Origin of the sequence: Nonomuraea soli, from assembly GCF_013761175.1 — a bacterium.
Taxonomy (GTDB): domain Bacteria; phylum Actinomycetota; class Actinomycetes; order Streptosporangiales; family Streptosporangiaceae; genus Nonomuraea; species Nonomuraea soli.
The window spans coordinates 903896-960062 of the sequence record NZ_JACDUR010000003.1 but is presented as its reverse complement, the minus strand read 5'-3'; the positions used below and the strand labels follow the sequence as shown (position 1 = coordinate 960062).

Here is a 56167-nt window from a genome sequence, read left to right as displayed (position 1 = left end):
AGCCAGTCTTAGTGATCGGGGCGACCGGTCAGCAGGGTGGAGCCGCGGCCCGTCAGCTGCTGCGGCGTGGCAGGGCCGTACGGGCCTTCGTGCGTGACCTCGAGGCGCCCGCGGCGCGGGCGTTGCGTGAAGCGGGAGCTTCGCTGGCCCTTGGCGACCTGGACGACGTGCAGAGCGTGCGGGCGGCACTCGACGGAGCGTCGGGAGTGTTCCTGGCGCTGACCATGATGACCGGGCCCAGGATCACCGCCGAGGGGGTCGCGGCCGAGGAGCGGCGCGGCAGACTCGTGGTCGACCTGGCCGCGGAGAGCGGCGTTGACCACCTGGTGTACTCCTCGCTGGCCGGGGTCGACGAACCGACCGGCATCCCCTACTACGAGAGCAAAGGGCGCATCGAGGCGCACATCAGGACTTCGGGACTCCGCTTCACGATGTTGCGGCCCGGGTCGTTCATGGAGAACTTCACCACGCTCACCCGGCCCGTCGTGACCGGCGACGAGATCGTGGTGAACCTGGCGATCCGGCCCACCAAACAGATGAACCTGATCGCCGTCGACGACATCGGCGCCTTCGCGGCCAGGGCACTCACGTTCTCGACGGAGTACGCCGGCGACAGCATCGAGCTCGCCGGCGACCGGCTCACCGGAGAGCAGATCGCCGAGGCCTTCGGCCGGGCCACCGGACTGCCCGCCCGCTTCCAGCAGGTGCCGATCGAACAGCTGCGGGCCTTCGACCCCGAGGTGGCCAGAACGTTCGAGTGGATGGACACGCGGGAGACCCCGCCGCCCGACATCGACAGCCTGCGCGCGGTCCACCCCGAACTGATGACCCTGGAGACCTGGCTGAAGGGATGGACCCGATGAGCGACGGACTGCTGCTGCCCCCGGGACAGGGATCGCCGATCCCGTCGGCGGGGATGACGCTGAAGGCCGGAAGCGAACACTCGGCCGTCTGGTCGGTGTTCGAGGCGACCGTGCAACCCGGCTTCGACGTCGGAGCGCACCTGCACACCGAGGCCGAGGAGTTCTTCTACGTCCTCGACGGCGAGCTCGACCTGCTGGCCTTCCACCCCAGAGGCGAGGCCTCGGGCGACTGGCTCACCTGGGAGTCGCAGAGCGGCCAGAAGGTGTATCGAGGCGGGCCGGGGAGCTCGATGTTCGTCCCGCCGGGCACCCCGCACGCCTTCACCAACCCGGGCACCACGCCGGCGCGCATGTTGTTCGTGGTCTCACCGACCGGGCACGAGCACTACCTGAGAGAACTGGCCGACGTGATCGGACGGGGCGGCCCGCCCGACCAGAACGCGATCGTCGAGCTGCGGGCACGCTGGGACATCCAGCAGCTCACCCCGCTGCTCCCCAACCGCCACACGATGCGCTGACCTCACACCTGGCCGCGTTCCTCCCCTGGCTGCTTGGGCACCTTGCAGCAGTGTTCGAGGTAGAGCGCGGCGCAGATCAGCACCACGGACGCCGCGAAAGAACCCGCCGTGACGAAGAACTCGCCGCGCGGCGTGTCCTGGCTGAGCAGCTGCACGGTGTGCAGGGCGAACCCGGCGAACACCCCGGCGATCAACGCCCCGCCGTACGCCGAGGCCTTGGCCAGCGCCGTCAGCCTGACCACGGCCAGCGGCTCCACCGGCTTGGTGTCGGGCCTGCGCTCGATCCTGGCCTTCGTGGAATTGCCGGTGATCAGCTCACCGATGGCCAGCAGGAGGAGCGTCGGGATCGCGGTCCACGGCACGAGCGGCAGCGAGGAGTAGAACTGCCGCACCAGGATCAAGGTGAGCAGCGCCACGATGACGACGACACCGACGAGGTGCCAGGGCTTGACCGGCCTCAAGCGGGCCCCTGCAGCTTGAGGTCGCCGCGCAGCCGTACGCCCTGCTGGTCGAGGCCGTCGAGCAGCGTCTGGATCGGCCCGTGTCCGGGGATCTCGGCATCGGGGTCGACCTGCGACCACGGCACCAGGACGAACGCCCGCTCGTGGGCGCGCGGATGCGGCAGCGTCAGCTGCGGGTCGTCGCCGCAGACCAGGTCGCCCACGGCGATCAGGTCGACGTCGAGCGTGCGCGGCCCCCACCGCTCCTCGCGCACCCTGCCGAACGCGGTCTCGATGCTCTGCGCCCGCTCCAGCAGCGTGTAGGCGTCGACCGTGGTGTCGGCGATGACGATGGCGTTCAGGTAAGGACGCTGGTCGTCGGGGCCGCCGACCGGATCGGTCTCGTAGACCGGCGAGACCGCGATGTAGTCGAGGCCCGGCGCGTCGAACAGCGCGTCGACCGCGCCCTGCAACGTCTGGAACCGGCGGCCGAGATTGCTTCCGAGGGCAAGGACTGCTTTCATGCGCGGCTCCGCCTGATCGTCACGATCACATCGTCGAAGGGCAACGGGATGGGAGCGGCGGGCTTGTGCACGCTGATCTCCACCTCACGCACCAGGTCGTTGTCGAGGCAGACGTCGGCCAGGCGCTGGGCGAGCGTCTCGACCAGGTTGACCGGATCGCCCTCCACCACCTTCACCAGCGCCTCGGACAGCTCGCCGTAGTGGACCGTCTGGGTCAGGTCGTCGCCGGCCGCCGCCGGGCGCGTGTCGAGGAAGAGGGTCGCATCGACGACGAACTCCTGCCCCAGGTCACGCTCGGCCTGGAAGACCCCGTGGCGGCCACGGGCCCGCAGGCCCGTCACCGAGACTCGATCAAGGGTCACTCGTCTTCATCTTCCTCGTCGTCGTTCTGCAGCACGGGCGAGCCGTGATGCATCCACAACCGCCAGCCCTCCGGGGTGCGGATGTAGACGTTGCTGGCCACCACCTTGCCCGCGGCGAAGCTGGACTCACCCTCGTCGCCCGCGGTCAGGATGTTCTCCACGCACGTCAGCACCGCCATGTCGCCCAGCACGCTGGTCTTGACGTCGGTGAGGACGAACTGGATGTAGGTGGTGTTCGCCATGATCAGCGCCCACGAGCGGAGCACCTCGGAGCGGCCCGCGAGCAGGGTCCACCCAGGGTGCACGCAGGTCACCTGGCCTTCCGCCGAATCCTCCGCCCAGACCTCGGTCATCTTGTCGAGGTCGGCGTTCTCGATGGCGGTGTAGAAGGCCTGGTTGACCGTCTCGATCGCCGTGGTGTCCACGCTCATCTGGCCGCCTTGCTCACGTACTGCCTCCAACGTTTCCGACCGGTTGATCTTCTGCCGCCCGCCGCCAGGCCGCGGCCACGCGGACGGCGTCGGCGTTCGGGCCCACCTCGTGCACCCGCACGCACCACGCGCCGCTGCGGGCGGCGAGCGCGGAGACGGCGACCGTGGCGGCATCGCTGCGGTCGAACGACCGCGGCGTGCCATCGGGGTCGGCCAGGAGCCTACCGAGGAAGCGCTTGCGCGAGGCGCCGATCAGCACCGGATATCCCAACTCCAGCAGCCGGTCCATTCCGGCCAGCACTGCCCAATTGTGCTCCGCCGTCTTGGCGAATCCCAGGCCCGGATCGAGGATGATCTGGCTTTCCGAGACGCCTTCCGCGAGCACCATGGCGACCCGCTTGGCCAGCTCCTCGCGCACCTCGCCCACCACGTCGTCGTAGATCGCCCGGCTGTCCATGCTGTGGCTGTGTCCGCGCCAGTGCATGACGACGTACGGCACGCCGGTGTCGGCCACCACGCGCGGCATGTCGGGATCGGCCAGGCCGCCGCTCACGTCGTTGACGAGCCTGGCGCCCGCCTCGACCGCGGCCCTGGCGACCTCGGCGCGCATCGTGTCGACGCTCACCGCGACACCCTCGGCACTGAGCCTGGAGATCACCGGGACGACCCTGGCGAGCTCCTCGTCGAGCGACACCCGCGCAGCGCCCGGGCGCGTGGACTCGCCTCCCACGTCGACGATGTCGGCGCCCTCGGCGACCAGCTCGAAGCCGTGGCGCACGGCCGTCTCCTCGTCGAACCAGAGGCCGCCGTCGGAGAAGGAGTCGGGGGTGACGTTGACCACGCCCATGACGAGACACCGATCCTCGGCTGGCAGTCCGGGCACGCTCATCATGTGACCAAGCCTAGGCGTTGCGGCTGGGCACCACGTGCCACGGGTCCCGGTTGTGGACAACTCAACAGCGCCACCGCCAGCCCGGCCACAGCCGACGCCGCGCCGAGGGCGGACGCCGGATCTGGGGTGGACGCCGAGCCTGGGACCGACGCCGAGCCTAGGGCCGACGCCGAGCCTAGGGCCGACACCGAGCCTGGGAAAGCACCGGATCTGGGGCGGGGACGGCGAAGGGGCTCCCGGGTGGGGAGCCCCTTGGACGAGCCGTGCGAAGCCGTGTCTCAGCGGCCCAGGATCAGCGCCATGGCCTCGGCCCGCGTCTTGTCGCTGTTGCGGAAGTCGCCGCGCACCGCCGACGTGAGCGTCTTGGCACCCGGCTTGCGCACCCCCCGCATCGTCATGCACAGGTGCTCCGCCTCCACGACCACGATCACGCCGCGGGGCTCCAGCACCCGCATGAGCGCGTCGGCGATCTGCGAGGTCATGCGCTCCTGGACCTGCGGCCTGCGAGCGTAGACGTCGACGAGGCGGGCGAGCTTGGACAGCCCGGTCACCTGCCCCTTCTCGTTGGGGATGTAGCCCACGTGGGCCACGCCGTGGAAGGGAACGAGGTGGTGTTCGCAGGTGGAGTACACCTCGATGTCGCGCACGAGCACCATCTCGTCGTGGTCGACGTCGAAGACCTTGGTCAGGACGTCTTCCGGAGCCTGGTGCAGCCCGGAGTACTGCTCCGCCATCGCGCGGGCCACGCGGGACGGGGTGTCGAGCAGGCCGTCACGGTCGGGGTCCTCGCCGATGGCGACGAGGATCTCGCGGACGGCCTTCTCGATGCGGGCCTGGTCGACGGTCACGCGCCGTCTCCGGGCTGGATGGCCTTGGGGTGCCCCGAGGCGAGCGAGCCGTTGCCGGACTGCTCCTTCGGGGTCAGCACCGGGGGCCGCTCGGAGGGCAGGCGCTTGCCGTAGCCGGCGTAGGACGGGCGGTGCTCGCGCACGACGACCGGGGCGAAGACCTGGAGGACCTGCTCGCGGGAGAGGGTCTCCTTCTCCATGAGCTCCAGCACCAGGTTGTCGAGCACGTCACGGTATTCGACGAGGATGTCCCACGCCGCGTCGTGAGCGGTCTCGATCATCCGGCGCACTTCCTCGTCGATCGTCGAGGCGATCTTCTCGGAGTAGTCGCGCTCGTGACCCATCTCGCGGCCGAGGAAGACCTCGCCGTTGCCGGAGCCGAACTTGCGGGCGCCGAGCTGCTCGCTCATGCCGTACTCGGTCACCATGCGGCGGGCGATGGAGGTGGCCTTCTCGATGTCGTTGGAGGCGCCGGTGGTGGGCTCGTGGAAGATGAGCTCCTCCGCCGCGCGTCCGCCCAGCAGCATCGCGAGCTGGTCCATCATCTCCGAGCGGGTCGCGAGGAACTTGTCCTCCATCGGCAGCGTCATGGTGTAACCCAGGGCGCGGCCGCGCGACAGGATCGTGATCTTGTGGACCGGGTCGGCGTTGGGTAGCGCGTGCGCCACGAGCGCGTGACCGCCCTCGTGGTAGGCGATCATCTTCTTTTCCTTGTCGGACATGACCCGGGTCTTGCGCTCCGGGCCTGCCATGACGCGGTCGATCGACTCCTCGAGGACCTCCATCGAGATCAGCTTCTGGTCGGCGCGCGCGGTGAGCAGCGCCGCCTCGTTGATCACGTTGGCCAGGTCGGCGCCCGTGAACCCGGGGGTACGGCGGGCGATGACGTCGAGGTCGACGGTCTGGTCGAACGGCTTGCCCCGGCCGTGGACGCGCAGGATGCCCTTGCGGCCCTCGAGGTCGGGACGGTCGACGGTGACCTGACGGTCGAAGCGGCCCGGGCGCAGGAGCGCCGGGTCGAGGATGTCGGGGCGGTTCGTCGCGGCGATGAGGATCACGCCGCCCTTGACGTCGAAGCCGTCCATCTCGACGAGCAGCTGGTTCAGCGTCTGCTCGCGCTCGTCGTGACCGCCGCCCAGGCCGGCGCCGCGGTGGCGGCCGACGGCGTCGATCTCGTCGATGAAGATGATCGCCGGGGCGTTCGCCTTGGCCTGTTCGAACAGGTCGCGCACGCGGCTGGCGCCGACGCCGACGAACATCTCGACGAAGTCGGAACCGGAGATCGAGTAGAACGGCACGCCCGCCTCACCCGCGACCGCGCGGGCGAGCAGGGTCTTGCCGGTGCCGGGCGGGCCGTACAGCAGCACACCCTTGGGGATCTTGGCGCCGATCGCCTGGAACTTGGCCGGGGCCTGAAGGAACTCCTTGATCTCCTGGAGCTCCTCGATGGCCTCGTCGGCGCCCGCGACGTCGGCGAAGGTGGTCTTCGGGGTGTCCTTGGTGATGAGCTTCGCCTTGGACTTGCCGAAGTTCATCACGCGGCTGCCGCCGCCCTGCATCTGGTTCATGATGAACAGGAACAGCAGGATGATGATGACCATCGGCAGGAAGCTGAGCAGCAGGCCGACCAGGACGTTCTCCTGCGGCACGTCGACCGTGAAGCTCTTGGTCTTGCCCGCGTCTTCCTGCTTCTGCAGCTCCTGGATCAGCGCCGGACCCTGGCCGGTGATCCAGGAGGCCTGGATGCGGTTGGTGTCGGCGTCGCCCGGCTTGACCTGTATGGGAGTCGTCAAGGTCAGCTCCATGCGCTGATCCTTGTCGATGATCTTCGCCACGCTGACGTTGCCGTCTTGGATCTGCTTGAGAGCCGTCGACGTGTCCGCCTGCTTGAAGTTCCCGTCGCTGCTCCACAGCGAGGTCACGAGCAGGAGCAGCACGACGATGCCCAGGATCCACAGCAGTGGCCCACGTGTAAATCGCTTGAGATCCATCCGATGCGGAACCCCTTGCGGGCCCGTCCCTTCCTGACCAAGGCCTGAAACCCTCGGTGACCCGGGGGCGCGGCGGATGCCGCTGCTATCTGAACTACCCGGAGGCGAAGCCTCTAAGTGTCAGACGGTACACCGGTAGAGCGCACAGGGTCACTGCCCGCGCCACCGGCCTTGCCCTACCAACGTACGTCAGGTTGCCCAATGTTCCCTGAACTATTGGCCGTTATAGACGTGGGGGGCCAGCGTGCCGATGAAGGGCAGGTTGCGGTAGCGCTCGGCGTAGTCGAGACCGTAGCCGATCACGAACTCGTTGGGGATGTCGAAGCCGACGTACTTGACGTCGATCGGCACCTTCACGGCGTCGGGCTTGCGCAGCGCGGTGCAGATCTCCAGCGACGCGGGGTTGCGGCCCTTGAGGTTGTTGATCAGCCAGTCGAGCGTCAGGCCTGAGTCGATGATGTCTTCGACGATGAGCACGTGGCGGCCCATGATGTCGGTGTCGAGGTCCTTCAGGACCCGCACGACGCCCGAGGACTTGGTGCCCGCCCCGTAGGAGGAGACGGCCATCCAGTCCATCTGGACCTGGTTTCTCAGGGCTCTGGCCAGGTCGGCCATCACCATGACCGCGCCCTTCAACACGCCCACAAGCAGCAGGTCCTTGCCGGCGTAGTCGGCGTCGATCCGGGCCGCGAGCTCCTTGATCTTGGCCTGGAGCTCGTCCTCCGGGATGAGGACCTTTTCGAGGTCCTTGCCCATGTCGGCTGCGTGCACCTGGGATTCCTTCGGTCGGCTTAAGACTGGAACACCAGGGTGCCATACCGTCGCAGGGCACACAGACCCCCGGGCAGGTCAACGGCCTTCTGCCCGTGCCAGGCCGTGATGAGGCGGTCGACGGCGCGCACGTGGCCCGCCGTGAGCGCCGAGGAGGGCGAACCGGCGCGCAGCGCGGCCCGCCGCAGGACGCGGGTGCGGACCGCCTCCGGCAGGGCCTCCAGAGCCGGTACGGCAAGCGTCACGGCCTCGGGGATATCGCTTAGAGCGCAATCCGCGTAGGCCTTCGAGGCCCACCCGTCGAGCGCGTCCGCGTCGGCGCGGGCGAGGTCGGCGGTTCTGGCGAGAGCCTCGGCGACTCCCGGGCCGAGTTCGCGCTCCAGGAGCGGCAGGACGGCGGTGCGCACCCGGACCCTCGTGTAGCGGAGGTCGCGGTTGTGGGGGTCGTCCCACGGGCGCAGGCCCAGGGCCTGGCAGGCGGCGACGGTGGTCCGCCTGGGGAGGTCGAGGAGGGGGCGGCGGTAGCGGCCTGCCGTACCCGACATGCCCGACAGCGACCTCAGCCCGCTCCCCCTGGCCAGGCCGAGCAGGACCGTCTCCGCCTGGTCGTCGCGAGTGTGTCCGAGCAGGACCGCGGCTGCGCCGAGCCGCTCGCACGCCTCGCCGAGGGCGGCGTAGCGGGCCTCGCGCGCAGCGGCCTCGGGCCCGCCGCCGGCGCCGACGGTGACGGTCAGCACCTCGGCGAAGTCGAGCCCGAGCCCAGGGGCGAGATTGCCGCCGGTGCCGGAGGCGTCGGGCGCCCCGGGGTCGAGGTCGTGAGGGCCGGGGGCGGAGGAGGCGGCACGGGCCGTGTCGCGAGCGAAGGGCGCTGCGATGTGCGCAGGGCGGGCCGGGCGGGGGGCTGGGGCGGTGGCGAGGGTGGCGACTGTGCGGGCCTGGGCGGCCGAGCCCTCCTGGAGCCCGTGGTCGACGGTGAGCAGCCCCGCGCGCAACCCCGCACGCGGGGCGACGAAGCCAAGCGCCGCGGCCAGCGCGAGTGAGTCGGCCCCGCCGCTGCACGCGACGAGCACGAGCGAGCCGGATCCGAGATCCGCCAGCGCCTCGCGTACGGCGCGGCGGACCTCGGCGACGGCAGGATGCGGACCCATGGCAGCCATTGTGCCCGCAGCGACCTGCTACGCAGGCAGGGCGTCGCTCCCCAGAACCCGGCGGCACCAGGAGTCGGGGTCGGCGATCTCGTCGAGGGTCGGGAGGGTCTCCGGCGAGGTCCAGATCCGGTTGAAGCCCTCCATGCCGACCTTGTCGACCACGGCGGTGACGAAGGCCGAACCCTGGGCGTACTGCTTCATCTTGAGCTCCAGGCCCAGCAGCCGCTTGATGGTGCGGTCGAACCGCCCGCCCGCCGCGCGGCGCTGCTGGAACTTGGCCCTGATGTCGACCACGGACGGCACGACGGCCGGGCCGACCGCGTCCATCACGAAGTCGCCGTGGCCCTCGACGAGGGTCATCACGGCGGTGAGCCGGTCGAGGATGGCCTTCTGCTCGGGGGTCTGGATGGCCTCGATGAGGTTGCCGTCGCCTTCGCGCAGGACCACGTCGGCCACGGTGTCGGCGGCCTGGCGCAGCCGTTCCATGAGCGTCGGCAGGTCGAGATCGGAGGCGAGCAGGAACTCGGTCATCTGCCCGCGCACGTATTCGCGCAGCCACGGCACGCCGGTGAACTGCACGCGGTGGGTCTCCTCGTGCAGGCAGACCCACAGCCGGAAGTCACGCGGGTGGACGTTGAGCTCGCGCTCGGCGTTGACGATGTTGGGGGCGACCAGCGTGAGGCGGCCGACCGCCTCCTGGCCGCTGGGGTCGGGCGGCAGGAACAGTTCGTACTGCCCCAGCACGCGGGTCGCCAGGTAGGCCAGCACGGCGCCCACCTCGACGCCGGTGATGCGCGAGCCGACCGCGGTGACGATGGCGGGCGTCTGGTTCTGGCGCTCCGACATCCGCTCGGTCAGGGGTTCCAGCACCACGCGGAAGCCCTCGACGTTGGCCTTGATCCATCCTGGCCGGTCGACGATGGTGGCGGGCTGCGGTGGGGTCTCGGTGTGGATCTGCGTGAACTCCCGGACGTGGCCTTCGGCCTCGCGCGAGAGGGTGCGCAGCTCGGAAACGGCTTGCCTGGCCTCTTCGCGGCTTACCTGGGGGCCTGGGCGGACCAGGCGCGTTCCGGTAGCGACGGCCAGATCCCAGTCGATCACCTGCATACCGTCCACCGTACGTGCTCGCTCAGGAGCGCGCGACGATGGCGGCCAGCCGATCGAGAACGGGTTCTGCGTTGAGCGGAACCTTGTCGGCGAGGAAGGCGAAGCTGACCAGCCGCCCCTCCCGGGTGGTGGCGAAGCCCGCGAGGGTGTTGACGTTGTTGAGCGTGCCGGTCTTGGCGCGCACGAGGCCCGCTTCGGTGCGGGCGTCCTTGGCGGTGAAGCGCCTGCCGTTGCCGAGCGTGCCGGAGAAGCCGGCGATCGGCATGCCGGAGACGACGGCGTGGAGTTCGGGGTGCTGCGGCGAGGAGGCCAGCGCCACGAGCCGTGCCAGCGCGTCGGCGCTGATGCGGTTGCGGGTGGACAGGCCGCTGCCGTCGGAGACCGCGATGCCCTTGGCCATGCCGAGGCGCTGCATCACCTTCAGCACGGCCTGCGAGCCGCCGTCGAAGGAGCCCGGCAGTCCTTCCTTGAGGGCGATGTGCCTGGCGAGCGCCTCGGACAGGTCGTTGTCGCTGAGCGTCAGCGCCCGCTCGACCAGGGCGTAGACGGGTTCCGACTGGACCTGGGCGAGCTCGGGCGATCCGGCCGGCGCCGCGGCGGAGGCGATCTTGCCCGTCACGCTCACGCCGTACCGCCTGAGCAGTTTGCCGAAGGCGGTCGCGGCGTGGCTGGCGGGGTCGTTCACCCTGGGGCGCGACATCGACGGGTTGGCCTTGCCCGAGTCGATCATCAGCGCGGACACCGGGGCGACGTTGCCGTCGGGGATGTAACCGGGCTTCCAGCCAGGGCCGGACGACGGGCCGGTGAAGAGCGAGTCGTCGAAGCTCAGGCCGACCTTGGTGACGCCCTGCTCCTTCAGCGCGGTGGCGGTGCGCTGGGCCAGTTGCGCCATGGAGGCCTGCTTCGGGTAGGCGCCCGCCTTGGCGCTGGGCCCTGCCAGGGTCGGGTCACCGCCGCCGACCAGCACGATCGAGTTCTTCGTGGCACCCTGCACGACGCGGGTGGTCAGGCGGGTGTCGGGGCCGAGCGAGGCCAGCGCGGCGGTGCTCGTCACGATCTTCGTCGTGGAGGCGGGTGTGATTCCGGTGGCGGCGTTCTTGGCGAAGATCTGCTGCCCGGAGGCCACGTCGATCACCACGGCGCCCACGCTCGACCCGAGGGCTTTGTCACCCAGCGCGCTGGAGAGTTGGCTGGCCAAAGTACTCTTAGTCGGGAGAGTTCCGTTACCGCCCGCGGCCAGCACAGGCCCTGAGGTGATGACGGGCGCGACAGAGGGGGAGGCCACCGGCTCCGGCCGGACGGGCGCCTGCTCGGTCATCGCCGCCAGGTTGAAGTCTTCGTGCGTCACCGCGTAGGTGCCCGCGCCGATGGTCGCGACCTGGAGCATGGCGAGTGTGGTCAACGCCACCCAACGCTCACGCATCCAGCTCTCCCTACTGTGTTCGCCTACGAGACATTAACGCCCCTCAGGCAGTGCCCGGGGGGTCGAGTGGAGGAAGCGTCGTGGAGTTCGACGTCGTCGTTGAGATTCCGAAGGGACAGCGGAACAAGTACGAAGTGGACCACGAGACCGGCAAGATCAGGCTCGACCGGCTGCTGTTCACCTCCACCCAGTACCCCGCCGACTACGGCTTCATCGAGAACACCCTCGGCGAGGACGGCGACCCGCTCGACGCCCTGGTGTTGCTGCAGGAGCCGACCTTCCCGGGTTGCTACATCACCTGCCGCGCGGTCGGCATGTTCCGCATGACCGACGAGGCGGGCGGTGACGACAAGGTCCTGTGCGTCCCTGCCACCGACCCACGCATGGAGCACATCCGCGACATCCACCACGTGCCGGAGTTCGACCGCCTGGAGATCCAGCACTTCTTCGAGGTCTACAAGGACCTGGAGCCCGGCAAGTCCGTCGAGGGCGCCAACTGGGTGGGCAGGGTCGAGGCCGAGGCCGAGGTCGTGCGTTCCTTCGAGCGGCTGAAGGAGCAGGGCGGGCACCACCACTAGCCCGCCGGTCGTGTAGCACCGACGAGGTCGCGTCGCCACATCGAGGCGACGCGGACCACGTCTCCCGTCTGCGGGGCGTGCACCATCAGGCCCTTGCCGATGTACATCCCGACGTGGTGGATGGTCCCGGGGTCGCTGCTGACGTAGCCGAAGAACAGCAGGTCGCCGCGGCGCAACTGGCTGATCGGCACGTGCGGCCCCGAGGTCCACTGGGTGCCCGTCCAGTGGTCCAGCCTGATACCGGCCCTCTCCCAGGCCCGCATGGTCAGCCCCGAGCAGTCGTAGCTCGACGGGCCGTCGGCCGCCCACACGTACGGCTTGCCGAGCTGGCTGAGCGCCCAGTTCGCCGCCGCGTCGCCCCTGCTCGAACCCGTGGCCAGCGAGTAGCGGGCGTATGTGGAGCGTTCCAGGGCCGCCTGCCTCGCCCTGGCCAGCCGTTCGGCCTGGCTGCGCGCGGAGTCGAGCTCGGATTCGAGCCCTCGCTTGACGGTCACCAGTTGGCGCGTCTCCCGCTGCTGCTCGGCGACGGCCTTCTCCGCGGCGAGCTTGGCCGCCTCGGCCCGCCGCGCGGCCTCTTGCTGGTCGCGGAAGGCCTGCTCGGCGTGCTCGCGCAGGATCGTGGCCACGGTGCGCATGTCGCGGCTGCGGTCGAGGATCAGCCCTCGTTCGCCGCCCATCTGCTGGAGCACGCTCACGCGGTGCAGGAAGTCGTCGTTGCCGATCATGCCGAGGATCGGGCTGCGCACGTCGAAGCCGCCGTAGGTCTGGGCGGCGATCTCCGCCACGTCGGCCTGCGCGCCCATCACGCGCTGCTCGGCGGCGGCCATCCTGGCCAGGGCGTCGCGATGCGTCTGCTCGGCTCGCGCGAGCCGTACCTTCTCGCCGTTGTAGGCCTCCACCTGGCGCTCGGCGGCGGCGGCGAGCGTGTCGAGCCGGGCCTGGGCCGCCGCGAGGCGGGCGGCGGCGGTTCCCAGCTCCTTGGTGCGCTGTCGTACCTCCTGGCGGGCGTCGGCGACCTCGTCGGCGGAGGGGCCCGGCTTCGCTGCGGCCGGCGAACACGTGGTCACGAGCAGACAGGCCACCAGGAATCCGGCTCTGATCGGGCTCATGGTTACCACAATTCCCAGTCGTCACGCAGAGCACACATGAAACTCACGTAACGTAATCATCGCAGGCGAAAGAGGCGTTCCAGCCAGGGTCGGACACCCAGGGGCGGTGGAACCGCGCCACGCGGATAGGTGAACACCGGCGCGGGACTGCCGTAGGAGGCGTGCAGCTCGGCCGCCTTGCACCAGTCGGCGCCCACCTTCGCCGCCGCCCAGGCCGCCGCGATCGCGGCGCGGGCCTCGGGGTGGCGCTCGTAGGTCTGGTAGAGGGTCATCGCGGCGTGCGCCGCCTGGTGGCCGTCGCGCGGGTAGGCGGTCTCGGCCAGGTAGGGCGCGATCACCCGGCCGCCGTGGCGGGTGGCCAGGGACCACGTCCAGTTGGCGACGACGAGGGCGAGCACCGAGTCGGGCACCGCGGCCGCCGCGCCGTACATGCGCTCCTGGCGCACGCCGGTCAGCCGCCGCGACGGCCAGAGCCATTCGAGGTCGCCAGGCGCCTCGGCGACGGCCAGCCACGACAGGACGGCCAGGCCGCGCGCGGTCTGCAGTCTCGACAGCTCCAGGATGTCGCGCAGCATGCGCGGGCCGGGGTCCAGCCAGGTCGGCCAGCCCGCCCGCTGGCTGCGCGGGACCAACTCGGCCAGTTCCTCACACACCGCCCGCGGCAGGACCTTGATGCCCCTGACCTCGAAGGCCTCCACGGCCGGTCAGGCGGCCTTGCCGGCGGTGGGCGCCGGCTCCTGCGTGGGCTCCTGGGCAGGCGGGGTCTGGGACGGGGTGCCGGCGGGCGGCGGCGACGCCGGAGGCGTGGTGGCCGGGGGCGGGGTGGCGGGCGGGGTGGCGGGCGGCGTGGTCTTCGGCGGCGGGGTCTGGGCGGGAGGCGTCGTCGCCGGGGGCTTGCCCGGCCCCTTGCCGGGCGGGCAGTCGTCGTCGCGGCCCGGCCTGTCGTGGTGGTCACGGCTCGGCTGGTCGTCAGGGGCGGTGTCGACGGGAGGCGGAGCGGCGGGCGGCGTGGTCGTGGACCCGGCGGTCGGTCCAGCGGTGGGCCGCGGGGCCTTGGTCGGCTGCTGGGCCGGGCTTCCGCTGCCGGGGCGGGCGATCACGCCCACGCCAGGGCCCCCGCCGTACGGCGGCGCCTGGAGGAGCGGCTGGGTGCTCCTGCTGTCGAGGATCGGGGCGACGACGAGGTCGTCCTGGGTGGGTTCGGGATGCCAGGGAAGCAGCAGGCCCGGCGACTCACCGATCGGGCCGAGCCTGCCCGCCGCCACACCCGGCACGCCGGGCTCCGAGCCGAAGTAGTGGAAGACACTCGCGATCGCGACCACCGCGGCTAATCCGGCCAGCGCCCCAGCAAGCGCCTGAGGCCACCGGCGAACCTTCCTGCCCGACGGGCTGGGAAATCCGGCGGCGTCCAGGGTGGCCGACCGGCGGGCCACGTAGCGGCGGTAGGGCACCAGCTCGGGGTCGGCGAAGCAGCTCAGCACCCGCACTCGCAGCGACTCGGGCAGCCCGACGGCGGGCAGCAGCTCGAACACCTTGGCCGCCGACACCTGGCGCAGCCGGTGCGGGGCGCAGACCTCGCACCGGATCAGGTGCCGGACGAGGTGGTCGCGCATCTGACCGGTCAGCTCGCCGGAGAAGCCCGACAGGATCAGCGCGCGCCTGGGGCAGTCGTAGGGGCCCTTGCGGGCCAGGATCTCGGCGGTGATCGCGTCGCGCAGGCGTTCGCGGGCGTCGTCGAGGTCGGTCTCCAGGTGGCGCACCGGCACGCCGAGCACCGCGGCCACGTCGGGGAGCGGCAGGCGGTGGGTGGTCGACAACTCCAGGATCTCGCGGTCCTCGGCGGGCAGGCTGCGCACCGCGTTCCAGGCCATGATCCGCAGGTCCGCGTCGTCGGGGTCGTCGAGCTCCGGCGGGTGCGCCGCGTTCTCGTCAGGCTGTACGGCAGGCCGCCGGCGCAGGCATTCCACCCGGGCCAGCGCGTACAACCACGCCCCCAGCCTGTCGGGGTCGCCCAGCCGCTCGATGTGGGCCTCGGCCGCGATCAGAGTGTCGCGCAGGGCTACCTGGGCGCTGTCGGCGCTGGCCAGCAGACTCCAGCAGTATCGGTAGACGCTTTCTGCGTGGGAGTCGTAGAGGGCGGCGAGGGCTCCGGGGTCACGGCCGCGCAGGGCCTCGACCAGGACGCGGTCATTCATGTGACCGAAGGTAATGGATTGGTAACTTGCAGTTCTACCCTTTCCGCGCGAATTCCCGAGGAGTTCAGGTTATTCGCGAGGGATTTCCCATCCAGGACATGCGGGACTTTCGGCCCGAGTCCAGAGAATTGTTGATGCTTTATCGGAGATGCCGAAAAACGATCGCAAAAAGTGCGGCGCCTGCTCACGAGCAGGCGCCGCCAGTGCTCTAGTGCTCGTCCCCCGGCATGGCCTGGCGCGCACGATCGCGCAGGAACGGCTCGGTGGTCGGCTTGACGGTGTGCACCGGCACCGCGCCACCCAGCGCCAGCTCCTCGTAGGGCCGGGCGGTAGAACCCCACGTCCGCACCACGGTCTCGGTCCTGGCGACCTTGGCGCTCGACGGCACGCCGTCCACGGTGAGGATGAAGCGCGGCGTCGTGCCCGTCTTCACGTCGTCGACGAAGGCGCTGCCGCCACCCAGCAGCTTGCCCGCCGAGTCGCGCAGCAGGGCGCTGACCACCAGGCTGCTGGCCGGCAGCCGGTACGGGTTGGCGACCGTGCCCATGACCAGGTAGCTGCCGTCCTTCTGACGCAGCGACTGCACTCGCGAGGTGCGGAACGGCTTGAACGCCGAGACCACGCGCGCGGCCTGGCGCCACTGCGCCGGCCGGTGCTCGATGGTCACCTTGGCGGGCTTGCCGTCGGCCACGGCCTGGCCGGTGAAGGCCAGCCTGCCGCCCGGCGGCACGGCGTCGAGCGGCTGGTCCATGCGGACCACCTCGGCGCCCTTGGAGTCACGGCCTACGACCGTGGCCACCACGTGCTCGCCGAAGTGCCAGGGATTGTCGTTGGAGAGCACGCCGGCCCAGTTGACGACGTAGCCGTCGTCGGACTTGACCACGGTCGAGGCCTGCTCGGCCAGAGAGAGCGGCTTGAGCTGAGCGGGTGCCTGCTCTTCCCCGGAGCATCCGGCAAGGAACAGGGCAGCCAGGGCGAGGACGGTGATTCGCACGTATCGGTACTAGCCGCTGAGAAGGTACGGTAACCGCTGGACACGCGACAGCCGTACCAACTCTTTAACGGGCTCGCACGACTCGCGTTTCATCCCATACGGGTTCGGGCGATTCGTACACTTTGCCGTCGGAACCGAATACCAGATAGCGGTCGAAGTCCTCGGCGAACCACCGGTCGTGCGTGACGGCCATCACCGTGCCGTCGAAGGCGTTCAGCCCCTCCTGCAACGCGTCGGCACTGGCCAGGTCGAGGTTGTCGGTCGGCTCGTCGAGCAGCAGCAGCGTCGCGCCCGACAACTCCAGCAGCAGGATCTGCAGCCGGGCCTGCTGGCCTCCCGACAACGTCTCGAACCGCTGCTCCGCCGTACGGCCGGCCAGCTCGTAGCGGGCCAGCAGCTTCATCGCCTCGTTCTTCAGCCGGGCGTGCTCAGTCATGACGATCTCGACGGGCTCGCGGCCCAGCAGGTCGGGGCGCGAATGCGTCTGCGCGAAATGGCCGGGCACCACCCGCGCGCCCAGGCGGGCGACGCCCGTATGCCTGACCTGCTCCCCCGCCATGAGCTTGAGGAAGTGCGACTTGCCCGACCCGTTGGAGCCCAGCACCGCGACGCGCTCGCCGTACCAGATCTCCACGTCGAACGGCTTCATCAGGCCGGTCAGCTCCAGGCCCTCGCAGATGACCGCGCGTTTGCCGGTGCGACCGCCCTTCAGGCGCATCGAGATCAGCTGATCCTTCGGCGCCAGCTCCGGCGGACCCGCCTCCTCGAACTTGCGCAGCCGCGTCTGGGCCGCGTGGTAGGCGGGCGCCATGCCGTCGTTGTAGCGCGCCTTGTTCTTGAGCATGTTGACCAGCGCCTTGAGCTTGGCGTGCTCTTCGTCCCAGCGCCTGCGCAGCTCGTCGAGCCGGTCGTTGCGCGCCTTTCGCGCCTCGGCGTAGGTCATGAAGCCGCCGCCGTGGATCCAGATGTTGCCGGACTCGACGGTGACGATGCGGTCGGCGGAGTTCGCCAGCAGCTGCCGGTCGTGGCTGACCAGCAGGACCGTCTTCGGCGTCTCCTTGAGCTGCTGCTCCAGCCAGAGCTTGCCGGGCACGTCGAGGTAGTTGTCGGGCTCGTCGAGCAGCAGCGTCTGGTCGGGGCCCCTGAGCAGCGCCTCCAGGACGAGGCGTTTCTGCTCACCGCCCGAGAGCGTCGCCACGTCACGATATTTCACGTTGTCGTACGGCACGCCGAGCGCGGCCACCGTGCAGGTGTCCCAGAGCACCTCGATGTCGTAGCCGCCCGCGTCGGTGTAGTCGCTGATCGCCTGGGCGTAGCGCACCTGCGTCTTGGTGTCGTCGCGCTCCATCATGTCGAGCTCGGCCTGCGCCAGCTTCTCGGCCGCCTGCCGTACGGCGGGAGGGGCGACGCTCAGGAGCAGGTCGTGGACGTTGGAGCCGTCGCGGACACTGCCGACGAACTGGCGCATCACGCCCAGACCGCCGGAGGAGGTGACGCTGCCGTCGACGGGCTGGATGTCGCCGGCGATCAGGCGCATCAGGGTCGTCTTGCCCGCGCCGTTCGGCCCCACCAGGGCGGCCTTGACGCCTTCGCCGACGCGGAAGGACACGTCGTTCAGCAGTGGCCGCCCGTCGGGCAGCACATACGTCACTCGGTTGACTTCGACGTGTCCCATGCCGCGCAGATTACCTGCGCGATATCGGCACGGGCATCTCATTATCGACCTAGACAACAAGTGATCTGATGACTAGAACGATAGTCATGAGGCGACTGATCCCCCTCGTCGTCGCCGTGCTCGGGCTGGTGGCCGCGCCGTTACAGGCGGTGGCCGCTCCTCCCCAGCCGGTGCCCTCCGATGCCCGCATCGCCCGTCAGGCCCCCGACCTCGGACCCTCCCCCTGCGCGCTGCCCGTCACCGGGGCGGCGGTGAATCCGCGGCTGACCTCGCTGTTCACCGCCCAGGGCAACGACAACACCCGCACCGACGACTGGACGGGCGCCGACGGCACCTTCTCCGTCAAGCTGCCGGGCGGGCGTGAGGTGTGGGTCTTCTCCGACACCTTCCTCGGCACGGTCAACCCCGACGGCTCCAGGCCGCCCGTGGTGGAGGAGGGCGGCACGACCGTGCTGCTCAACAACAGCTTCGCCGTCGAGCGGCACGGCCGGCTGGAGACGATCTACGCGGGCACCGCCGACGACCCCCGGGCGATCATGCCGCCGCGTGACGAGAACCACTGGTACTGGGCGGGCGACGCGACCGTGGCCGGAGGGCTGCTGGAGGTCACCTACCAGGAGTACGAGCGGTTCGGCCCCGGCACGTGGGACTGGCGCTGGCATCGCAACGTCGTCGCCCGCTTCGCCCCCGGGCGGCTGGACCGGCCGATCAGCGTGCACGATTTGCCGAGCGGCCGCGGCGTCTCGTGGGCGTCGGGCGTGCATCGTGACGGCCCGCACACCTACGTGTACGGCGTCGAGGACTTCGGCATCGTGAAGTACATGCACGTCGCCCGGGTGTGGGGGCCGAGCCTCACCGGGCCCTGGCAGTTCCTCACGGCCTCGGGCGAATGGTCGTGGAACCAGGCCGACTCGGGGCGGATCATGGAGGGGGTCGCCAACGAGTACTCCGTGAGCAGGGTGCGCGGCTCCTACGTGCTGATCACTCACGACACGACCGAGCTGCTCGGGCCGCACGTCGTCGCCTACTTCTCCTGCTCTCCGTACGGCCCGTGGGGCGGCAAGACTCCCGTCTACACCACCCCCGAGACTGGCGGGAACGTCTTCACCTACAACGCGCACGCTCATCCGGAGATCTCGCCCGAGGGCACCCTGGTCGTGTCGTACAACGTCAACACGTTCGTGAGCACCGACCACTATCGCGACGTCACGATCTACCGGCCGCGGTTCCTGGACGTGAGCTTCCTTGCGTAACTGGGCGGCGCGGATCCGGGAGGTGTTCCTGGAGGGTATGCGGGCCTTCGTCCTGGAGAACGAGCGGCTCCGCGTCACCGTGCTGTCGGACAAGGGCGGGGACGTGATCGAGTTCCTGCACAAGCCCACCGACACCGATCTCGTGTGGCTCTCTCCACAGGGTGTGCACAACCCGCGGGGCTCGGACGACTTCATCGAGCACTACGAGGGCGGGTGGCAGGAGGTCTTCCCCAACGGGGGCGCGCCAAGCGTGTACAGAGGTGCACGCTTGGCGCAACACGGGGAGGTGGCGATGCTCCCCTGGCGGGCGAGCGTCGTGGCCGACAGTCCCGAGGAGGTCGCGCTGCGGCTGACCGTGCGCACCCGCCGCCTGCCGTTCGAGGTCGAGAAGGTTTTCCGGTTGCGCTCCGGTGAGTCCCGTCTGGGGATGAACAGCACCGTTCGCAACCTTTCCGGGCAGGCCCTGGAGGCGATGTGGGGACAGCACATCGTCTTCGGGGCCCCGTTCCTGCGTCCCGGATGCACGATCGTGCTGCCCGAGGGCGTGGAGGTGATCCCGCACACCGCGCCGCTCAACGCCTCCGGCAGGAGGGTGGAGTCGGGCGGCACCTGGCCCGTCGTCGGCGGCGTCGACCTGAGCGTGGTGCCCGAGGCGGGTACGGCCAGCGACATCGTCTACCTGACGGGTTTCGACGAGGGCCGCTACGAGGTGCGCGGGACCGTGGCGATGCGGGTGGAGTGGGACGCCCGTGTCCTGCCGTACCTGTGGATGTGGCAGGAGTTCGGCGCCTCGCTCGGCCATCCGTGGTGGGGCCGGGCCTTCGTGCTGGGCCTGGAGCCGTTCTCGAGCATGCCCACCAACGGGCTGGCCGAAGCGGTCGCGAACGGCACGGCGATGATCCTCGGTCCCCTGGAGAGCAAGACCATGTGGCTGCGCGCGGAGGTGCTGGGTTGATGGAGTTCGACGGCAGGGTCGCCCTGGTCACCGGTGGTTCCGCGGGCATCGGCGAGGCCGTGGTCACGCGGCTGGCCGACGCCGGGGCCCAGGTGATCTCCTTCGACACGCGGGTACGGCAGGCGCGGCGCGAGGGCGTCACGTCGTTCGAGGGGGACGTGCGTGACGCCCTCGCCGTCCAGGAGGCGTGCGAGCTGGCGGTGTCGTCGTTCGGCGGGCTCGACATCGTGGTCACCTGCGCCGGCGTGCAGCGCTACGGCACGGTCGAGGAGACCTCCGAGGAGTTGTGGGACGAGGTCCTCGACATCAACCTGAAGGGCGTCTTCCTGGTGTGCCGCGCCGCCGTACCCCTGCTGCGCGCGCGGGGCGGCGGGTCCATCGTGGCCATCTCCTCCGTGCAGGCCTTCGCCGCGCAGACGCAGGTCGCGGCCTACTCCACCAGCAAGGCGGCGCTCAACGGGCTGGTGCGGTCGATGGCGCTCGACCACGCGGCCGACGGGATCCGGGTGAACTCCGTCTGCCCCGGCTCCGTCGACACGCCCATGCTGCGCTGGGCGGCCGACAAGTGGCGCGGTTCGCGCTCCCAGGACGAGCTGATCGCCGAATGGGGGCGCTCGCACCCGCTCGGGCGGGTCGCGCGGCCCGCCGAGATCGCGGAGGTGGTGGCGTTCCTGGCCTCCTCCCGGTCGTCGTTCATCACCGGGGCGGCCCATCAGGTCGACGGCGGGCTGCTGACGCAGGTGCCGGTGGTGCTGCCCGAATGAGGATCTTCTACGGCGGCCTGGCGCGTTCTCCACGGCTCGATCATCCGGAGTGCGTGGCCGTGCAGCCGGGCGACGGCTCGGTGTGGTGCGGCGGCGAGGCGGGCCAGCTCTACCGCATCGCCCCCGACGGCTCCTCGTGCGAACAGGTGGCGTCCACGGGCGGTTTCGTGCTCGGCATCGCCTTCTCGCCCGGCGGGGAGCTGGTCGTGCGCCTCACCCCGTCGCGCGCACTCTGGTACGGCGGGCTGACCTTTCCCAACGGGCTCGCCTCCGACGGGCGGGCGCTCTACGTGGCGGAGTCCTTCCTGCCGGGGATCAGCCGGATCGAGATCCTGCCCGACGGCTCGGCCGGAGCCCGCGAACTGGTCGTGGAGCTGCCCGGCGTGGTCCCCGACGGCCTCGCCTTCGGCCCCGGCGGCCTGCTCCACATCGCCTGCTACGAACCCAGCCAGGTGCTCAGGCTCCGCGACGGCCGCGCCGAGGTCGTCGCCCACGACCCCACGGCGCACCTGCTGTGCCACCCGACCAACATCGCCTTCTCCGGCTCCACGGCCTACGTCGCCAACCTCGGGCGCTGGCACATCACCGAGCTTTGACCGATTTCTACAAGACCCGTCGAGGGGCGCTGCCCATGATGAGGGTATGAGCATCAACCTGTCCGCGGCCGCCGACTTCATGGCCGGCCACGCCCGCGTCCTCGACCGCCGCCGCTTCGAGCTGCTGCTCGGCGCCACCGGCGCCAGCGACTCGGAGGCCGTGCTGGACGCTCTCGACGGTTACCGCAATCCCGACGGCGGCTACGGCTGGGGCCTGGAGGCCGACCTGCGCTCCCCCGAGAGCCAGCCGGGCGCCGCGCTGCACGCCTTCGAGGTGTTCGAGGACATCGCGCCGTTCACCTCGCCCCGCGCCCACGAGTTGTGCGCGTGGCTCTCCTCGGTGACCCTGCCCGACGGCGGCCTGCCGTTCGCGCTGCCCCTGACCGTCACCGCCGCCACCGCCCCCTGGTGGCAGGGCGCCGACCCGCACCAGTCGGCGCTGCAGATCACCTCGATCACCGCCGCGCTCGCCCACCGCGTGGCCGCGCACGACCCGGCCGTGGCCGGCCACCCGTGGCTGGAGCGCGCCACCCGCTACTGCCTCGACAGCCTCGCCGCCCTGGACGGCGAGCCGTTCGCGTACGTCCTGTCCTTCGCGATCCAGTTCCTCGACGCCCTGCACGACACCCGTCCCGCCGAGGCGGCGCCGCTGCTGGAGCGGCTCGGCACCTACGTGCCCGCCGACGGGCGGGTGCCGGTGGCCGGGGGCACGCAGGACGAGGCGCTGCACGCCCTCGACTTCGCGCCGCGCCCCGACCGGCCCGCCAGGGCGCTGTTCTCGCAGGCGGTGATCGACGCGGACCTGGACCGGCTTGAGGGGTTGCAGCAGGACGACGGGGGGTGGGTGGTCGACTACCTCAAGGTGTCGCCCGCGGGGGCGCTCGACTGGCGCGGCCACGCCACGGTGAGCGCCATCGACGTCCTCCAGCGCAACGGGCGGTTGTGACAGCGCGTCATTCTGCCTCGGGCTTGATCTCCTCGACCGCCGCCTTCGTGCGGGCCCGCTTCCGCCTGACCGCCGGATCGGAGCCGATGGCTGTCCGGAGCTCCGCTTGATCCTCCTGGGTCTGCACTCCGGAGTAGCGAGAGGGCCAGCAGGAAGGCTCTCATTGGCTTCCTCGAACGGCAACCATGCGGGGCCTGGGGCGGCAGCCCCAGCCGGGGGCGTGGGGGTGGGCCGAAGGCGCACCCCCACCAGACGCAGCCCGAGCCGAAGGCGAGGCCCTTTGCCCTAGTTGGCCACCCCGATCCGCCGTCCGATCGACGTGCCCTTCTCCAGTTCGTCGACCAGCGCCACCGCGTAGTCCTCGGCCGAGATGAAGCTGTTGCCCTCGTCGTCGGAGAGCAGTTCGTCGCCGCCCACCCGGTAGGAGCCCGTGCGGGTGCCGGGGGCGATCACGGCGGCCGGTGAGATGTAGGTCCACGACAGGTCGCCGGCGTTCTCCCTGACGAACTCGAGCAGGTCCCCCTGGGCCAGCGCCTCGTTCTTGTACATGTCGGGGAACTCCGGCGTGTCCACGAGCCGCACGCCGGGTGCGACTTCGAGCGAGCCGGCTCCGCCGACGATGACGACGCGGCGCACCCCGGCCTTGCGCGCGCCGTCGAGTACGCCCTGGCCGGCGGCGAGCAGTGGGGCGGAGGGCTCGGAGCCGTCGCGCGGCGGGGCGATGGCCAGGACGACGGCGTCCTTGCCGGTGGCGAGGGCGGCGACGGCGGAGGCGTCGTCCGCGGCGGCCGCCTGGGTGCCGGACGCTCCGCTGCGGGTGACTCCGGTGACCGTGTGGCCCCGGTTGACGGCTTCGGCCGCGATGCGGCTGCCGACCATGCCGGTCGCGCCGATCAGGAGAATCTTCATGATTTCGACGGTATCCATTGGATACTGGTTACTTCAACGTGCCATTGGTACCTTGGAGAAACTATGACCAAGGGAAATGCCTTCGACCCGAATTGCCCCACCCGGCTGGTGCTCGACCGCATCGGCGACAAGTGGACGGTGCTCGTCGTCCTGAACCTGTGCCAGGGGCCGATGCGTTTCACCCAGCTGAAGGACCAGATCGGCGGCGTGACCCCGAAGGTGCTCACCCAGACGCTGCGGGCGATGGCCAGGGACGGCCTGCTGACCAGGCACGTCTTCGCGGAGGTGCCGCCGCGTGTGGAGTACGAGCTTACCGAGCTGGGCCATTCCCTTCGCGCGCCGATCCAGGCGATCACCGACTGGGCCGAGGAGCACGTCCTCCAGGTGATGGCCTCCCGCACCGGTACCCTCGACCAGGATGAATGAGTTCGAGCTCACCCGCTTTCCCGTCGATCCGCGCGACCAGCTGAGGGCGTGGGACGCCGCCGACGAGTATCTCCTGGACGAGCTGCCCGAGGTGAGCGGCGAGGTCGTGATCCTCGCCGACCGCTGGGGTGCGCTGGCGACGGCCCTGGCCGACGTGAACCCGATCCAGATCACCGACTCGTTCCTCACCCAGCAGGCCACCCTCGACAACCTGCGGCGCAACGGCCGCCCCGCCGTACGGATGCTGACCACGCAGGACGCGCCGCCGGAGAGGATCGACGTGCTCCTCGTCAGGGTGCCCAAGAGCCTGGCGCTCCTGGAGGACCAGCTGCACCGGCTGGCTCCCGCCGTCCACGCCGGCACCCTGATCATGGGCACCGGCATGGTCACCGAGATCCACACGAGCACGTTGCAGCTGTTCGAGCGCATCCTCGGCCCGACGCGGACGTCGCTGGCCAAGCGCAAGGCCCGGCTGATCCACTGCACGCCCGACCTGACGATCCCGCGCGTGCCCAGCCCGTGGCCCAGGAGCTACGCGCTCCCCGACGGCACGATGATCGTCAATCACGCGGGGATCTTCTGTGCCGACCGCCTCGACGTCGGCACCAGGTTCTTCCTCGATCACCTGCCCAAGGCCCACGGCAGGGTGCTCGACCTGGGCTGCGGCAACGGCGTGGTGGGCCTGCGGGCGAGCCTCGACGACCCGGAGGAGGTCGTCTTCGCCGACGAGTCGTACCAGGCCATCGCCTCGGCGCGGGCCAACTGCCCGCAGGCGACGTTCGTCACGGGCGACAGCACCGCCGGCGTCACGGACGTCGACCTCGTCCTGAACAACCCGCCCTTCCACAGCCACAGGGGCACGACCGACCGTACGGCCTGGCGGATGTTCAAGGACTCCCGCCAGGCCCTGCGCCGGCAGGGCGAGCTCTACGTGATCGGCAACCGTCACCTCGGCTACCACGTCAAGCTGCGCCGCCTGTTCGGCAACTGCGAGGTCGTCGCGAGCGACCCCAGGTTCGTCATCCTGCGTGCGGTGAAGCGTTGACGAAGGCCGCCAGGTCGGCCGACTGCTGCACGCGGATGCCCTCGTGCACGTACATCATGTGGCCGGCCTCGTAGTACTTGAACTCGATCTGGCCGCGCAGCTCGCCCGGCACCCTGAGGTGGGCGAAGGTGTGCTCGGCGGCGAAGTACGGCGTGGCGCCGTCGTGGTAGCCGCAGGCCACGTGCACGCGCAGGTGGGGGTTCTGCCGCATCGCGGAGCCGAGCTTGTCGACGACGTTGACGGAGGCGCCCTCGAACTCCTTGTACGACCACGGCTGCACGCGCCCGGTGAGGATCTCGTAGGGCAGGTCGTTGGAGTAGCCGAGCTCGGTGCGCAGGTAGTGGTTGAGCGCGGCGGAGTAGGGCCCCATGATCGCGCTCATGCTCGGGTCGTAGGTGAAGCTCTCGCGTCCGTAGTCGGGGTCCCAGCCGGTGAAGCGGCCGTCGAGGCGGCCCACGGTCTGGCGGCGTGAGCGCAGCACCTCGGTGAAGAAGCGCACGTGCTCGATGCGCAGGTCGACCCGGTCGACGTAGTCCTCGGACAGGCCCGTCAGCCGGGCGACGGTCGCGACGTGCCCCGAGCGCTCGTCGTCGGTCAGCCGCGTGCCGCGCGCCAGCGCCCACGGGTAGTCGCGGGCGGCGTACTCCTCGGCCTCGCGCAGCACGTCGGCCAGGGGGCGGTCGCCGTGCAGGCCGTGGTAGTGGGCGATCGCCGCGTAGGTCGGCAGGAACAGCGCGTAGGGCTGGTCGTTGCCCTCGCGGAAGCGGATCGTGCCCATGTCCAGGACGCTGGAGATCAGCATCAGCCCGTTGAGGTACATGGAGTAACGCGACTGCAGGTAGTCGGCGAGCGCGGCCGCGCGCAGCGTGCCGTACGACTCACCGGCCAGGAACTTGGGCGACATCCAGCGCCCGTTGCGTGTCGTCCACAGCCGGATGATCTCGCCGACGGACTCCAGGTCGCCGGTGAACCCGTGGAAGGCGGCGGCCTTCTCGCCTTCGGCCGCTCGGGAGTAGCCGGTGGAGACCGGGTCGATGAAGACCAGGTCGCTGTCGCGCAGCAGCGTTTCAGCGTTGTCGGCCAGGCTGTAGGGCGGGGGCAGCAGGTTGCCCGCGTCGCCCATCACGATCCGGCGGGGGCCGAGCACGCCCAGGTGCAGCCAGACGCTGGAGGAGCCGGGCCCGCCGTTGAAGGCGAAGGTGACGGGTCTGCTCGAGGGGTCGGCCCCGTCGAGGGTGTAGGCGGTGACGAACACCTCCGCCTTGGCCTTGTGCCCGTCGAACGTGCCGTCGGTGAAGGCCTCCTCGCGCAGGACCACGGTCCCCGTGGTCGCGGTGTAGGCCTCACCCGTCGGCAGGGTGTGCTGGGTGGTTACGAGATCGTCGGTGGGCTCAGCGGGCTTGGCCTGCGGCTCTTCGGGGTCTTGCGCCATGAAGCAACACTATGGGGCGATCTACCCCGGATGAGACGGGTCGGCGAAGCGCTCGTTGGGCACCTGGGCGTACCAGCCGGGCCGTCCGGGGTCGCGATCGTAGAGGTAGCCGCCCTTCTCGCGGTAGAACTCGGAGTACTCCGCGACCTTCGCCGCGTCGAGCCGCACCCCGAGGCCGGGCCCGGACGGCACCGCGATGCGCCCGTCGCGATACTCCAGCTTGCCTCCCTCGATGACGTCGTCGAGCAGCTGGTGGTAGTGCGCGTCGGCGGCGTATCCCAGGTTGGGCAGCACCGCGCCCAGGTGCAGCATGGTCGCCAGTTGCACGCCCAGCTCCCCCGACGAGTGCACGGCCACCCCGAGCTGGAAGGTCTCGCACACCCCCGCCGCCTTCACGCAGGGCCGCACGCCGCCCCAGAACGTCGTGTCGAGCAGCACCACGTCGGCGCTCCTGCGCAGCACGTTGGAGGCGAGCTGCTCGAAGTTGACCACGACCGTGTTGGTCGCCAGCGGCACCCGCAGTTGCTCGCGCAGGTAGCGCAGCCCTTCGAGTCCGAAGACCGGATCCTCCAGGTAGTCGTTGTCGAGGTGCTCGATCGCCCGGCCGAACCGCAGTCCCTCGGCCATCGACAACACGGCGTTCGGGTCGTAGCGCAGCCGGTCGCCGGGGAAGGCCTCGGCCAGCGCCCGGTAGCACTCCAACTCGTAGTCGGGCGGGAAGACGCCGCCCTTGAGCTTGTGAACGGTGAAGCCGTGCTCCCCCTTGAGCGCGCGGGCGTGCGCGACAAGCTGGTCGGGGGTGCGCACCTCGTCGAAGCCGTCGCCCGCGTAGCGGAAGAACAGGTAGGAGGCGAACGGCACCTCGTCGCGCATCCGCCCGCCGAGCAGGTCGCAGGCGGCCACGCCGAGGTGCTGGCCGATCAGGTCGAGGCAGGCGAACTCGATGGCGGCCAGGAGCTGGGTGCGGTTGTTGTACAACGACGCCGTCGGGTTGGCGATCTTGAAGCGGAGCGCCTCCAGCTGGAAAGGATCGTGATCTTTCAGGTACGGCATCAGCGCGCGGAAGGCCGCCTCCGCGCTCTCCCCTCCGCCGCCCATCTCCCCCAGCCCGACCAGCCCGTTGTCGGCCTCCACCTCGACGAGGGTGCGGACGAAGCGTCCCCAGTGGGCGCCGTTGCTGTGACGCAGCGGCGCCTCCAGGGGCACCGCCACCGTCGTCGCCCGGATGTCAACGATCTTCACAGCTCCACCACTCCGCAGGCGGGTATCCGCACCTTCACCGATCTCTCGCCCAGCCGTACCGTGACCTCCACCGGCTCGGAGGACAGCGACCTGAGCCGGGCGACCGGCCCGGCCCCCAGCGAGGTGATCCGCACGTCCGGGTGGTCGACTTCCGCGAACCTCTCCTCCGGCAGCGCCGTGCCGGTCGGCACCGCGATGAACGGGTCGGTCAGCCCCGCCGCCGTCTCGGCGCCCAGCCGCCTGGCGTCGGCCCGCGCCCGCGAGGCGACCGCGTAGCGGAAGGTCGTCTCGCCCTGCTGCTGGGCGGGGAAGTTGGTGTCCCAGATGTTGTTCAGCGCCCAGGAGTAGAGCGTGCCCGGCTCGTCGTCGAGCGTCGGCGGGAACGGCGCGTAGGGCATGTGGATGGTGCCGAGCTGGACCAGCGGCGCCTCCATCGTCGCCCACGCGATCGTGAGCTCGGGATCCTCGAACGCCATCCAGTGCCTGATCGGCAGCATGTAGGCGGCCGAGCCCGGCACCTTGGGCAGGTCGGTGCCGCCGACTCCGCCCGTCAGCTCCCAGGCGGCGGGCGGCCTGCCCGCGGCGAAGGGGAAGGCCAGGAAGACCGCCTCCTTGCCGGGTGTGCCCTGCTTGGCGAGCTGGTAGCGCAGGTCGAGGCGGGGCACGCCGCGATGCAGCTCGATCGTGGTGCGCAGCCAGTCGACGCCCTTGCCCTGGAGTTCCACGACGAGCTTCTCGCCCACGGCGGTCCTGACCGACTTCACGATGGCCGCGTGCCTGGCGATCGCGCGGTCGCCGAGCAGGGTGCGGTCGTGCGCGCCGACGTGGCCCGACATGTGGTTGAAGTGCGGCGCGGTGGCGTAGCGGTCGTAGACGTACTGCCCGAACCCTCCGGCGGCGTCCTGGTTGACCAGCTCGCGCCCGGCCACCTTGTCGAAGATCGAGCGGATGTGGCCTTCGCGCACGCCGTAGCTCACCCGGTAGAACTCGTTCTCCAGCACCGGCTCCCCCGTCTCGGCGGCGGCCGGTGCCCGCTCGCCGGGGGCGACGTCCAGGCGCACGTATCCGAATCCGGGCACGTCCTCGACCACCGCCTCCAGATGCCTGCCGATCGGCCTGGTCGGCCAGTCCTCCGGCTCGACCACCTCCTCGTGGTGCGGCACCCGCCGCCCGGTCCGCGCGTCGACGAGCACGATCGGGGCGTCGAGCGGCACGACGTCACGCGGGAGGAAGGCCCGCACCACGTCCGTGCGCGTGTTCGTCGCGGGATTGAAGACCGCGAAGGAGCCCGTGCCGCGCCCGAACCGGCTGATGGCGGCCTGCAGCAGGTCGCAGGCGTCGTCCTGGGCCTGGTAGGCCCCGGCGGACTTGCGTGTCCACTGCAGGCCGCCCGAGTCGCCCGCCTCCTCGGCGTCCTCCCACGGGTTGGCCGCGCCCCAGGTGTGCTCGTTGAACAGCGCGACCTTGTCGTAGGCGTCGTCGATGTCGGCGGTCGCGTCGTGCCCGGCCAGCGTGTTGAGCGTCTCGGCCGCGCGCAGCGCGCTCTGCGCCCGCCGCACGTACCCCAGCGGCCGGGCGCCGGAACCGAGCCCGTCGGCCCACCAGTCCGTCCAGTCGCCCTCGTGGACGGCGAGCGCGTCGAAGTGCCGCTCGGCCACGTGGTCGAAGAAGTCGCTGCTGGTCGCCGAGCGCAGCCGGGGCCAGGCCCAGTCCTGGTTCCACTGCCTGACGATCGAGGCGGGCACGATGGAGGGCCCCGCGTTGTCGGCGTGGGCGCCCTGGACCCTCAGGTGCAGCGCGTCGAGCTCGTAGGGCGGCTTGGCCGCGTCGGGCCCGAGCCAGCCGAAAGTGCCGGGGCCGTACGGGTAGGAGCGGTTGGCCAGCGAGTCCAGGTAGCGCGGCAGCAGGTCGATGCTGAGCTCGTAGGAGTCGGTGAGCCCGACCGTGTTGCCCTCCATGTAGGCCATGCCGTGTGGGGTGTCGGTGAACCAGACCAGGAGCTCCTGCCCTGAGGGCGCCCTCCAGCGGAAGGGCCGCGTCAGGCCGTCGCCGCCGTGCAGGTACGGCACGCTGCGTCCGGCCCAGTTGTGGGCGGCGGCCAGGTAGCGCACGCCCACCGAGTTCAGCGCGTCGACGAGCCCGACCACCGCCCCTGGCACGTCGGTGTGCATGGCCGAGCGCACCGGGAACGGGAAGGACCTGACGAAGCGCAGCTGCCGATAGAGCTCCTCGGTCGAGCAGGCCTCGGTGTGCAGCTGGAAGGGCAGCGCGGTCACCTCGACGACGCCCTGCCGTACGAGCTCGGCGAAGGCCTCGACCTGCGGCGCGGGACGCGCCGCCAGCCACTTGATCGCCGGGTACGACGACTCGACCGTCCAGCGGAAGCGGGCGTCGTCGTCCCAGGCGGCCGTCTCCTGGGCCAGGCGGAGCGCGGCGTCGAGGTAGTCGAGGTGGTGGCGCAGGACCGTGCCCTGCGGGTCGGTGTAGCCGATGTCGAGGTGGGAGTGGTGGACGACGAAGACCGTCCACTTGCGCTGCGGCGTGACGATGACCCGCGCCGAGCCGATCCCGGGGGCCTCCAGCGTGAACGCACGCGGGGAGTCGACCTCGGGCACGAGGAAGGTGCCGTCGCTCTCCAGCTCGTCCAGCCGGTACGTGACGCCGGGCGGCCCCGACACCCGCACCACCTGGCGGCCGTCGTGGGTGAACAGCGGCACCATCGAGACCCGCACCCCCGGCAGCACCTCGGTCGAGGTGTTCTCGCGCAGGGTCTGGCGGATGCCGTCGTAGTCGGGCGAACCAAGACTCGGCTGCAGCAGCCGGCTCGTCATCACACGCTCCCTAGGGACAGGCCTCGGGCGAAGAGGCGCTGGGTGGCCAGGAACAGCAGCACGGTCGGCAACGAGACGACCAGCCCCGCGGCCAGGCCGACGGGCACCGGCGTGCCCGCGTAGACGTCGGTCATGAGCCCGGCCAGCACCGTCATGACCGGCCGCACCTCGGCCGTCTGGGTGAGGGCCAGGCCGAAGAGCAGGTCGTTCCAGATAAAGGTGAACTCCAGGATGAACACCGCGGCCAGCGCCGTGCCCGCCAGCGGCAGGTAGATGCGCCAGAAGATGCGGGCCGTGGACGCGCCGTCCATGCGGGCGGCCTCGAAGATCGAGTAGGCGATGCCGGTGAAGAAGTTGCGCAGCACGAAGGCGGCCAGGGGCACGCTGATCGCGGTGTAGACCAGGATCATGCCCAGGCGCCTGTCGTAGAGGCCGAGGTCGGAGTAGGTGACGAAGAGCGGCACGAGCAGCATCTGCGACGGGAAGATCGTGCCGCCGAAGATGAACATGAACCACCAGAAGCCGCCCCGCAGCCGCAGCACCACGATGGTGTAGCCGGCCATCGCGCCGATGACCACCGCGAGGGCGGGCGAGGCGAGGCTGTAGAGCAGCGTGCCGGCCAGGCTCGCACCCAGATCGGCCCGCTCCAGCGCCGTGGCGAAGTTCTGCAGGAGCCGGAACTCACCCGACGGGATCCAGGCCTTCGACGGGTCGTAGGAGCCGGCCGGCCGCATGGCGTTGACCAGCAGCAGATAGGTCGGGCCCAGCCACACCAGGCCCAGCACGATCAGTACGGCACGGCGGATCACGTGACCTGCCTCTTCAGGTAGAGGTACGACGCCAGCCCGGTGACCACGGTGAGCAGCACCGCCACCGCCGAGCCGTACCCGTATTCACTGGCCACGAAGGTGTCGCGGTACATGGTCACCGCGAGCGTCTCCGACGACCGCCCCGGACCTCCCTGCGTCATGACCCACACGATGTCGAAGGTCTTCAGGCTCGCCACCAGCGCGAGCCCCACCACGACCGCGGTCAGCGGCGCCATGAGCGGCCAGATCACGTGGCGGAACAACGACCATCCCCCGGCGCCGTCGAGCCGCGCGGCCTCGATGGGCTCCTTGGGGATGGACTGCAGCCCGACGACGAACAGCAGGGTGTTGACGCCGAGCTGCTGCCAGGTCCACACCAGCAACATCGCCAGCGTGTTGTGCGGCGCCTCCTGCAGGAAGGCCGTGTCGACGCCGAGCAGCAGGTTGGCGATGCCGCCGTGCGACAGGATCGGGCTCCACACCATGCCCAGCCCGGCCCCGCTCAGCGCGTAGGGCAGCATGAACGGCAGCCGGTACCAGGCGCCGCGCTTCAGGTCGTACGACAGCACCGCCACCAGCAGCCCGAGCCCCACCGGGAGGATCATCGTCCCCGCCACCCAGATCAGCGTGTTGCGGATCGAGGTGAGCAGGGCGGGGTCCTGGACGAGCTCGGCGAAGTTGCCGAGCCCCGCGAACTGCGCCGGGGCCAGGCCGTCGTAGCGGGTGAAGCTCAGGTAGCCGGTCCACAGGAAGGGCGCGTAGAGCAGCGCTGCCACCAGCAGGACGGCCGGCGCCACGTAACCGGCACGCCACTTCACTGGTGCGTGCTCCAGTACTCGTCGGCGGCCTTCTGGATGTCCTGCAGCACCTTCTGGTATTCAGCGGGCTTGGTGACGAACAGCCCGAAACCGTCGAGCGCGGCGGTCAGGATGGGCGGCGGCGTGGCCTCGAAGTAGCGGTTGACCAGGCGGTACTTCCCGCTGCCCGCGTCCTTGGTGATCTGGCCGAGCGCCTGGTCGGCGATGGCCACCTTGGGGTTGGCGCTGACGTCGCCGCGGGTGGTCGCCCACTTCTCCTGCGCCTCCGGGGTGGTCCACCACTTGAGGTACTTCATGCTGGCGTCCGCGTCGGGCGCGCCGGTCAGGGAGCAGAGCGGGCCGCTCTCGAAGATCACCGAGGTCTTGGGGAGCGAGGCGTTGATGTTCGGGATCACGAAGAAGCCGTAGTCGGTGCCCGCCTTGAGACTGCGCTGGGTCATGCTCGTGTTGAACCAGGTGCCGAAGGAGACCATCGCGCTCTTGCCGTTCTTGAGCGAGTCGGCGGGGTCGGTCTTGTCGCCGGGATTGACGAAGTATCCAGCGTCGATCATCGACTTCCAGCGCTCCATCACCTGGACCACGCCCGGGTCGGTGTACTTGGCCTTGCCGGTGGAGAGCCTGTCGTACAGGTCGGGGTCCGTGCCCGCCAGCATCTGCTCGAACCAGACGAAGGAGAACAGCACGCTGGTGTGGTAGAACGCCTTGACGTTGTTCCGCTTGAGGGTGTCGGCCACCTGGATGAGCTCGTCCCAGGTCGTGGGCGGCCGCAGGCCGTACTGGTCGAAGGTCTTCTTGTTGTAGAACATGCCCCAGTAGGCGACGTTCAGCGGCACGCAGTACTGCTTGCCGTCGAAGGTGTAGTACGGGGCGAGGTCCTGCGGTAAGTCACCGTTCTTGATCGCTTCCTGCCAGATCGCGGTGGTGTCGGCCACCTGCTTCTGCTTGACGATCTCCTGGAGCATGCCGCCGGTCTGCCAGGTGAACAGGTCGGGCTTGGTGTCGGTGCGGAAGGCCGCCTTGATGAGCGCCTGATACTGCGCCGAGTCGGTGTGGCCGACGGGCTTCACACCCAGGCCGATCTTCTGCTTGGACAGGGCGCCCATGTCCTCGAAGTACTTACTCCAGGCGCCCTTGTCGTTGTAGAGCGACAGCTCGGTTTTCTTGGGGGCTTCGGCTGCGGTGCCGCAGGAGGTCAAGAGGATCGCCACGCCTAACGTGGCCACGACCGACCGGATCATGGGACCTCACATCCGTTGTTCTATGACCGTCTTCACATCCAGGAGATGGGCCTTCATCAGCTCGCCCGCCGACTGCGGGTCGCCGTCCACGATCGCTTCGAGGATGGCCAGGTGCTCCTCGTAGTCGCGGCGGCGGTCGTCGAACAGGCGCAGGATCTCGCGCTGCTCGGAGGCGTGCACCGTGAGCAGGGAGTCGACCACCTCGGCCAGCACGCCGTTGCCGGCCGCCCGCGCCACCGACCGGTGGAAGTCGAGGTTGACCTCGGCCAGTTCCGTGTCGCGGCCCTGCAGGTACTGCGCGGCCCGGTCCAGCAGGGTGCGCAGCTCCGCTCCACGCTTGTTGAGCGCCGCCCTGGCGGCCAGCGGGGGCTCGATCAGGATCCGGGCGTCGAGCAGGTCGAGCAGCTGCTCGCCGTGGATCTGGCGGACGTTGGGGTTGGGCAGCACGACCCGCTCGATGGCGGCGCCCACGTAGATGCCGGAACCGTGCCGCATCTCGATCGCCCCGGTGGCCTCCAGGCGCCGCAGCGCCTCGCGAAGCGTCGGGGTGGTCACGGCGAACCGCTGGGAGAGCTCCCTGGTCGAGGGGAGCCGGTCACCCGGCCGGTGACCGCCCTGGCGGATGAGATCCAGCATGCGCTCGGTGAGCGCGTCCGACAGGGTGGGGCGCGTCACTTCACTGTGGGACATATCAAGTCATCTAATCACCTAAGCGGTGCAAACACCAGGTATCGTCTCGGGGTGAAAAAAGTGCTCGTGTGGACCGCTTCCGTGCTCGCGGTCCTGGTGGTGGTGGCCCTCGGGGCCGGGGGCTGGTACTACTCCGGGATGGTCATCGACCCGGCACGGGGGCCCGCCTCGTACCCGATCGAGGTGACCGCCGTCTCCGGCGGCCAGGTCACGCTGAAGGGCGGCGGCGACACCGACTCCCCCGGCATGTACGGCCTGACGTGGGCGGGAGGAAGCGCCCTGGTCGGCCCGGTGTCGAGCGTCTCGGGCGAGAGCGTCACGCGGCTGCTCATCAAGGTGCGCAAGGGCGAGCTCAAGCCCGGCGTCCGCGCCTACCTCGACCGGTGGATGTACGGCGACGAGGACCCCACCTCCGCCCTCGGCCTGCCGTACGAGAAGGTCTCCATCAAGGGCTACCCCGCCTGGCGGCTCGACGGCCAGGCCAAGACGTGGGTCGTCGCCGTCCACGGGCGCAACGCCAACCCGTCGGAGACGCTGCGGGTCATGCCGTTCTTCCACAGGCTGGGGATGCCGGTGCTGTCGATCGGCTACCGCAACGACCGCGGCGCTCCGGCCAGCGACGACGGCAAGTTCCACCTCGGCGCCTCCGAATGGCAGGAGGTGGCCGCCGCCGTCGCCTACGCCCAGTCGCAGGGCGCCTCCGACGTGATCCTGTACGGCTGGTCCATGGGCGGAGCCATCGTCTCCACGGCCGCGCGCAAGATGCCCGACGCCCCCATCAAGGGGATCATCATGGACAGCCCGGTGCTCGACTGGACCCCGCCCATCGAGGCAGGCGCCCGCGAGCAGGGCGTGCCCGTGTGGTTCGCGGGAGTGGCCAAGTTCATCGTCGAGCGGCGGACCGGCATCTCCTTCGACGACCTCGACCAGGTCAAGCACGCTTCCGCGTTCAAGACGCCGATGCTGGTCTTCGCCGACTCGGCCGACACCGGGGTGCCCATGGGCGCCGCCGCGGCCTTCGCCAAGGCACGCCCGGACCTGGTGACGTTCGTCCAGACCGACGGCGGCGGGCACGTCGGGTCGTGGAACGTCGACCAGGCTCGCTACGAGCGGGCGCTGGCGGACTTCGTCAGCTGACCCTGGACTCGGAGGCCTTCCAGGTGTTGCACGCCTTGGGGCTGCCGGCCCGGTAGCCCTGGGTGAACCAGGCGAACTCGTTCTTGGTCACCTTCGCCTGCCAGATCCTGTGGTAGCGCTCCTCGACCGGGTGGGGAGCTTCTGCCCTCAGCAGCGGCTTCCAGTTCTTGGAGGTGCGGCCCAGCGCCTTCATCGTCACGCCGGTCAGGCAGGCCACCTGGTAGTCGAAGCGGCGCCGGTGCTCCTGGAGCAGCTTCTCGTCGCCGTCGTTCGGCAGCGCCCGGTAGCCGAGGGTGATGCCGGCGCGGTCCATGACCACCCTCGCGAAGGCGTCGGCGAACTGGACCTGGATGGCCAGGTCGTCCTTGGCCTTGATCCAGTCGTTGGCGAGGTAGACGTCCAGGCCGTAGAACCGGTCGATGAAGGAGTCCTTGAACTCGACGCCGGTGGCGTTCCCCTTGGGCTCCTTGAGGAACCTGACGCGCGGCTCCTCCCATTCCGGGACCAGGGGCTTCCACGACTTGCTGAGGCAGGCGACCAGGTTCTTGACGTACTTCTCCGTCGACGCCTTGCTCGTGCCCTTCTTGAGCGAGCACGTGACCTTGGCGAGCTTGCCCTGCTTGTAGAGGGCGTTGTGGGTCAGCTCGGGAGCACCCTGGACGGGATCGGCCAGGAGGGCGAGCGCGGTGACGATGCTGGTGATCACGAGTGCGGATATTAGGGCACTTTCTTCAACAAATCGAGCATGATTCTCACCTGCTCCTTCCGTGACTGCTCGACCTGCTTGGCCCAGGCCTTCACCTCGGGATTGGCCCCCGCGAACCCCTCCTTGTAGGCCAGCTGCACCGCGTCGTCCTGATGCGCGATCAGCAGGTTCAGCGCGTCCCGGTCGAACCGCGTCGAGCCGCGCAGGGCCGCGATCTGCTCCTTGTCGGTCTCGGGCACGTCATGCCCGCCGTGCGCGTCGCTCGGCGCGGCCAGCGGCTGCTCCCACTCCTGCAGCCACCGTCCCATGGTCGCGACCTCGCCGCTCTGCGTGCTCTCGATCGCCGCGGCGAGGGTCCTGAGCTCCTCGTTGCCCGCCCGCTGCCGGGTCAGCCTGGCGAGCTCGACCCCCTGCTTGTGGTGCGGGATCATCATCTGCAGGAACATCACGTCGTCGGCGTTGACCGGCCCGGTGCCCGGCCCCGTGTCGGCGCCGCATCCGGCGAAGGCGACGAATGCGGCGACGAGCACGGCGATGACCTTCATCCCCTCAGTTCAGGGCAGAAACGTCTATCTTCGCAAGACGTTCTGTATCGGCCAGGATGTTCATCTGGACGACCTTCCCGCCCGCCACGGTGAAGCCCAGTATCGCGATGACCTCGCCGTCCTTGATCGTGATCGTGCCGAGGCCCCCGTTGACCAGCGCGAGCCTGCCGTACTGCGCCTGGCCCCTGTGCAGGGAAGCCTGCGCGGCCACCGCGTCGGCGCCGCGCACCAGCCGCGAGACGCCCAGCTCGCCGTAGTCGACACGCAGCACCACCTCCGGGTCCAGCAGCGCGACCAGCGCCTCGAAGTCGCCGGCGCGCGAGGCGGCCAGGAAGGCGGAGACGACCTCGCGCTGCAGCCCGGCGTCCGGGTCGGGTACGGCACGCGCGTCCTGCACCCGCTTGCGCGCCCGGCTGGCCAGCTGCCTGGTCGCCGCGACGTTGCGCTGCACGATCGGGGCGATGTCGTCGAACGGCACCGCGAACATGTCGTGCAACACGAACGCCAGCCGCTCGGCCGGAGACAGCGCGTCAAGCACCACCATCATCGCCAGGCCCACCGAGTCGGCCAGCAACACCTCCTGCTCGGGATCGACCCCGTCGACGGCGCCCACGACCGGTTCCGGCACGTAGTCCTCGCGCCGGGAGGTGCGGGCGCGGAGCATGTCGAGGCACACGCGCCCCACCACCGTCGTCAGCCAGCCGGGCAGGTTCTCCACATCACTGACGTCCGTACGGCTCAGCCGGATCCACGTCTCCTGCACCGCGTCCTCGGCCTCGGAGAGCGAGCCGAGCATCCGGTACGCCACGGCGTTCAGGTGGTCCCGGGTGGCTTCGAACTGCTCTGTTTCCGTCATCATCCTCACATTCTTGTCTGACGAAGGGAGCAGGCCGAATGTGACGTCAGCCCGCCATCCCCAGGAAAGAAGGCCATCGGGACGAGCGCGACCAGCCACCACCTGGGCGCGGCGCCTTCTGCGCACCTTCACCCCGAGCGGTCATCGACGGTGGAGCCTGCACCGTCGGAAAATGACTGGCCCGTCGCCGAGGGACGCTTCTAAGGTGCCCGTATCGGACTCGACCTCGTGAGGACTTCACCCGCGTGACGCCGCCTGCTCTGTAGACCTGACCCCGCTCCGTCGCATGCGACGCGTTCCTTCCGCATGCCCAACGTCAGGTCTTCAGAGAGATCATGTCTTCACGTCTTCATATCGTGCTGCCCTGGGCCGTACGCCGTACCCGCCTGCCCCTGCTGGCCCTGCGCTGCGTCGACTGCGGCTGCGAAACAGCCCACGTCGGCGACGGCCGCTTCCGCGTCAACGCCAACGGCAAGTTGCTCGACATCTGGCTCCTGGTCCACTGCGTGAACTGCGACTGGACACGCAAGCTCACCGTCCACGAGCGCGTCTCGGTCCGGTCACTCGCGCCGGGACTGCTCGACGGCTACTCCGACAACGCACCGGAGCTCGTGACCGCGTTCCTGTTCGACCCGCTCGTGGGCCGGCGCAACCGGTTCACGCTGCTGTGGGACGGGTGCTGGGAGTTCGTTCACTCGCCCCCGCCGGAGAGCCCGTGGCCGGTGCAGGTGTCGGTCACCTTCCACGACCCGATCCCTGTGCGGCCTGACCGGCTCATCGGTCAGGGGCTGGGGATCTCGCGCGGCGAGATCGCCGCGCGTGTCAAGATCGACATCCCGTTGAACCGCAAGACTCACCGGGATTTCTCGTTCATCCTTTTGTGACAGCCTTGCGCAGCTGCTGATCTCTGATCACCGCGAGAGCTGCGAGGTGGAGGAGTATCGCTGTTCCGGCGAGGAGAGCGACGGCCCGGAAGACGGACCCGCTGAACTCGCCGGACAGGGATTTGTACACCAGGAAGAAGCCGAGAAGCAGTTGCGATCCCCGGCCGATCCTGGCCCTCACCCACGGCACGCTGTGGAAGACGACTGCGCCGGAAATCGCGAAGACGAGGATCAGAAGCGACGCGGAGAGCTGCGACGGCGGTTCGCCCAGAAGGACCGCCAGGCCTCCGACGTATCCCACGACCGCAACCGTGATCAGGCCGTAGCGCGGGGCCATGGGCAGCGCGTCAAACCAGGACATGGCGGCCATGCTAGGGGAGATCGCCCTCGCCGACCATGGCGAGAAACGCCCCCAGCCTCTCGGTCAGATACTCCCCCAACGGCCGGTCCGCCCGAAAAGCCCACCAGGTGAGCGACCCCTGCCACTGCGCCGCCAGCGCGCTCCCGGCGCCGTCGCCCGCGAGCCTGGCATCGAGCGCCGCCGTCAGCTCCTCCTCCCACGCGACCCCCCGCGCCCGGAGCGCCGGATCGCGCACGTCCTCCCGGAGCAGCAGCAGCCCCTCCCCGTACGCCTCCACCCCTTCGTACTGCCCGGACAGCCCGACGAGCAGCTCGATCGCCCCCGCGGGCGTGTGCGGCGCCGTCGCCGCCAGGTCCCTGGTCAGCGCGTCGAGCCGGTCCCAGGCGTGCAGCAGCGTGCGCTGGACGAGCACCTTCTTGTTCGCGAACCGCTGCACCAGCGTCGCCGCCGACAAGCCGCACCGGCCCGCGAGGGCCGCGAACGTGAGCTCGCCCACGCCGCCTTCGTGCACCAGCGCGAGGGCGGAGTCGAGCACCTCGTCATCACTCAGGGTCTTGGTCCGTGCCACCTTTGCATTATAACCGAATGTTCGTTTATAAATAAGGCATGAACCTCACAGGCAAGGTCGCCCTCGTCGCCGGAGCCACCCGAGGAGCGGGCCGCGGCATCGCCGCCGAACTGGGCGCCGCGGGAGCGACCGTCTACGTGACCGGCCGCACCACCCGCGACCACGCCTCGGAGTACGGCAGGCCGGAGACCATCGAGGACACCGCCGAACTCGTCGACAGCCTGGGCGGCGTCGGCATCGCCGTACCCGCCGACCACCTCGTCAAGGACGACGTCCGCGCCCTGGTCGACCGCATCCGCGACGAGCAGGGACGGCTCGACGTGCTCGTCAACGACATCTGGGGCGGCGAGCACCTCTTCGAGTTCGACAGGACGGTCTGGGAGCACGACCTCGACAACGGCCTGCGCCTGCTGCGACTGGCCATCGACACCCACCTCGTCACCAGCCACTACGCCCTGCCGTTGCTCATCGAGCGCCCCGGCGGCTTGGTGGTCGAGGTCACCGACGGTACGACCGAGTACAACACCGACCATTACCGCAACTCCCCCTTCTACGACCTGGCCAAGGTCGCCGTGAACCGCATGGCCTGGCAGCACGCGAAGGACCTGGAGAAGTACGGCGCCACCGCCGTCTCGCTGACCCCCGGCTGGATGCGCTCGGAGAACATGCTCGACCACTTCGGCGTGACCGAGCCGACATGGCGTGACGCGATCGCGCGGGAGCCGCATTTCGCCATCTCAGAAACCCCGCGCTACGTCGGCCGGGCCGTGGCGGCCCTCGCGGCCGACCCCGAACGCGCGCGGTGGAACGGCCGGTCGTTGTCGAGCGGCGGCCTGGCCAAGGAGTACGGTTTCACGGACCTGGACGGCTCGCGGCCCGACGCGTGGCGCTACATCGTCGAGGTCCAGGACACGGGCAAGCCGGCGGACACCACCGGATACAGGTGATCGTCGGCGATCTGAGCTCAGGGAGCGTGCAGGAGGGCGATCTAAGCTCGGAAACGTGCAGGAGGGCGATCTAAGCTCGGAAACGTGCAGGAGAAGACCCCCGTCCCGGTCACGCGCATCCGCACCCTGGACGCCTCCGCCGAGGTCCTGGCCCTGAGCGGCGACTACGACGCCGCCGTCGCGAAGCTCGACGCCGCCCGGAGCACGGCCGTGATCTGCCCGATCGACCGAGCCCTGCGAGCGGCCAACGCCGTCGAACGCCTCGAAGACCGGATCCGCGCCCTCGGATCGGTGGCCAGGGCCCTGTCCCGAGCAGGCCGCCACACCCGGCCGATCCTCGATCCCTACATCGAAGCCGACCTCTCCTCCTCCGGCCTGCGCGCGCTCGCCGAAGCCCTGATCATGGCAGGCGACCTGGACGCCGCCGCATCGGTGGCCGGCCGCGACCCCGACCCGAGCTGGGGCTGGGACGCCTTCGCCCACAGCCTCATCCGGGCGGGCCACCTCGACCACGCCCAGGCCACGGCCAGGCTCCTCATCCCCAACCGCCCGCGCCGCAACCTCGCCCTCCTCCTCGTCGCCCAGGAACTGGCCGGCTCCCAGCGCGCCGACGAGGCCAGGAAGATCGTCGAGCACATCACCGACCCCGCCCACCGCAGCCGAGCCCTGAGACACGCGGCCCGTACGGCGGAGCAGCTCGACCGTGCCCAGGTGGCGACGTGGGGCATCACCAACTCCAGCACCCGCGACACGGAGCTGCTCGCCCTGGCCACCGCCTGGATCGAGCTCGGCCACCCCGACCGCGCGGCGGCGGCCGTCGAGTCCATCGCCTCGTCCGCCGGCCGCGTCCGCGCCGCCATCACCCTGGCCCGCCTGGGCCATCCCGCCGCCCTCGAAGCCCTGCCGCCGGCCGCGGCACCGATCGACCCCGACCTGCCGGCCGCCCTGGCCCAGGCAGGCAGACCGGACGAGGCCCTGGCCCTGGCGAACACCATCCCCAGCGCCTACCACCGGCAACAGGCCCTGATCCGCGTCGCCCGCGCCATGGACGACGGCACCCGCGCCCCGGCCGACGGCACCCGCGTCTTGGACGACCTGGTGACGGCCGCTCTGTCGGCCGACGGCGAAGACGACATCCGCCACCTCTACGCCCTGACCGAGCTCGCCCTGGCGGCACGCCCTGACCAGGCGGCCGCCCTCCTGGAGCGCGCCGAATCCCTGATTCCCACCCTCTACGAGGAGGAGGAACGCCTCGAAGCCTGGCGGTTACTCGTGCAGGCCCTGGCCAGAGCGGGCCTCCTCGATCGTGCCGACGCCGTCGCCGCCCGCCGCTGGCCCTCCCCCTGGCCCGACCTCGTCCGCACCCTGTGCGACCTCGGCGCCTACGACCAGGCGCAGGACCGGGCGCGCTCCATCCCGGACCCGGGCCGCCGCTCCTGGGCCCTCCACCGCATCGCCGCGGCCCACGCCCAGTCGGGCAGGACGGCGGAGGCGGAATCGCTCGCCCGCACCATCGAGGAGCCGGAACCCCGGGCCAAGGCCCTCCTCGCCGTCGCCCGGGCCCGCACGGCGGAGGGCCACCTCAACCTGGCGCTGGAGCTCCTCGACGACGCCGAAGCCGCCGCTCTCGCCGCGCCCGCCAACCGCGACAAGCTCCTGTCCGAGCTCACGGACTCCCTCCTCGCCGTCGGCCACCTACCCCAGCTCGCCTCCCTGGACCAATCCATCGCCGTCGGCCACCTGCCCCTGCCCGCCTCCCTGGACCAGTCCATCGCCGCAGCGCTGGACATCCCCGACCGGCTGGAGCAGTGCCGCGCCCTGGCGTCGCTGGCGGAAGCGTACGCGGGCCGTACGGAGACGATCGCGCAGATCCTCCTGCACGCGGAAGCCATCTCGTCCGCTCCGGAGGTCCGCCTCCCGTGTCAGGCGCGCCTGGCACGGGCGTGGGCCACGACCGGCGACACCCGCCGGGCCACCACCGCACTCGACGACCTCCTCGCCGACCCCTCGCGCCTGCCCGCCCAGTCGCTGGTCGACGCCGCGCACGCGCTGACCACCCTGGGCGACGCCGACCGCGCGCTCTCCTTGGCGATCGGCGCCCGGCACGCATCCGAGATCATCGCGACGGTCGCGCTCCACCTCGCCAAGAGCGGGGACTCTTCCCGGGCGCTGGAACTCGCGCGCTCGCTGCCCGACGCGGAAATGCGGGAGTGGGTCGTGGCGGAGACGGCTCGCGAGCTGGCACTCGCCGGGGACCTTCAGAGGGCGTTGAGCCTCATCCGCCCCGCCGATTCCGCGGACAGCCGCTAGGCCGTACCGCAGAACGTCTTGACCGCCATCCCCATGACCTCCTCCGTCGATGGATTGCGCGTGGACGGGTTGATCGACAACGTCAGCGACTTCCCCGAGTCCGACCGGAACGCGAAGGTCAGGTAGCCGATCAGCTCCCCGCTGTGCCCCCACACCGTGCCGCACGGCAGCGGATACGCCTGCACCCCCAGCCCGTAGCCGAAACCCGCCCCCGTCTGGACGGTCGTCCGCATCGCCTGGAGTGACTCCTCGCTGGTCAGCCTGCCTCCCAGCAGCGCGCCCATGAACCGCTCCAGGTCGGCCGTGGTCGAGATCATCTCGCCGGCGGCCCAGTCCAGCGAGGGGTTCATCCTCGTCGCGTCCACGAGCTCGGGCATCGGCTCGTACCCCTTGGCGTGCGGCGACGGCACCCCCGCCCGGTCTCCGGGGATGATCGTGTGGCGCAGTCCGAGGGGCCGCAGGATGCGGCGCGTGATCTGCTCGCCGTACGGCATGCCGGTCAGCTTCTCGATCAGCAGCCCGAGGACGACGTAGTTGGTGTTGGAGTAGTGCCATCGGCCGTCGTCGGGCAGCTGCTTGGCGAAGGCCACCTTGAGCAGGTCGCGAGGCTGGTAGGAGCGGAAGCGCGCCTCGCCGCGCCACCGGTTGGTGGAGTAGCCGGGCTCGCTCATGTAGTCGTACAGGTGGCTGGTGTGGTTGAGGAGCTGGCGGACGGTGATGCGCTCCCCGCCGGGCACCGTACCTGGCAGGTGCCGGTCGATGGGGTCGTCGAGCCGCAGCCTGCCCTCGTCGACGAGCTGGAGCACCACGGTCGCGACGAACGTCTTGGTGACGCTGCCGATCCGGAAGTAGCCGTTGGCGGCCGGTCGTCCTCCGCGTTGGAGGTCACGCTTGCCCACGCTGGCCGTCCGGGAGCGCTTGTCGTCGGAGACGCGCGCCAGGGCGGCGGTGGCGCCCTGGCCCTCCACGATCTTGTCCAGGTCGGGGCGCAGGTCCACGACCTGCCCGCTCGCCGCGAGCACAGTCGCCACCATCACATTGATCATCATGTGATCAACGCTATGGAGATCTCGCACGACGCGGAATGAGGTGCGCCACCGCCCTGACCTGTGGAAAACCACAGCTCCGACGAAAACCACGTGCGTGTCCCGGCAGGGTTGGTGTGGGATCAGGCGCATGGCGATTGTGTTGCGCACACCGGAAGCCGACGGGCTGGGCCAGGTCGTGGCCGCGCTGCGGGAGTGGCAGGTCAACGGCGCTCCGCTCCAGTTGCATCCGGGTGACCTGGGGTGGTTCTGGCGGTTCGGCGCGGAGGCGACGGCCGCCGCGGTCCGTACATGGAGCAGGGACGGGCGCATCCTCGCCGCCGGGCTCCTCGACGGGGCCACGCTGCTGCGTCTGGCGATCGCGCCCGGCTTCCAGCGGGACGAGGAGCTGGCACACCGGCTGGTGGCCGACGTGATCGAGCCGGAGCGCGGCGTCCTGCCCGCGGGCAAGGTCAACATCGAGGCGCCGACGGCCGCGCTGATCCAGGAACTGCTGGCCGAGCAGGGGTGGGGCACCGATGAGCCGTGGACTCCGCTGCGCCGCGACCTCACGGAACCGGTGAAGGATCCGGGTGTCCGCATCGAGATCATCGGGCCGGAGCAGGCACACCTTCGCACTGCCGTACAACGGTCGGCCTTCGGGTCGTCGACCTTCACCGACGAGCGCTGGCACACGATGGCGGGCGGCCTGCCGTACACCGACGCCCGGTGCCTGGTCGCCTTCGACGGCCGGGGCGAGGCGGTCGCGGCGGTGACGGTGTGGTCGGCCGGTCCCGGCAGGCCCGGGCTCATCGAGCCGATGGGCGTTCACGAAAACCACCGCGGTCACGGGTACGGCAAGGCGATCACCGTCGCCGCGGCCGCCGCAATCCGGGAGCTCGGCGCGCCCAGCGCGGTGGTCTGCACGCCGAGCTCGAACACCGCCGCCGTGTCCACGTACAGGTCAGGCGGGTTCGAGCCGCTTCCCGAGGTCCTGGACAGGTATCGGGACGCCTAGCGTGCGGCCGCCGTGCCGTACGCCGGCGTGTGATCGCGGCGGGAGGTCGCGGAGGCCAGGAGGTACTGGGCGGCGATGTAGGTCGACATCACCAGCACGCCGCCCAGCGGCAGGTCGATCCCGGCCAGCCGGACGGCGATGAGGGTGTCGGAGAGCAGGAACAGGCCGCCGCCGACCGCCGCGGCCAGACTGTGCCGCGTCGACATGACCGCGGTGGCGGTGAGCAGGAGCGAGTAGAGCGCGATGGGGATCTGCAGCGCGCCGAGCGAGGGCCAGAGCAGAGCCATGAGTACGGCCCAGGCCACCGCGTAACCGGCGACCACGGCGATGCGGGGACGTCCGGCGAAGTAGGTCACGTAGCAGACGTGTGCCAGGGCGAAGGCGCCCATGCCGGCGATGAACAGGCCGTCGAACTGGAGCAGGACGTCGCCCAGCCAGGAGAAGCCGAGCGCGGCCACGACCAGGCGCGGGCCTCCGCGGCTGATCACCCAGGCGGCGAGGAGGGGCATGAGCAGGGCCTTGGTGACCCACTCCAGCCAGGTCGGGCCGGTGATCAGGGAGATGAGGTGGATGGCCGAGCAGGCCCAGAAGGCGTTACGGAACACGGGCGGACTCCTGTTCTGGCTGCCCCGCGTCTTGTAGCGGCTGCCATCCCGGGGCCCGCAGCAGGCGGCCCCCTCGCTCTCGCCATGTCGCTGCGCTGACCAGGTCACGGCCGATGGCAGCGTACTCGTGGAAGGCGATGCGCAGCGGGTTGTGGGTGTCGATGTTCTTGGTCAGTCCGTAGACCGGCCTCTCGGTCTCGGGGGCGAACGAGCCGAACAGGCGGTCCCACACGATGAGGATGCCGCCGAAGTTGCGATCCAGGTAGCTGCCCTGCGAGGCGTGGTGCACCCGGTGGTGCGAGGGCGTGTTGAAGACGAACTCGAACCAGCGCGGAAGCTTGCCGATGCGCTCGGTGTGGATCCAGAACTGGTAGACGAGGTTGACCGAGCCGCAGAACGCGAGTGCGGCCGGGTGCACGCCGATGGCGATCAGCGGCAGGTAGAAGACCCAGCTGGTGGCGCCCGTCCAGGGCTGGCGCAGGGCGGTGGAGAGGTTGAAGCGGCGGCTGGAGTGGTGCACGACGTGCGAGGCCCAGAGGATGCGGATCACGTGGTGGCTGCGGTGCGACCAGTAGTAGAAGAAGTCCTGGCCGATGAGGATGAGCAGCAGCGTGGCCGCGGCGACGGGGAGCTTCAGCGGGGTGAGGGTGTAGATCGCGGAGTAGACGAGTGCGGGGATGATGCCCCAGAGCAGGTCGAATGCCAGGCTGCCCAGGCCCATGCTCAGGCTGGCGGCGGTGTCCTTGGGGGTGTAGCCCAGCTCGTCGTCGTCGGGGTGCAGCCGGAAAGATACCGCTTCCAGCAGAGTTAGCAGGATAAAGGCCGGTATCGACCATAGGACGACGTCTGGGAGATCTGGCATGCGCGGATACTAGTGAGTAGGTAGGTGCCCTTACCAGAGTGATCACATTCTGTAGTTATATGCTCACAGCATGAGCGGCAAAGTCGTACATTTCGAGATTCCCGCAGACAACGTCGAGCGCGCCCGCGCCTTCTACACCGAGGCCTTCGGCTGGCAGGTCGGCCCGGTGCCCGGCATGAACTACACCATGGTCATGACCGCACCCGCCGACGACCAGGGCATGCCGACCGAGCCCGGCGCCATCAACGGCGGCATGTTCGAGCGCACCGGCGAGTGGTCGGGCTTCAAGTCACCGGTGATCGTCATCGACGTGCCCAGCGTGGACGCGGCACTCAAGAAGGTCGAGGAACTGGGCGGCACGATCGTCGCACCCAAGATGCAGGTCGGCGAGATGGGCTTCGCCGGCTACTTCACCGACTCGGAGGGCAACGTCCTCGGGCTGTGGGAGTCGGCGGGGTAGGTCTCCCGACGCGTCACCCAGAGATCGCGGGCCCTCCTGGAGCATCCGGGAGGGCTCTGGGCGCTTCCCCATATGTCCTCGGCCTCTGCGCCGTCTCGCCGGTGGCAGGGAGAAGGCACGCACCATGCAGCCCACCAGGCGGCGCGAGGCGTCGGCGGCGTCGGCGGCGTCGGCGGCGTCGGCGTCGGCGGCGTCGGCATTCGCGTTGGCGTTGGCGTTGGCGTTGGCGTTGGCATTCGCGTTGCCATTCGCGTTGGCATTGGCGTTGGCCATCTGCGACAGCGCGCCGAGCGTGACGCGTGACGCCAGCCTGACGTCCGGCTGAAAGCGATCTGGCGGGAGCGGCTCCTACCGTGAACGCCGATCCATGGAGTACGCACAGAATTGAGTGACCATGCACCCTGCGCGAGCGTGCCTTGCGGCACTGTGCTCCGCTTTAGCCGGCCTGCTCATCCTGGCCGGCCTGCCCGCCGTAGCTCAGGCCGCGAGCTGGCCCATCTTCCCGCCCACCTGCAGCTACACCAACATCCGCAAGGTCGAGGACCGGCGAATCCACATCCCGAAGGCCGCCACCCACGTCATCCCGGCCCTCGACACCCAGGTCACCTTCGCCGTCAGCTCCACCTGGACGGAGACGGCCACCGCCACGCTCAGCACCACCTTCGGCATCGAGTCCAGCATCAACATCGGCAAGATCATCGGTGAGCTCCAGGCGAGGGGCGAGGCGACCGCGACGGCCTCGTACTCGATCACCGGGACCGGGACCTATACGACCACGCTCACCGTGCCCCCGCACCACACGATGCTCGCGACCTTCGGCGTCTACTACCAGCGCCAGCTGTACAAGGTGGACTGGCAGCCGGGCTGCGAGCCCCCTCTGTACACCTTCTTCGGCGGCATCACGGCGATGGTCCCGCTCGGCACCGGTTACGAGCTCAAGTACGACCGGCCGGGCGGTCAGGGACGGCCCAACCCGGGCGGCGGCAGCTCCGTCAACCCGCCGAGACCGCCGACGCCTCAGCCGGTCACCTCGGTCGTCGGCCTGGCCGACGGCACGCTGCTGGCCACGACCGACACCCGGCGCATCTACAAGATGGTCGGCGGGGCGCCGGTCTGGCAGTCGACCTGCGGTGACGGGATCTGCAACACCGAGTCGCGCCCAACCACGCAGGCGGTGATCAACGCTGGTCCCGCCACCCCCCGCAACGGCTCGTCCGCCATCGACCAGCGCGGCCGCATCTACATCTTCGTGGGCGGCGCGCCACTGCACCAGGCGCACTGCTCCGCACCTGTCAACTGCGGGACACCCCCGAAGATCTCCAACTGGTCGATCGACGCCCGCGACCACATGAACGGCATACCCGCCGACGGCCAGCTGATCCAGGGCTGGGACGGCGGCAGCGCCACCCCTGTGGCCATGACGGTCGGCGGCGCGCGAATCAACTTCGCCAATCCGCAGGAGATCACCGACACCGGCCACGGCTCCAACTGGGCGAGCAAGGTGACCATCCTCTCCAGCTGGGCGTTCAAGGGGCTGGGCGAGGTTCCCATCGACGGCACCCTGGTCCAGGGCACCGGCGGCGGCGCCTCCACCCCCGTCGCTGTCTTCGTCGCCGGAGCGCGGATCAACTTCGCCAGCCCGCAGGAGGTCGTCGACGCCGGCTATGGAGCCGACTGGGCCAGCAGGGTCAGGGCCATCCCGACCCGCGCCTTCAACCTGGTCCGCCCGGACCTTCCGGCTGACGGCACGCTGGTGCAGGGCCAGGGCACCCCTGTCGCGGCGATCGTCGGCGGCGCGCGGATCAACTTCGCCAGCCCGCAGGAGGTCGTCGACTCCGGTTTCGGAGCCGACTGGGCCGGCAAGGTCCGCTCCGTTCCCACCCGGGCGTTCAACCTGATCCCGGCGAACGTTCCCGCTGACGGTACCCTGGTGCAGGGCCAGGGGACGCCGGTGGCGGCGATCATCGGCGGCGCCCGGGTGAACTTCGCCAGCCCGCAAGAGATCATCGACTCCGGCTTCGGGACCAACTGGGCGAGCATGGTGCGAGCCATCCCGACCCGGGCGTTCAACCTCATCGGCACCCAGATCGCCGACGGCACCCGCATCCAGAACGCCGGCTCCACCAGCCAGGCGGCGATCGTCGGCGGCGCCAAGATCCCCTTCGTGAGCATGGCCGAACTCGTGGAGTCCGGGTACGGCAACGCCCCCACGCACATCGTGCCGACCCGCGTATGGACGGCGCTGTCCGACCAGATCATGGACGGCACCCGCATCCAGAACGCCGGCTCCACCAGCCAGGCGGCGATCGTCGGCGGAGCCAAGATCCCCTTCGTGAGCATGGCCGAGCTGACCGCGTCCGGCTATGCCCAGCTACGCACGCAGATGGTGCCCAACCGCGTCTGGGTGGCGCTCTCGACCCGCATCGCGGACGGCACCCGCATCAAGGACGCCGCCTCGTCCGGGCAAGCAGCCATCATCGGCGGCGCCAAGGTCACCTTCAACGACATCACGGAGGTGAACGACTCCGGCTACGGCGACAAGCCCATCCAGATCGTCCCCAACCGCGTCTGGGTGGCGCTCTCGACCCGCATCGCCGACGGCACCCGCATCAAGGACGCCGGCTCCACCGGCCAGGCGGCGATCGTCGGCGGCGCCAAGATCCCCTTCGTGAGCATGGCCGAACTCGTGGAGTCCGGGTACGGCGACGCTCCCCTGCAGGTGGTGCCGAACCGGGTGTGGGCCGGCTTGCCGGCGCAGATCGGCGACGGCACCATCGTCAAGGCTCCGACGTCCGCCGAGAGGTGGCTGATCACGAGTGGTCAGAGATCGCTGACGACCGGTTCGGGGACGACCTGGACGATCCCCGCCCGAGTCCTGTCGTTGATCCCGCAGGCTCACTGACCTGAGCCTGATTGAGCACCAAGGGAGGGTTCCCCCTGGAGAACCCTCCCTTCGGTACGCCACCGCACTGGCCGCGAACCGTCGAAGATCGCATGCTGAAGGTGATCGCCCCTCCCCGAGGCGATCACTGGAGGCCGAGTGATGAACCCCGCCATCGACCACATCTCCGCCGGATACCACCCCGACCCCGCACTCTCGATGTCCCTGCACGCCGACGCCTACACCGATCCCGCCTGGTTCGACATCGACGTCCGCGCCATCTTCGCCCGCACCTGGCAGTGGCTGTGCCACGTCGAGAAACTGCGGCACCCCGGCAGCTACGTGACCGCCACCGTCGCCGGCATGCCCATCGTCGCCGTCCGCGACGAGTCCGGCACCCTGCGAGCCTTCTACAACGTGTGCAAACACCGCGCGCACGAACTTCTCACCGGCTCAGGCGTACGGCGAAGCATCGTCTGCCCCTACCACGCCTGGAACTTCGACCTGACCGGCCGCTTACGTCGAGCCCGCAACACCGACGGCATGCCCGCCTTCGACCCCACCACCGTCAACCTCGACCAGATACAGGTCACCGAGTTCGCCGGGATGGTCTTCGTCAACCTCGACCCGTCCGCCCCTCCCCTCACCCAGCAGAGCGGAGACCTCCAGTCGGAGATCGAGTCCAGAGCCCCCGACGTCCCCGACCTGACCCTCGCCAAGCGCCTCACGTACACCATCGAGTCCAACTGGAAGAACGTCGTCGACAACTTCCTGGAGTGCTACCACTGCCACGTCGCGCACAAGGACTTCGTCTCCCTGGTCGACATGAGCACCTACAAGGTGACCACCCACGGGATCTACTCCAGCCACATGGCCCAGGCGGGCACGGCCGAGAACTCCGCCTACGACGTCTCGGGCGCCACGGTCACCGAGCACGCGGTCTGGTGGCTGTGGCCCAACACCTGCCTGCTGCGCTACCCGGGCAGGGGGAATTTCATGGTCCTGCAGATCATCCCCGACGGCCCACAGCGCACACGGGAGATCTGGGACTTCTACCTGGAGACCACCGAGCCGAACGAGGCGGAGCTCGACAGCATCAGGTACATCGACGAGGTGCTGCAGGTGGAGGACATCGCGCTGGTGGAGAGCGTGCAACGGGGCATGCGCACACCGGCGTTCACCCAGGGGAAGATCGTCTTCGACCCGCAGGGCTCGGGCTTGTCGGAGCACGCGGTCCACCACTTCCACGGGCTGGTCCTCGACGCCTACCGGCGGGAGCTGGGGTGAGGCTTGAGGACGGCCAACAGCCGCGCCCTCCAGTCGTGCGCTGTACTACCTGTCATGACGATCATCCGTTCCCTGGTCCTGTTCGCGCTGGCCGCCGTCGCCGAGATCGGCGGAGCATGGCTGGTCTGGCAAGGCGTGCGCGAGCAACGCGGCCTGCTGTGGATCGGCGCCGGCGTCATCGCCCTGGGCGTGTACGGATTCGTCGCCACCCTCCAACCGGACGCCAACTTCGGCCGCATCCTGGCTGCCTACGGCGGTGTATTCGTCGCCGGGTCGCTGGCGTGGGGCATGGTCGTCGACGGATTCCGACCGGATCGCTGGGACGTCATCGGAGCGGCAATCTGCCTGGTCGGCGTCCTCGTCATCATGTACGCCCCGCGCGGCTGACGCCAACCGCCTAGATCGTCAGTGGCGGTTGCTGTGGGGAGATCAAGAAGGCCCTCCCGGATCATCCGAGAGGGCCTTCTACCGGGGAGCCGCCTTCGGGATTCGAACCCGAGACCTCTTCATCACGAGCTCCTCACAGGAAGATCAATAATGGTGCTTTCCCGGGTCAGACACTCACTGAGATTCGTTTAGAGGAGCTGATCAGTCCCCAATGAAGCGCATGCGAGCGTCAGGTGTTGAGAGACACAGTCTGCCAAGACGCTCGATCTCATGGATCATCCGCCCATCTGATTCAGAGTCGGCGAACCTGAGTAGTTCAGGGAGTTCTTCGACCAGCCAGGGAACCTCGTCCCCGTGAAGTTCGACATCGGCATGCGGGTCGATACGGTCGAGGGTTGGGGTGCGACTGGAGTTGTACACCCTGTTGAGCAGTTGAGGAAGCACATCGTCGTAGTCGACCGCTTCATAGAGGACTGTGATCACGGTCCGTTTCCGATGCTTGCCCTTGCTCTTGACTCGAACAGGAGGCTCGTGGCGGACTACCTGAATGTTGATTCCCACGCCAATGACGCTACGTCTCGCTCGGAAGTAGGGCCGATCTCGAGGAGGATGTGCCGATTTACCGAGTCGTGCGGTGACGCAGGATCCGATGGGGAAGATCTTCAGGGGCAATAAACTCGATCATCGGTGAGGCCGAGTGACCTCGCCGCGCGTAGCGTGGCGTGTCTCCCCGGGAGATCTTCGTGGGTCCATCTGATCCGGCTCCGAAACGACGCGGCAAGGCGGTGTGCCTGGAGCGGGATGGCCCGGCGTACGGCACCCGACCCGTCCGGCGATACGGCGCGCAGCCCAGGCGGACCGATGCGCGGGTGCGGCTAGCGCGGGTGCCGGCCCCGCCGTCGCGCTCAAGGCGTAGGAGCGCGTCCGGTAGCCGTGGCCGAGGACCTAATCACCGGTGAGCGCGACCATCGATACCTACGAACGCGGTTCCATCTCGTCCTTCCTTTTCTTCCCCGACGGCCGGTTCCTCGCTGCGATCCGGGTGGACTCTGCGTTCGCCCTCGAGGTCTCCAGCGGCGTCAGCGACCGCGTCCCCCTCGACGACGCCGAGCTCATTGCGGGTAACGACGGCCCGTTAGCTCTGAAGCCGCGCCAGCACGCTCATGAGCGCGCCCACGCGGCGGCCCGCCCGGTCGTTCAGTCGGAGCATGCCGACCCGCCAGATCGCATCCCTCGCCGCAGTCAGTGCGTCCTCTTCGACAGCGGCTTCAAGCACGCTCAACGCCTGGTACCGTGCCTGCCAGCGCTCGATCGTCTGAGTGGGAGCAGAGGCATCAGGACTCCGGGTCAGCATTTCCTGGCTGCGAAGGCGTATATCGGCACGGAGCTCGGCGAGGACATCCGGGCTTGGCGCTCCCGTCAAAGCTGCTAGGACACGATCGGCCACCGGCTCGCGCAGGCCGCTCAACTCGCACGCGGTCTCCGCCACCAGGGCGGCGATCTCGCGTGCGCGGTCGGGGTGTGGGACGGCGATGAGGTCGGCCACACGCGGGTCACCGGCGAGGTAGGCGAGATGGTCGAGCTCGTCCTGGGCAGCGGGTGGGCCGTCGGCCGGTTCCGCGAACGCGTCCAGCATGGCGCTCTGGTGCTCAGCGTCCAGCCACTGCGCTTCCAGGCGCTCGCCGGTGAGCAGTTCTCCCAAGGTCAAGGCCGCGCTTCGGAGGTCGTCCTGTTCTGCCAGTTCGGGCCAGGCCGACAGCGCGGGGGGAAGGTCTTCGAAGTCTTCGGGATCGAGCAGGTCCACCATGGCTAGGACATGGGCGTCTTCGGCGTAAGCGAGTTGTCCGTCTCCGTTCGCGTTCCAGAACACGCTGAGCGCTCGACCTTGTTGTGCCAACCGGGACAGAACCTCTGGACGCGACCCTTGAAAGCCATTGGGCTCGACCAGGACGGTCCAGGACCCGAGGCTTCCGGCTATTGCCGCTCCGGGCCAGCCGGGAAGCGCGTCGTAGGCCGCCTGGACGGTCTGCGCAAAGGTACGCCTGCCCGACCCTCCCGCTTGCCCTCCCGCCGTGACAAGCGTCTCTGTGACGGACATGCTTTCGATCCAGGTGACGCATAAGGGCACGTTCAGGTTCTCCTCCACCAGTACGCGATAGTGCCCCAGCGCATCGGAGTGCAATGTCGTCTCCCGACAACGAGGTAAAGGCCCGGCCCACCGGGAAACCAGAGGCCGGGCCACACCTTATGCGGACTTTGGACGGCTAGGAAGCCTCGGAGTCAGGAACAATCTGCTCGTCAGCCAAGGAATCGGTGCCTGGCGGTGGCGGTTAATAGCCGAGCGAGCCAGGTTCCTGGCTGTCCGAGATCCGCAGCTGCTATGGCCGGTCGCTGACGCCATCCGCCGATCCCGGGAATCCGTGGCACTATGACCGCCGTTGCCTATCTATCACCACAAGTTCTCAGGAACCTCAAGGGACAATCATGGCTGCGGATCTTGGGGATGCCCTGTTCGGCGCATTAAGCGCGTTAGGCACCGCAGTCGTCGATGCACTCGCCTTCATCGGCACATCTTTCGCGCTAGGCATGGATCTCCCCTTCGGGATCGGCCATCTGCCTGCCTGGGCCGTATGGATCGGCATGATCGCCTTGCTGGCGGGACTGACGTGGCTCTCAAACCGGCCCCCGGCAGACCGGATCAACATTCTCATCGCCGTTGCGACAGTTTTTGGGGTTGCGGTGGCCTTCTAGCAGTGGCGAGCACAGGTTGATCGAGAAGAGCTCCAACGCCAGGCCGACATCGTCCGAGAGGAGCTCAAGGGTCACTCTGACTTCGTCAGCCGGGTATCCGTGAACGTCTACGCCGGGCTGGACCCCATGAAGATCACCGTGCGGAATGCCAACCCTGCTACCGCTAATGTCCTCTTCCACTCCCTGTCGCCAGACGGACAGGCCCCGCAGAACTGGGAACTCCTCGTTGAGCCATGCACTCAGCGGGAATTCACGACGCCGAAGCCGATGACCACTCCGGCCCAGGCGCTCCCGAAGCCGACCCAGGTCACCCGGCCGCACCAAGCATCGGGATACTCGACGCGAGCGAGGCAGCGGCACGCCCACCCCACCGGCTTCTGCGGCCGGTTCCACGACTTCCGCCGCCGAATCTGTCGCGTGCTGCTGGCTAGCCGCCGTTGACCAGTGTTTCAGCCGTCGTCCGAGTGTAAGCAGGATCTGCCGAAGCGCCTCAGCTGATCGGGCACTCAGCCCACCGCCCTCCAGGGACAATGTCCACGGAGGTGTCCCCGAACCGTCCCTCAAACGCGCCCAGTGTTTGGCCAGCTCAGAGGCCCTTCGGGGACACGAGGGACACCAGGGACAGCGGACCGGCGCCGCGTCGCCTTAGAGATCGTGGGCGGAGTTGCCAGTTCAATCGGACCCGAACCCAACGTTTCATTCGGCTTGCATCGCTTGCGCGATCATCCCGAGCCTGTCCGGCGTCGGATGGGCTCCGAGTTCTTCCGACGGCAGGTCCATCGGGAACGTGCTGCCGACAGGGCCTCGGGCATCAGAAAGCATGGCCAAGCTCGGGCTCACATGTGGAGGTCTCACATCCTTATCGGACATACCGGCACCACCTGTGCGAGCATTGAGTTGCATACCGGATTGCGGTGAGGTGTGATCATGGCGGAGGCTCCCCGCTCCTTCCAAGACATCGTGCGACGGCGCCAGCGTGCGGGTTTCGTAGGCAGGGAAGGAGAATTGGCGTTCTTTCTAAATAACCTTGTGCTTCCAGTGGATGACGAGGCACGGCGCTCCATTTTCACCATTCACGGTGATGGAGGTGTGGGCAAGACGTTCCTCTTAGCCCGGCTTCGGCAAGCCGCAATTGACCAGCAGTGGTTAACTGCGGGTACCGACGAATCGTCCTATGACGTCGTTGAGGTAATGGCCGCGATAGCCCAGGATCTGGAACGCCAGGGAGGCCGGATGAAGCGCTTCAGTCAGCGCCACGCAGCGTATCGGAAGCGAAGGCACGAAGTAGAGGCGGGATCTGCCCCCAGCGAAGGGATTGCCTCCCTCGCAACCAAGGCTGCAGTGCGTGTGGCCGTAGAGACGGCAACCGCGAGCATCCCAGGCGGCAGCGTGGTCGCCAAGGCTGTGGACTCAGCCAGTGTGGCCGACAACATCGATCGTTTACGTGCAGAGGCTCTTCAGAAGCGACACAGACGAGATGACGTGAGGCTGATCACCTCGCCCGAGGAAGAGCTCACCCCACTCTTCCTGGAAGGGTTGTATCAACTCCGCAAGCCATTGGCGCTATTCTTCGATACATACGAGCGAACCGGCCCGTACCTGGATCGCTGGCTCCGCGATGTATTGACGGGCCGATATGGCGACGCACCAGCCAACATGATCGTCACGGTCGCCGGACGCCATCCCCTGAATCCAAGCCATTGGACCGACTTCTTCGGAGTGCTCACGGACATGGCGCTTGAGGCGTTCACCAATGTGGAGGCACGACAAGTCCTGGCAAGCAAGGGCATCGTGGATGAACAAGTGATACAGGTAATCCTCGCCGTGTCCGGAGGGCTGCCACTGGCAGTTGCGATGCTGGCTGAGCAGGGGCCGACGTCCTCCGACGACCTCCATGATCCCTCAGGTAGCCTCGTTGAACGTTTTCTGCAGTGGGAAGACGACCCAGTTCGGCGCGCGCTCGCACTGGCCGCGGCCTTGCCGCGGCAGGTTAACCGCGACCAGATTGCTGCCCTGCTACCGAACGAGACCACCGATGCCGCAGAGCTATACGGGTGGCTGTATAACCAGAGCTTCGTGACACAAACGATCAGTGGCTGCCGGTATCACGACCTGGTACGCGAGCCCATGATTCGTTTGGCTCGTAACCAATCGCGTCACGAGTGGCAGGAATCCCATCGCAGACTGGCGGATGCTTACAAGGAATGGCGCATACAACTTGGAATGTCCGATAAGGACGGGCGGAGAGATGAGACTTGGCAAGACTACCTTCTGGAGGAGTGTTATCACCGTCTATGCGCAGGCCCGGTAATTGCCCTTCCGGAGGCTATTGATTTAGCCGTTAATTCATACGGCGAGGGGCCGGCGGCTATACGTCGATGGGTCGACATGGTCGTACAGGTGGGGCAGGACGCGGACGCACCACCCCTGGCCGCATGGGGCCGACAGTTACAGTTGGTGCTGGAGGGGGAGAGTGGCGATCTTCCGAAACTTCTCGATGGCCTTCTCCAGCAACCATGGTTTCCCGCTAGTGCCCAAAAGCATGTCTATCGGGTGCGAGGTCACCAACATTACCTCGCCGATCGCTACATGGAGGCGCTGGCCGACTTCACCACAGCCATCCGCCTCGACCCCGAGTACGTCTGGGTGATCGCCATGCGCGGAGAGACCTATCGCTTGATGGCGCGCTATGAGGAAGCGCTGGCCGACTTCACCACAGCCATCCGCCTCGACCCCAAGGATGCCTGGGCGATC

56 protein-coding genes (1 of these 56 only partly in view) are annotated in these 56167 nt (G+C 69.2%); 22 read left to right on the top strand and 34 right to left on the bottom strand.

The window, feature by feature from the left end:
• Positions 1 to 863: the 3' portion of an NmrA/HSCARG family protein gene (locus HNR30_RS17445; RefSeq protein ID WP_181610881.1), read on the top strand. 7 nt of this gene lie to the left of the window's left edge; the window shows 863 of its 870 coding nt (coding positions 8–870); its start codon lies off the left edge, out of view; it ends in the stop codon at positions 861 to 863.
• On the top strand, positions 860 to 1381 hold the full coding sequence (locus HNR30_RS17440; RefSeq protein WP_220133622.1) for a cupin domain-containing protein: 522 nt from the start codon (positions 860 to 862) through the stop codon (positions 1379 to 1381). The genes HNR30_RS17445 and HNR30_RS17440 overlap by 4 nt, the downstream gene beginning before the upstream one ends.
• 2 nt (positions 1382 to 1383) lie before the next feature.
• Here the strand turns inward: HNR30_RS17440 and HNR30_RS17435 are convergent, their stop codons facing one another.
• From HNR30_RS17435 to dacB, 11 genes are all read right to left on the bottom strand, one after another.
• Entirely contained in the window at positions 1384 to 1842 is a 459-nt protein-coding gene (locus HNR30_RS17435; protein ID WP_181610879.1) for a DUF3180 domain-containing protein, read from the bottom strand.
• The gene (gene folK / locus HNR30_RS17430) at positions 1839 to 2345 is read right to left on the bottom strand and encodes a 2-amino-4-hydroxy-6-hydroxymethyldihydropteridine diphosphokinase (protein ID WP_181610878.1); all 507 of its coding nucleotides are present in this window, start codon (positions 2343 to 2345) and stop codon (positions 1839 to 1841) included. Before folK ends, HNR30_RS17435 begins: the two co-directional genes overlap by 4 nt.
• Positions 2342 to 2707: a dihydroneopterin aldolase gene (gene folB, locus HNR30_RS17425; protein WP_181610877.1), complete on the bottom strand. Its 366-nt coding sequence runs from the start codon at positions 2705 to 2707 to the stop codon at positions 2342 to 2344. The genes folK and folB overlap by 4 nt, the downstream gene beginning before the upstream one ends.
• Complete coding sequence (locus HNR30_RS17420) at positions 2704 to 3138, bottom strand: nuclear transport factor 2 family protein (protein ID WP_181610876.1); 435 nt, start codon at positions 3136 to 3138, stop codon at positions 2704 to 2706. Before HNR30_RS17420 ends, folB begins: the two co-directional genes overlap by 4 nt.
• A gap of 13 nt (positions 3139 to 3151) precedes the next feature.
• Positions 3152 to 4030, bottom strand: coding sequence for a dihydropteroate synthase (gene folP / locus HNR30_RS17415; RefSeq protein ID WP_446685827.1), 879 nt, complete (start codon positions 4028 to 4030; stop codon positions 3152 to 3154).
• 278 nt (positions 4031 to 4308) lie between these two features.
• On the bottom strand, positions 4309 to 4878 hold the full coding sequence (gene folE / locus HNR30_RS17410; protein WP_181610875.1) for a GTP cyclohydrolase I FolE: 570 nt from the start codon (positions 4876 to 4878) through the stop codon (positions 4309 to 4311).
• Positions 4875 to 6869: an ATP-dependent zinc metalloprotease FtsH gene (gene ftsH, locus HNR30_RS17405; RefSeq protein WP_181610874.1), complete on the bottom strand. Its 1995-nt coding sequence runs from the start codon at positions 6867 to 6869 to the stop codon at positions 4875 to 4877. The genes folE and ftsH overlap by 4 nt, the downstream gene beginning before the upstream one ends.
• Before the next feature lie 213 nt (positions 6870 to 7082).
• On the bottom strand, positions 7083 to 7625 hold the full coding sequence (gene hpt / locus HNR30_RS17400; protein WP_220133742.1) for a hypoxanthine phosphoribosyltransferase: 543 nt from the start codon (positions 7623 to 7625) through the stop codon (positions 7083 to 7085).
• Between the two features lie 35 nt (positions 7626 to 7660).
• Positions 7661 to 8797: a tRNA lysidine(34) synthetase TilS gene (gene tilS / locus HNR30_RS50760; protein ID WP_425569715.1), complete on the bottom strand. Its 1137-nt coding sequence runs from the start codon at positions 8795 to 8797 to the stop codon at positions 7661 to 7663.
• Between the two features lie 18 nt (positions 8798 to 8815).
• Positions 8816 to 9895 carry an Rv3626c family coenzyme F420 biosynthesis-associated protein gene (locus HNR30_RS17390; RefSeq protein ID WP_181610871.1) on the bottom strand — a complete coding sequence of 360 codons (1080 nt, stop codon included), beginning with the start codon at positions 9893 to 9895 and terminating at the stop codon, positions 8816 to 8818.
• 22 nt (positions 9896 to 9917) lie between these two features.
• Positions 9918 to 11318, bottom strand: a complete 1401-nt coding sequence (dacB, locus tag HNR30_RS17385) for a D-alanyl-D-alanine carboxypeptidase/D-alanyl-D-alanine endopeptidase (RefSeq protein WP_181610870.1) — start codon at positions 11316 to 11318, stop codon at positions 9918 to 9920.
• 80 nt (positions 11319 to 11398) lie between these two features.
• Here dacB and HNR30_RS17380 point away from each other — a divergent pair, with 80 nt between their 5' ends.
• A complete protein-coding gene (locus HNR30_RS17380; protein ID WP_181610869.1) occupies positions 11399 to 11896 on the top strand; it encodes an inorganic diphosphatase in 498 nt (165 codons plus the stop codon).
• Here HNR30_RS17380 and HNR30_RS17375 read toward each other — a convergent pair.
• The 5 genes from HNR30_RS17375 to HNR30_RS17355 all read right to left on the bottom strand — a co-directional run bounded on the left by HNR30_RS17375 (position 11893) and on the right by HNR30_RS17355 (position 17869).
• Complete coding sequence (locus HNR30_RS17375) at positions 11893 to 13005, bottom strand: C40 family peptidase (protein ID WP_181610868.1); 1113 nt, start codon at positions 13003 to 13005, stop codon at positions 11893 to 11895. The genes HNR30_RS17380 and HNR30_RS17375 overlap by 4 nt on opposite strands.
• A 56-nt stretch (positions 13006 to 13061) precedes the next feature.
• The gene (locus HNR30_RS17370; protein WP_181610867.1) at positions 13062 to 13703 is read right to left on the bottom strand and encodes a hypothetical protein; all 642 of its coding nucleotides are present in this window, start codon (positions 13701 to 13703) and stop codon (positions 13062 to 13064) included.
• A gap of 6 nt (positions 13704 to 13709) precedes the next feature.
• The gene (locus tag HNR30_RS17365) at positions 13710 to 15200 is read right to left on the bottom strand and encodes an RNA polymerase sigma factor (protein WP_181610866.1); all 1491 of its coding nucleotides are present in this window, start codon (positions 15198 to 15200) and stop codon (positions 13710 to 13712) included.
• A gap of 208 nt (positions 15201 to 15408) precedes the next feature.
• Complete coding sequence (locus HNR30_RS17360; RefSeq protein WP_312894462.1) at positions 15409 to 16194, bottom strand: hypothetical protein; 786 nt, start codon at positions 16192 to 16194, stop codon at positions 15409 to 15411.
• A gap of 64 nt (positions 16195 to 16258) precedes the next feature.
• Positions 16259 to 17869 carry an ABC-F family ATP-binding cassette domain-containing protein gene (locus HNR30_RS17355; RefSeq protein ID WP_181610865.1) on the bottom strand — a complete coding sequence of 537 codons (1611 nt, stop codon included), beginning with the start codon at positions 17867 to 17869 and terminating at the stop codon, positions 16259 to 16261.
• A gap of 86 nt (positions 17870 to 17955) precedes the next feature.
• Here HNR30_RS17355 and HNR30_RS17350 point away from each other — a divergent pair, with 86 nt between their 5' ends.
• The 5 genes from HNR30_RS17350 to HNR30_RS17330 are packed head-to-tail and all read left to right on the top strand — an operon-like array spanning position 17956 to position 22383.
• On the top strand, positions 17956 to 19122 hold the full coding sequence (locus HNR30_RS17350; protein WP_181610864.1) for a DUF5005 domain-containing protein: 1167 nt from the start codon (positions 17956 to 17958) through the stop codon (positions 19120 to 19122).
• Positions 19115 to 20077: a DUF4432 family protein gene (locus HNR30_RS17345; protein WP_246378641.1), complete on the top strand. Its 963-nt coding sequence runs from the start codon at positions 19115 to 19117 to the stop codon at positions 20075 to 20077. The genes HNR30_RS17350 and HNR30_RS17345 overlap by 8 nt, the downstream gene beginning before the upstream one ends.
• Positions 20077 to 20841, top strand: a complete 765-nt coding sequence (locus HNR30_RS17340) for an SDR family NAD(P)-dependent oxidoreductase (protein WP_181610863.1) — start codon at positions 20077 to 20079, stop codon at positions 20839 to 20841. Before HNR30_RS17345 ends, HNR30_RS17340 begins: the two co-directional genes overlap by 1 nt.
• Complete coding sequence (locus tag HNR30_RS17335; protein WP_181610862.1) at positions 20838 to 21437, top strand: SMP-30/gluconolactonase/LRE family protein; 600 nt, start codon at positions 20838 to 20840, stop codon at positions 21435 to 21437. Before HNR30_RS17340 ends, HNR30_RS17335 begins: the two co-directional genes overlap by 4 nt.
• A 46-nt stretch (positions 21438 to 21483) precedes the next feature.
• Positions 21484 to 22383: a hypothetical protein gene (locus HNR30_RS17330; RefSeq protein ID WP_181610861.1), complete on the top strand. Its 900-nt coding sequence runs from the start codon at positions 21484 to 21486 to the stop codon at positions 22381 to 22383.
• A 285-nt stretch (positions 22384 to 22668) separates the two neighbouring features.
• Here the strand turns inward: HNR30_RS17330 and HNR30_RS17325 are convergent, their stop codons facing one another.
• Positions 22669 to 23292 carry an NAD(P)-dependent oxidoreductase gene (locus HNR30_RS17325; protein ID WP_181610860.1) on the bottom strand — a complete coding sequence of 208 codons (624 nt, stop codon included), beginning with the start codon at positions 23290 to 23292 and terminating at the stop codon, positions 22669 to 22671.
• A 63-nt stretch (positions 23293 to 23355) separates the two neighbouring features.
• Between HNR30_RS17325 and HNR30_RS17320 the strand changes: the two genes are divergently transcribed.
• Both HNR30_RS17320 and HNR30_RS17315 read left to right on the top strand, forming a co-directional pair.
• Entirely contained in the window at positions 23356 to 23718 is a 363-nt protein-coding gene (locus HNR30_RS17320) for a winged helix-turn-helix transcriptional regulator (RefSeq protein ID WP_181610859.1), read from the top strand.
• Entirely contained in the window at positions 23711 to 24763 is a 1053-nt protein-coding gene (locus HNR30_RS17315) for a methyltransferase (protein WP_181610858.1), read from the top strand. Before HNR30_RS17320 ends, HNR30_RS17315 begins: the two co-directional genes overlap by 8 nt.
• On the opposite strand, the gene HNR30_RS17310 is transcribed toward HNR30_RS17315, so the two are convergent.
• The 7 genes from HNR30_RS17310 to HNR30_RS17280 are packed head-to-tail and all read right to left on the bottom strand — an operon-like array spanning position 24738 to position 33823.
• On the bottom strand, positions 24738 to 26195 hold the full coding sequence (locus HNR30_RS17310; protein ID WP_181610857.1) for a S10 family peptidase: 1458 nt from the start codon (positions 26193 to 26195) through the stop codon (positions 24738 to 24740). The two genes, HNR30_RS17315 and HNR30_RS17310, sit on opposite strands and share 26 nt — an antisense overlap.
• Before the next feature lie 21 nt (positions 26196 to 26216).
• The gene (locus HNR30_RS17305) at positions 26217 to 27437 is read right to left on the bottom strand and encodes an enolase C-terminal domain-like protein (RefSeq protein WP_181610856.1); all 1221 of its coding nucleotides are present in this window, start codon (positions 27435 to 27437) and stop codon (positions 26217 to 26219) included.
• On the bottom strand, positions 27434 to 30268 hold the full coding sequence (locus HNR30_RS17300; protein ID WP_181610855.1) for a glycoside hydrolase family 38 N-terminal domain-containing protein: 2835 nt from the start codon (positions 30266 to 30268) through the stop codon (positions 27434 to 27436). The genes HNR30_RS17305 and HNR30_RS17300 overlap by 4 nt, the downstream gene beginning before the upstream one ends.
• Positions 30268 to 31077 carry a carbohydrate ABC transporter permease gene (locus HNR30_RS17295; protein ID WP_181610854.1) on the bottom strand — a complete coding sequence of 270 codons (810 nt, stop codon included), beginning with the start codon at positions 31075 to 31077 and terminating at the stop codon, positions 30268 to 30270. Before HNR30_RS17295 ends, HNR30_RS17300 begins: the two co-directional genes overlap by 1 nt.
• Positions 31074 to 31895 (bottom strand): carbohydrate ABC transporter permease, encoded by an 822-nt coding sequence (locus HNR30_RS17290; protein WP_312894461.1) that lies wholly within the window; start codon positions 31893 to 31895, stop codon positions 31074 to 31076. The genes HNR30_RS17295 and HNR30_RS17290 overlap by 4 nt, the downstream gene beginning before the upstream one ends.
• Positions 31892 to 33118 carry an ABC transporter substrate-binding protein gene (locus HNR30_RS17285; RefSeq protein ID WP_312894460.1) on the bottom strand — a complete coding sequence of 409 codons (1227 nt, stop codon included), beginning with the start codon at positions 33116 to 33118 and terminating at the stop codon, positions 31892 to 31894. The genes HNR30_RS17290 and HNR30_RS17285 overlap by 4 nt, the downstream gene beginning before the upstream one ends.
• A gap of 21 nt (positions 33119 to 33139) precedes the next feature.
• Positions 33140 to 33823: a FadR/GntR family transcriptional regulator gene (locus HNR30_RS17280; RefSeq protein WP_181610852.1), complete on the bottom strand. Its 684-nt coding sequence runs from the start codon at positions 33821 to 33823 to the stop codon at positions 33140 to 33142.
• A gap of 51 nt (positions 33824 to 33874) precedes the next feature.
• On the opposite strand from HNR30_RS17280, the gene HNR30_RS17275 reads away from it, so the two are divergent.
• Positions 33875 to 34960, top strand: a complete 1086-nt coding sequence (locus HNR30_RS17275) for an alpha/beta hydrolase (protein ID WP_181610851.1) — start codon at positions 33875 to 33877, stop codon at positions 34958 to 34960.
• Here HNR30_RS17275 and HNR30_RS17270 read toward each other — a convergent pair.
• The 3 genes from HNR30_RS17270 to HNR30_RS17260 are packed head-to-tail and all read right to left on the bottom strand — an operon-like array spanning position 34953 to position 37070.
• A complete protein-coding gene (locus HNR30_RS17270) occupies positions 34953 to 35666 on the bottom strand; it encodes a hypothetical protein (RefSeq protein WP_181610850.1) in 714 nt (237 codons plus the stop codon). The two genes, HNR30_RS17275 and HNR30_RS17270, sit on opposite strands and share 8 nt — an antisense overlap.
• A gap of 11 nt (positions 35667 to 35677) precedes the next feature.
• Positions 35678 to 36211 (bottom strand): DUF305 domain-containing protein, encoded by a 534-nt coding sequence (locus tag HNR30_RS17265; RefSeq protein WP_181610849.1) that lies wholly within the window; start codon positions 36209 to 36211, stop codon positions 35678 to 35680.
• Between the two features lie 4 nt (positions 36212 to 36215).
• Positions 36216 to 37070 (bottom strand): sigma factor, encoded by an 855-nt coding sequence (locus HNR30_RS17260; RefSeq protein WP_312894459.1) that lies wholly within the window; start codon positions 37068 to 37070, stop codon positions 36216 to 36218.
• Between the two features lie 332 nt (positions 37071 to 37402).
• Here HNR30_RS17260 and HNR30_RS17255 point away from each other — a divergent pair, with 332 nt between their 5' ends.
• A complete protein-coding gene (locus tag HNR30_RS17255; protein WP_181610848.1) occupies positions 37403 to 37951 on the top strand; it encodes a DUF1062 domain-containing protein in 549 nt (182 codons plus the stop codon).
• On the opposite strand, the gene HNR30_RS17250 is transcribed toward HNR30_RS17255, so the two are convergent.
• Both HNR30_RS17250 and HNR30_RS17245 read right to left on the bottom strand, forming a co-directional pair.
• Positions 37938 to 38321 (bottom strand): hypothetical protein, encoded by a 384-nt coding sequence (locus tag HNR30_RS17250; protein WP_181610847.1) that lies wholly within the window; start codon positions 38319 to 38321, stop codon positions 37938 to 37940. The two genes, HNR30_RS17255 and HNR30_RS17250, sit on opposite strands and share 14 nt — an antisense overlap.
• 1 nt (position 38322) lies before the next feature.
• Positions 38323 to 38880 (bottom strand): TetR/AcrR family transcriptional regulator, encoded by a 558-nt coding sequence (locus tag HNR30_RS17245; RefSeq protein ID WP_181610846.1) that lies wholly within the window; start codon positions 38878 to 38880, stop codon positions 38323 to 38325.
• Positions 38881 to 38918: 38 nt separating this feature from the next.
• On the opposite strand from HNR30_RS17245, the gene HNR30_RS17240 reads away from it, so the two are divergent.
• Complete coding sequence (locus HNR30_RS17240; RefSeq protein WP_181610845.1) at positions 38919 to 39827, top strand: SDR family oxidoreductase; 909 nt, start codon at positions 38919 to 38921, stop codon at positions 39825 to 39827.
• Positions 39828 to 39911: 84 nt separating this feature from the next.
• Positions 39912 to 42137 (top strand): hypothetical protein, encoded by a 2226-nt coding sequence (locus HNR30_RS17235; protein WP_181610844.1) that lies wholly within the window; start codon positions 39912 to 39914, stop codon positions 42135 to 42137.
• Here HNR30_RS17235 and HNR30_RS17230 read toward each other — a convergent pair.
• Positions 42134 to 43186, bottom strand: a complete 1053-nt coding sequence (locus HNR30_RS17230; protein ID WP_181610843.1) for a serine hydrolase domain-containing protein — start codon at positions 43184 to 43186, stop codon at positions 42134 to 42136. The genes HNR30_RS17235 and HNR30_RS17230 overlap by 4 nt on opposite strands.
• Positions 43187 to 43313: 127 nt before the next feature.
• Between HNR30_RS17230 and HNR30_RS17225 the strand changes: the two genes are divergently transcribed.
• Positions 43314 to 44180 (top strand): GNAT family N-acetyltransferase, encoded by an 867-nt coding sequence (locus HNR30_RS17225; protein ID WP_181610842.1) that lies wholly within the window; start codon positions 43314 to 43316, stop codon positions 44178 to 44180.
• On the opposite strand, the gene HNR30_RS17220 is transcribed toward HNR30_RS17225, so the two are convergent.
• Both HNR30_RS17220 and HNR30_RS17215 read right to left on the bottom strand, forming a co-directional pair.
• Positions 44177 to 44785, bottom strand: a complete 609-nt coding sequence (locus HNR30_RS17220) for a lysoplasmalogenase (protein ID WP_220133620.1) — start codon at positions 44783 to 44785, stop codon at positions 44177 to 44179. The two genes, HNR30_RS17225 and HNR30_RS17220, sit on opposite strands and share 4 nt — an antisense overlap.
• On the bottom strand, positions 44775 to 45647 hold the full coding sequence (locus tag HNR30_RS17215; RefSeq protein WP_181610841.1) for a sterol desaturase family protein: 873 nt from the start codon (positions 45645 to 45647) through the stop codon (positions 44775 to 44777). The genes HNR30_RS17220 and HNR30_RS17215 overlap by 11 nt, the downstream gene beginning before the upstream one ends.
• 70 nt (positions 45648 to 45717) lie before the next feature.
• Here HNR30_RS17215 and HNR30_RS17210 point away from each other — a divergent pair, with 70 nt between their 5' ends.
• The 5 genes from HNR30_RS17210 to HNR30_RS17190 all read left to right on the top strand — a co-directional run bounded on the left by HNR30_RS17210 (position 45718) and on the right by HNR30_RS17190 (position 50662).
• On the top strand, positions 45718 to 46107 hold the full coding sequence (locus HNR30_RS17210) for a VOC family protein (RefSeq protein WP_181610840.1): 390 nt from the start codon (positions 45718 to 45720) through the stop codon (positions 46105 to 46107).
• 124 nt (positions 46108 to 46231) lie between these two features.
• A complete protein-coding gene (locus tag HNR30_RS17205) occupies positions 46232 to 46432 on the top strand; it encodes a hypothetical protein (protein WP_181610839.1) in 201 nt (66 codons plus the stop codon).
• 69 nt (positions 46433 to 46501) lie between these two features.
• Positions 46502 to 49009, top strand: a complete 2508-nt coding sequence (locus tag HNR30_RS17200) for a hypothetical protein (protein ID WP_181610838.1) — start codon at positions 46502 to 46504, stop codon at positions 49007 to 49009.
• 141 nt (positions 49010 to 49150) lie between these two features.
• Positions 49151 to 50275, top strand: a complete 1125-nt coding sequence (locus HNR30_RS17195) for an aromatic ring-hydroxylating oxygenase subunit alpha (protein ID WP_220133619.1) — start codon at positions 49151 to 49153, stop codon at positions 50273 to 50275.
• Positions 50276 to 50329: 54 nt separating this feature from the next.
• Positions 50330 to 50662: a YnfA family protein gene (locus tag HNR30_RS17190; RefSeq protein WP_181610837.1), complete on the top strand. Its 333-nt coding sequence runs from the start codon at positions 50330 to 50332 to the stop codon at positions 50660 to 50662.
• Between the two features lie 201 nt (positions 50663 to 50863).
• Here HNR30_RS17190 and HNR30_RS17185 read toward each other — a convergent pair whose 3' ends face one another.
• Both HNR30_RS17185 and HNR30_RS17180 read right to left on the bottom strand, forming a co-directional pair.
• Positions 50864 to 51223: a hypothetical protein gene (locus HNR30_RS17185; protein ID WP_181610836.1), complete on the bottom strand. Its 360-nt coding sequence runs from the start codon at positions 51221 to 51223 to the stop codon at positions 50864 to 50866.
• Between the two features lie 574 nt (positions 51224 to 51797).
• Positions 51798 to 52808, bottom strand: a complete 1011-nt coding sequence (locus HNR30_RS17180; RefSeq protein ID WP_181610835.1) for a DUF6461 domain-containing protein — start codon at positions 52806 to 52808, stop codon at positions 51798 to 51800.
• Positions 52809 to 53146: 338 nt separating this feature from the next.
• Here HNR30_RS17180 and HNR30_RS17175 point away from each other — a divergent pair, with 338 nt between their 5' ends.
• Together HNR30_RS17175 and HNR30_RS17170 are read left to right on the top strand one after the other, a co-directional pair.
• Positions 53147 to 53413: a hypothetical protein gene (locus tag HNR30_RS17175; protein ID WP_181610834.1), complete on the top strand. Its 267-nt coding sequence runs from the start codon at positions 53147 to 53149 to the stop codon at positions 53411 to 53413.
• 927 nt (positions 53414 to 54340) lie between these two features.
• Positions 54341 to 56167, top strand: a 1827-nt coding sequence (locus tag HNR30_RS17170; protein ID WP_181610833.1) for an AAA family ATPase, incomplete at its 3' end; no start/stop codon positions are given.

Coding starts and splice junctions, on each gene's coding strand:
- HNR30_RS17200 (WP_181610838.1), top strand. CDS start 46,502: ATGCACCCTGCGCGAGCGTGCCTTGCGGCACTGTGCTCCGCTTTAGCC.
- HNR30_RS17335 (WP_181610862.1), top strand. CDS start 20,838: ATGAGGATCTTCTACGGCGGCCTGGCGCGTTCTCCACGGCTCGATCAT.
- tilS (WP_425569715.1), bottom strand. CDS start 8,797: ATGGCTGCCATGGGTCCGCATCCTGCCGTCGCCGAGGTCCGCCGCGCC.
- HNR30_RS17225 (WP_181610842.1), top strand. CDS start 43,314: ATGGCGATTGTGTTGCGCACACCGGAAGCCGACGGGCTGGGCCAGGTC.
- hpt (WP_220133742.1), bottom strand. CDS start 7,625: ATGGGCAAGGACCTCGAAAAGGTCCTCATCCCGGAGGACGAGCTCCAG.
- HNR30_RS17420 (WP_181610876.1), bottom strand. CDS start 3,138: ATGAGCGTGGACACCACGGCGATCGAGACGGTCAACCAGGCCTTCTAC.
- folP (WP_446685827.1), bottom strand. CDS start 4,030: ATGATGAGCGTGCCCGGACTGCCAGCCGAGGATCGGTGTCTCGTCATG.
- HNR30_RS17355 (WP_181610865.1), bottom strand. CDS start 17,869: ATGGGACACGTCGAAGTCAACCGAGTGACGTATGTGCTGCCCGACGGG.
- HNR30_RS17195 (WP_220133619.1), top strand. CDS start 49,151: ATGAACCCCGCCATCGACCACATCTCCGCCGGATACCACCCCGACCCC.
- HNR30_RS17390 (WP_181610871.1), bottom strand. CDS start 9,895: ATGCAGGTGATCGACTGGGATCTGGCCGTCGCTACCGGAACGCGCCTG.
- HNR30_RS17175 (WP_181610834.1), top strand. CDS start 53,147: ATGGCTGCGGATCTTGGGGATGCCCTGTTCGGCGCATTAAGCGCGTTA.
- HNR30_RS17320 (WP_181610859.1), top strand. CDS start 23,356: ATGACCAAGGGAAATGCCTTCGACCCGAATTGCCCCACCCGGCTGGTG.
- ftsH (WP_181610874.1), bottom strand. CDS start 6,869: ATGGATCTCAAGCGATTTACACGTGGGCCACTGCTGTGGATCCTGGGC.
- HNR30_RS17315 (WP_181610858.1), top strand. CDS start 23,711: ATGAATGAGTTCGAGCTCACCCGCTTTCCCGTCGATCCGCGCGACCAG.
- HNR30_RS17210 (WP_181610840.1), top strand. CDS start 45,718: ATGAGCGGCAAAGTCGTACATTTCGAGATTCCCGCAGACAACGTCGAG.
- HNR30_RS17260 (WP_312894459.1), bottom strand. CDS start 37,070: ATGATGACGGAAACAGAGCAGTTCGAAGCCACCCGGGACCACCTGAAC.
- HNR30_RS17325 (WP_181610860.1), bottom strand. CDS start 23,292: ATGAAGATTCTCCTGATCGGCGCGACCGGCATGGTCGGCAGCCGCATC.
- folK (WP_181610878.1), bottom strand. CDS start 2,345: ATGAAAGCAGTCCTTGCCCTCGGAAGCAATCTCGGCCGCCGGTTCCAG.
- HNR30_RS17230 (WP_181610843.1), bottom strand. CDS start 43,186: ATGATGATCAATGTGATGGTGGCGACTGTGCTCGCGGCGAGCGGGCAG.
- HNR30_RS17190 (WP_181610837.1), top strand. CDS start 50,330: ATGACGATCATCCGTTCCCTGGTCCTGTTCGCGCTGGCCGCCGTCGCC.
- dacB (WP_181610870.1), bottom strand. CDS start 11,318: ATGCGTGAGCGTTGGGTGGCGTTGACCACACTCGCCATGCTCCAGGTC.
- HNR30_RS17215 (WP_181610841.1), bottom strand. CDS start 45,647: ATGCCAGATCTCCCAGACGTCGTCCTATGGTCGATACCGGCCTTTATC.
- HNR30_RS17440 (WP_220133622.1), top strand. CDS start 860: ATGAGCGACGGACTGCTGCTGCCCCCGGGACAGGGATCGCCGATCCCG.
- HNR30_RS17365 (WP_181610866.1), bottom strand. CDS start 15,200: ATGAATGACCGCGTCCTGGTCGAGGCCCTGCGCGGCCGTGACCCCGGA.
- HNR30_RS17340 (WP_181610863.1), top strand. CDS start 20,077: ATGGAGTTCGACGGCAGGGTCGCCCTGGTCACCGGTGGTTCCGCGGGC.
- HNR30_RS17265 (WP_181610849.1), bottom strand. CDS start 36,211: ATGAAGGTCATCGCCGTGCTCGTCGCCGCATTCGTCGCCTTCGCCGGA.
- HNR30_RS17330 (WP_181610861.1), top strand. CDS start 21,484: ATGAGCATCAACCTGTCCGCGGCCGCCGACTTCATGGCCGGCCACGCC.
- HNR30_RS17300 (WP_181610855.1), bottom strand. CDS start 30,268: ATGACGAGCCGGCTGCTGCAGCCGAGTCTTGGTTCGCCCGACTACGAC.
- HNR30_RS17310 (WP_181610857.1), bottom strand. CDS start 26,195: ATGGCGCAAGACCCCGAAGAGCCGCAGGCCAAGCCCGCTGAGCCCACC.
- HNR30_RS17375 (WP_181610868.1), bottom strand. CDS start 13,005: ATGAGCCCGATCAGAGCCGGATTCCTGGTGGCCTGTCTGCTCGTGACC.
- HNR30_RS17255 (WP_181610848.1), top strand. CDS start 37,403: ATGTCTTCACGTCTTCATATCGTGCTGCCCTGGGCCGTACGCCGTACC.
- HNR30_RS17350 (WP_181610864.1), top strand. CDS start 17,956: ATGAGGCGACTGATCCCCCTCGTCGTCGCCGTGCTCGGGCTGGTGGCC.
- HNR30_RS17250 (WP_181610847.1), bottom strand. CDS start 38,321: ATGGCCGCCATGTCCTGGTTTGACGCGCTGCCCATGGCCCCGCGCTAC.
- HNR30_RS17205 (WP_181610839.1), top strand. CDS start 46,232: ATGCAGCCCACCAGGCGGCGCGAGGCGTCGGCGGCGTCGGCGGCGTCG.
- HNR30_RS17240 (WP_181610845.1), top strand. CDS start 38,919: ATGAACCTCACAGGCAAGGTCGCCCTCGTCGCCGGAGCCACCCGAGGA.
- HNR30_RS17280 (WP_181610852.1), bottom strand. CDS start 33,823: ATGTCCCACAGTGAAGTGACGCGCCCCACCCTGTCGGACGCGCTCACC.